The sequence below is a fragment of the Christiangramia aestuarii genome (genome assembly GCF_009735585.1).
GTDB lineage: Bacteria > Bacteroidota > Bacteroidia > Flavobacteriales > Flavobacteriaceae > Christiangramia > Christiangramia aestuarii.
This window is the reverse complement of record NZ_VJVW01000005.1, coordinates 173,015-230,685: the sequence shown is the minus strand read 5'-3', so window position 1 is coordinate 230,685 and position 57,671 is coordinate 173,015. Positions and strand designations below refer to the sequence as shown.

Here is a 57,671-nt window from a genome sequence, read left to right as displayed (position 1 = left end):
ACGACTAGTAGACTTGCTATTTTTTTCATTTTCGGATGTTGTTTTTATTAGTAAACCTTTAGAATATCTTAATATTATGCTTTATTCGGTATTTTAACGACCATTTAACAACCCGGATTTCCTGTTCAAAATTGTATATTTGTGCCACTTTCAAAATGACTTATGAAGCTGACATTCTATAAATATCAGGGTACCGGGAACGATTTCGTGATGATCGACAATCGGCACCTAAAAATATCCAAAAATGATACCAAATTGATCGGCCGCCTGTGCGATAGAAAATTTGGCATAGGGGCAGACGGCCTTATCCTGCTGGAGAATTCGGAAGATTCTGAGGACGATTTCAAGATGGTCTATTTTAATGCCGACGGAAATGAGAGCAGCATGTGCGGAAACGGCGGTAGATGCCTGGTGGCGTTTGCAAAGTTTCTTAATATTATTGAAGATTCAGCCCGTTTTACCGCTATAGACGGAATTCATGAGGCAGTTATCAAAGACAGCCTGGTAAGCTTGAAAATGCAGAAGGTGGCAGAAGTGTCTTCGAATGAGGATTTCTTGTTCCTGGATACGGGTTCTCCTCATCATGTGGCTTTTTCTGAAAATATCGGTTTAAAGGACATCAAGAAGGAAGGAGCTGCAATTAGGTATTCCGACAGGTATGGAAATGCCGGCACCAATGTGAATTTTGTCGAAGCCATCTCTGCAGATTCTTTTTCAGTGAGAACTTACGAAAGGGGAGTAGAAGATGAAACGCTTTCCTGTGGTACAGGAGTCACTGCTGTGGCCATTGCTGCCTATGAATCTGGGAAGACCAGTTCTGAAAAAGTAAAACTGATCACTCCGGGCGGCGAACTTTCCGTTAGCTTTAAAAAGACCGAAAATGGTTATGAGGATATCTGGTTATCCGGGCCGGCCGAACAGGTATTTAAAGGTGAGATTGAATGTTAACACTCAAAGGAGAAAAAGTATATTTAAGAGCCCTGGAGCCCGAGGATCTGGATTTTGTTCATAAGATAGAGAACAATGAAGATTTCTGGGAGATCAGTTCTACCCAGACTCCTTATTCCAGGTTTTTAATAAGACAGTATATAGAAAATGCCCACCGCGATATTTTTGATATCAAACAGTTAAGACTGGTGATCTGCACCAAGCGTGGCCGCCAGGTGGGACTCATAGACGTTTATGATCTGGAACCAAGAGATAAACGCGCGGCCCTGGGGATCCTGATAGCAGATAAAAAAGACCGTAAAAAAGGTTTCGGTTCAGAAAGTTTAGCCTTGCTTTGCGACTATTGTTTCACCCACCTGGGATTACACCAGGTGTATGCAAATGTTACTGCGGGAAACAAGGATAGTATGCGTGTTTTCGAGAGCAATGGCTTCCGGAAGGTAGGCTTAAAAAAGGACTGGACGCTGTTCAACGGTAAGTATAAGGATGAATGGCTTTATCAATTAATAAGTAATGTACATTAAAAAAATAATTATCGCTATCACCATAATCGGGGTGATCGCGCTTGGCTTTTTCGGCTATTACGTATATAACAGTATCTTTTCTTCGAATACCAGTTTTGAGAAGAAGGAAGTGGTCTATATTCCCACAGGAGCGAATTTTCAAACCGTCGTGGACTCTATCAGGCCCTTGTTAAAAGACCTGGAATCTTTCAGCCTGGTTGCTCAAAAAAAGGGATATGCCTCTAATGTGAGGCCGGGAAGATATGTCCTGGAACCCGGAATGAACAATAACGAGTTGGTTAACCGACTTAGAAGCGGGAATTCACCGGTCAAGGTAGTCTTTAATAACCAGGAGAGACTGGAAGACCTGGCTGGACGTATCTCCAGCCAGATCGAGGCAGACAGCCTGGAACTTCTTAATTCATTCAAAGACGAGTCTTTCCTGGAGGAGAATGGCTTTGAGGAAAGAACAGCTATTGGAATGTATGTTCCTAACCAATATGAGTTCTACTGGAATACTTCGGCAGAAGAATTCCGCGAAAGGATGAAAAAGGAATACGACAGGTTCTGGAGTCAAAGCAGGCTGGAAAAGGCCAAAGAAATTGGCCTCACTCGAAAGGAGGTCATCACCATGGCTTCTATAGTTCAGAAAGAAACTGCGAAGGTAGACGAGCGCCCAAAAGTTGCCGGTGTCTATATGAACCGTTATAAAAACGGATGGAAGCTAGATGCAGACCCTACCGTGATCTATGCCATAAAGGAAAAGACCGGGAATTTTGATACCATCATCAAGCGGGTACTTTATAAGGATCTGGAACTGGATTCGCCTTACAATACTTATAGATACAGGCAGATCCCTCCGGGACCAATCTGGATGCCCGATATTTCTTCTATAGATGCGGTTTTAAATTATGAGGATCATGATTTCTACTATTTCGTGGCCGATGTGGAAAATTTCGGCTATCATAAATTCGCCAAAAACCTGGCGCAGCATAACCGGAATAAGCAGGAATATATCCGGTGGATAAACAAACTGGGAATAAAAAGATAGGCCTGCCATTTATCAGGAAATATTAACCTTTTGACCTCTAAGGAGTTATTGTTTCGTTAAAAGCTCCAGAACTTTAAAAAAGCTTTAACAGCCTGTAATTCAAATTATTAAAATTTGTTATACATTTGCCCGGCGAATATGAAAGGGGCACGACTTATGATTAAGCTCTGCCGGTAACCTTTCAAAAACCGAAATGATGAGAAAGAAAATTGCAAAATTTTCAATCTTGCCTCTTGCAGCAGGCTTTGTATTTTTTAGTTTTTCAACTAAAGAGGCTGCAAAACTAGATCTGGAGAATTACTCCACTTACGATCTGGATCTGGAATATACCGTACCCGATCTTCGGGACGAGATAGTTCCGGAATTCGAGATCTCTCACACCTCACCTTTCCTGGGGAAATCTTATGTAGGTTTTAAAGAAGCCCTGGCCTTCAAAGAGTCTGGGGGAGACTACAAGACCATTAACGAATATGGTTACCTTGGGAAATATCAGTTTGGTAAAGGAACCTTGAAGCTTGTAGGAGTTTATGACACCGTAGGTTTTATTAATTCTCCTGCCTTACAGGAAGCTGCCTTTTATGCTAATGCATCCAGGAATAAATGGATCCTGCAAAGGGATATAAAGCGTTTTGTAGGTAAGACCATTAATGGGGTAGAGATCACTGAATCTGGTATCCTTGCGGCCGCGCATCTTGCAGGTCCTGGGAGTGTAAAGAAATATCTGCGTAGCTGGGGAGCTCAGGCCTTTAGTGATGCCTTTGGCACCACGATCAAGACCTATATGAAGCGTTTTGGTGGTTACGATGTTTCTTTCGTAAAGACCGTGAAGAACGCACGTGTAGATTTCGATAAATTATCTGCTTAAATATCTTTTTGAATAATAAATATGGCCGGTCTCTTATGGAGATCGGTCTTGATATTCTTCCATTCAGAAGCGGTCGCGGTTTTTATAAATTCCGTTTCTAGCGTTAGGTCGCAGGCCACGCAAATCCTGGTAGATGGATGAAGGTTCTGTATTAGGTCTTCAAGAAACTTCATATTTCGGTAAGGAGTTTCAATAAATATCTGCGCCTGGTTCTTTTCTAGCGAGATCCTTTCCAGTTGCTTTATCTCATTTTTACGATCCTTTTTGTCTATAGGCAGGTACCCGTGAAAAGTAAAGCTTTGCCCATTCATCCCGCTGGCCATCATGGCCAAAAGAATAGAAGAGGGGCCTACGAGTGGCACCACCTGGATATTAAAACGATGAGCGAGTTTAACGACCTCGGCTCCGGGATCGGCGACTCCGGGACATCCCGCTTCACTTAGTAAACCCATATTTTTTCCTTCCTTCGCAGCATTCAGAAAGCTGGGAATCTCTGAGGCTTCCGTGAATTTATTTAGTCCGTGCAGTTTTAGCGCAGGCTGAGATTTCTCGGGAAGTATTTGTTTAATGAATCTCCTGGCAGACTTTTCATTTTCAACGATAAAGTCATCGATCGAATCTATGATCCGGGCATTTATTGGCGGAAATACCTTTTCAGGATTAGAATCCCCAAGATTTACCGGGATGAGGTATAATTTGCCGTAGGAATTTTTGGAACTCATAGGGTTCCGTTTTCAAGTTTTTTGGCTATCTCTTCGCAGGCTTCATCAAGCATCTGGTAAACATTTTCGAATCCCTGCTCACCACCATGATAAGGGTCTGGCACATCCACGTTTTCTGAAGGGAAGATTTCGTTAAGGATCAAATGGACCTTCTGGCGATCTTCATCGTTTCTGGCCATCGACATCACATCTCTGAAGTTGGAATTATCCATCACGAAGATATGATCAAAATCGTCAAAATCTTTTTCAGAAAATTGTCTTCCGCGCTGATCGGTTATATCCAGATCATATCTGCGGGCAGTGGCGATGGAACGCCTGTCTGGTTCTGAGCCTATATGCCAGCTTCCGGTGCCTGCAGAATCTACAAACACTTTGCTTTGATCTACCTTGGATTTTAGAATACCTTCGGCCAGGGGTGATCTGCAAATATTGCCGAGACACACCATCAATACCCTGGTTTTCATATTATATTTTTTATAGAGTAAGCTTTTTGTTGAGGTCTTCAACAAATTTCTTGAATTGTTTGTCTGTGGTTGCCAGGTTATCTACGGTCTTGCAGGCATGCAATACTGTGGCGTGATCACGGCTTCCAATTTGTGAGCCTATACTGGCAAGTGAAGCCTTGGTAAATTTCTTCGCAAAGAACATCGCCAATTGTCTCGCCTGTACAATATGTCTTTTCCTGGTCTTGGACTGCAGGGTGTCTACATCCATCTGGAAGTAATCGCTTACCACCTTCTGAATGTAATCTATAGAAACCTCACGTTTAGTGTTCTTAACGTAGTTGTCTACGATTTTTTTAGCGAGCTCAAGGGTGATATCCTTTTTGTTGAAGGAGGAGTGAGCGATCAATGAAATGATGGCGCCTTCCAGTTCTCTGATGTTGGTTTTGATGTTGTTGGCAAGGAATTCAACGATCTCCTCTGGCATTTCAACACCATCACGGTAAAGCTTGTTCTTGATAATAGAAACACGGGTCTCAAAATCAGGATGCTGAAGTTCAGCTGAAAGTCCCCATTTGAATCTTGACAGCAGGCGTTGTTCAATATCCTGCATGTCTACCGGTGCCTTGTCACTGGTTAGGATCACCTGTTTCCCATTCTGGTGCAGGTGATTAAAGATATGGAAAAACACATCCTGGGTTCCGGCCTTTCCGGAAAGTAACTGGATATCATCCACTACAAGTACATCAATGATCTGGTAGAAGTGAATAAAATCGTTACGATTATTTTTCTTTACAGACTCTATATATTGTTGGGTGAATTTTTCTGCCGAGATATAAAGAACTGTCTTCTCTGGATATTTATCTTTTATTTCAACACCAATTGCGTGGGCAAGGTGCGTTTTTCCCAGTCCAACACCTCCAAATATTAGCAGGGGGTTGAATGAGGTTCCTCCGGGCTTGTTCGCTACAGCCAGCCCTGCCGATCTTGCGAGTCGGTTAGATTCCCCTTCCAGGAAATTCTCAAAGTTATAGTTCGGGTTAAGCTGGGACTCGATCTTTACATTCCTTATTCCGGGAATGATAAAAGGGTTCTTAAGCTCCGGGCTTTTATTCTTGATAGGTACATCTACTTCCTGCGATGCCATCTGTGATCTTTGCGTGCTGGGGATCTTTTCGGTAAATGGTAATTTGTTACCGTAAGTGTTCTCCATCTTAATTACATAGACCAGTTTTGCTTTTTCGCCTAGTTCACGGGTAAGTGATACTTTTAGGAGTTTAACATAATGCTCTTCTAACCATTCGTAGAAAAACTTAGATGGCACCTGAATGCTCAGGGCACAATCTGTAAGTTTCACTGCTTGGATAGGTTCAAACCATGTTTTGTATGCTTGAGGGGTAATGTTATCCTGAATAAATGACAGACAGTTATTCCAAACCGATTGCGCAGTTTTTGACATTATTTGTTAAACGTTAATTAAGGTTAGTAGTAAGTTATTCTGGTAGTTGGAAATTACTTGGTTTCCCAACTTGAGCGAAGCAAATATGTGAACAAAAAATGTAAAAAAAAAACCATTTGAGGGTTGAATTTTAAGAAAATTTTATGCATACTTACTTCCGAGCCTGAATATAAAAAACCTTTCCCAGAAAGGCTATTATTTTTACATGAAATCACATAAAACTTTTGTTAAAGTACGATATGCCGAAACCGATCAGATGGGGGTGGTGCATCACGGGATTTATCCGCAATACCTTGAAATTGCCAGACTTGAGTGGTTAGATGACCTCGGCATCTCCTACAAAAGTATGGAAGAGGAAGGGATAATGTTGCCGGTATTCGAACTAAATTTAAAATACCATAAACCTATCACTTTTGATGAAAAACTGCTCATCGAAACGCGCCTTCGGGAGATGCCAAATGTTAAAATTACCTTTGACTATCTCATCTTCAATGAGAAGGGGGAAAAGGTGACTTCGGCGGTATCAACATTGGTATTTATGGATGCAAAATCGAGACGCCCGGTAAGGTGTCCCAGCTATATTTTCGAGAAGCTTCAGGCCTAGATTTCAAGTTTAGAAATCTCTACTTTATAGGTGTTGTCAAATTTTGAAAAAATGCTCTCAGCGTCCTTTTTTCTTACCGAAATAAAGATCTTACAATCTATTTCAAGCTTCTGATCTATCACATTCAGGTTGTTCTGTTTGATCACCTGCATGACCTTGTTCATTTCCGGGTAATCGAATTTTACCACGAAGACTTCGTCTATGGTCCTTTTTATGATGTCTGAAGCCTCCAACGCCATCTGGGCCGCGGTCTTGTAGGCGTTGATGAGTCCGCCCACTCCTAATTTCACCCCGCCAAAATACCTTACCACCACGATGAGGATGTTAGTAACTTCAAAGGATTGTATCTGCCCGTAAATAGGCATTCCTGCAGAATTCGAAGGTTCGCCGTCATCGTTGGCCCGATATTGAAATTCTTCCTTGCCTAGCTGCCAGGCGTAGCACCAGTGGCGGGCCTTATGATGTTTCGCCCTTAATTCTTCCAGATGTTGATTGGCTTCTTCTTCGGTTTTGATAGGGAAGGCATATCCAAAGAACTTGGAGTTGCGATCCTTGAACAAAACTTCGGGGGAAGGCGCGGTTATGCTTTTGTAGGTGTCTTTCATATCGCCGAATTTGCTACAAGAATTATACTAAGAATGGCCAGCCCAAGCCCGATCCAGTTTTTGGGGATCAGTCTTTCTTGGAAGAGAAGGATTCCTAGCAGGGTAGAGACGGTAACAATCGCCACATGATTCATTGTAAAGATGGTGGAGCTGTCGAAACCCTTGCTGCGTAAAGCCAGCACGAGAAAATAGATGGAAAAATAATTGGGGATGCCCAGGGCGATCCCTCCCAGGATATTTTTGAAATTTATTTTAAGCCTTCCCATTAAGCCCTGTACGATAAGAATGATGGTTCCGATTATTCCTGCAGTGGCAAAGATCGTGGAAGAGAATAAACCTACATCTGTTTCTGAAACATAATTGGTTTCCAGGTATTTAAGACTGGTGTCTATGATACCACTGCCCAGGAATACCAGCAACGGGAAGACCAGGTTCTTGCTTTTTATGCTAATACCTTCCTTAGACTTTATGGAGGTAAGATAAACTGCGGCCAGGGCGAGGATGATTCCCAGGATCTTTAATATTCCGGTGCTTTCATTATATAAGAAGATCCCGAAAAGTACGGGAATAGCAACAGACATCTTGGTAGCTACCGCCACTACAGACATTCCGCTCTTTTGAGTGGTGATGGCGGCCAGATTAAAGACCGCGATGAACAGGAAGCCAAGCATCAGGGCGCCGGGGAACCAGCTCTCCGATGGGACGTGTCCAAAACTTGTATTTTCTATATATCCGAAAAACCCAACGGTGCAGGCTACAAAATAATTTACGATGATGGCTTGCAGGGTGTTAACCCCGAATCTTTTGTATAGTCTAAAGACTACGAATATAACGGTAGAAGAAAGGACGCTTAACAGCAGGTAGATCAAAACAGGTCGCTTTTAGTGGTGAACAGGTCTATGACATCCTCACGGGTTGGCTCAATATTCCAGGTCTTGAATCCAAGCCTGGCAGCTGTCGCCGTATTTTCCTCAGTATCGTCGATAAAAAGGCAGTTTTCCGGTTTGAGGTCGTGCTCCTGTAATACGAATTCAAAAATATCGGGGTTGGGTTTGCGCATTCCTATTTCGTGAGAAAGATAAAAGGCATCAAAGCACTTTTTGAAATCCTCAAAAAAAGGCACTTGCTGTTTTATAAATTCAATATGGTTTTCGTTAGTGTTGCTTAAAAGTATGAGCCTGAAATTCTTTTCTTCAGAAAGCTTTTTGATGAACCTGTACCTGTATTCCGGGAATTCAAGGAGAATGGAATTCCATGAACTTAAAAAATCCTCTTTTTTCATCTGCGGAAAATGGGTTCTGTAATGTTCTGAGATCTCGTCTGAAGTTACGAATCCCTGTTCATAATCCCTGTTCCTGGCCATCAGGGCTTCGGGTAACTCCTGAATATCCATCTTTTTCAGGTTGCGGTTGGTCGCCTCTTTATCTAAATTGATAAAGACATCTCCAAAATCAAATATTATCGTCTTGATCATTCTTGTAAATTTTTAATCTGTCTCCAGAAATATCCTTTTCAGAGACCAGTTTTCCTGAAAGTTCAGGCGCCTTCAGGCCATTTTTAAAATCGGCTGCCCCGGTGAATATTCTTGCTTCGTCCCACAGGCCGGCATCTATGAATTGTTGTAAGGTGTTTTGCCCACCTTCTATAATGACCGATTGTATTTCATGTTTATACAGCACTTCGCAGACAGCTGCGGCGATATTCCGGGAAAATTCTACCTCTTCATAGATAAGGTCGCCTTTGATATTCTTTTCCGAACTTTTTCCTGTAATGACTATGGTCTTCTGTTTTCCATCCAGCACCGAATAATCAGCGGGAGCTTTCAGGTCCCGGTCTATGATAATGCGGGTGGGATTGTTCCCCGTCCATTTTCGAACATTCAGGCTCGGGTTATCATCCAGCAGGGTTTTAGTGCCTACCAGGATGCCAGGTTCCTCGCTTCTCCATTTATGTACCAGCTGTCCCGAATATTTATTGGTGATCCAGACCGGCCTTTTTTCATCTCTTTTTTCAGGCGCCATAAAACCGTCCCTGGTCTGGGCCCATTTTAGAATGATATAAGGTCGTTGCTTTTTATGAAAAGTAAAGAATCGCCGGTTTAAGTGCTGACATTCTTTCTCGAGGATACCAACTTTAACTTCACAGCCTGCTTCCATGAGTTTCTTAATTCCCCTTCCGGCTACCTTCGCAAAAGGATCCATGCTGCCTATCACCACCTTTTTTATTCCCCTGGCGATAATAAGGTCGCTGCAGGGAGGTGTCTTACCAAAATGGCTGCAGGGTTCAAGGCTCACGTAAATGGTAGACTTCTTCAGAAGGCTTTCATCCTTAACCGAATTAATGGCATTTACCTCGGCATGTGCTTCACCGGCTTTCTGGTGCCAGCCTTCGCCAATGATCCGGTCTTTATAAACGATCACACTGCCTACCAGGGGATTCGGATAGGTGTTTCCAAGGCCGTTTTGGGCCAGTTCTATACAGCGTTTTATGTATTTTTCGTGTATATTCACGTCACAAAAATAGAATTAATTAGGCAGAATGAATACATGGAAAATTCGGGAAATAAAACCCGAAGATAATCAGCAGGTTAAAGAATTAATTAGGAAAGTGCTGGTTGAGATGGGAGTTCCAAAAGTAGGGACCGCTTATGAGGATAAGGCGCTGGATGATATGACCGCAACCTATGCAGATGATAGAATGGCCTATTTTGTTGTTGAAGAAAATTCGAGAATTATCGGCGGTGCCGGGATCGCGCCTTTAACAGGCTTAGAAGAAAAGATCTGTGAGCTTCAAAAAATGTATTTTCTACCGGAAGCCAGGGGAAGGGGAATAGGAATGAAGATGATCACTCAATGTCTGGAATTTGGCCGGCAAAATGGGTTTGAGAAGTGTTATATAGAAACCTTGCCATATATGGAGAACGCCCGGCGACTTTATGATAAGAATGGTTTTGAGGTTATTGAAAAACCTCTGGGGGATACCGGTCATTACAACTGCACGGTTTTTATGCTGAAGGATCTTTAATTTAGAAGCATGCAGGTCTCTCAATTAAAATATCAATTTCAGGAAGCTTTAAAAGATGAATTTCCTCAAACTGAAATAGACTCTTTTTTCTATATCCTTACAGAACATTATCTAGGCCTGGGTAGGTTAGATATCGCCCTGAATCCCGGTGTGGAGGTTTCAGAAGATCAGCATCAAAAGTTTGAAAAGGCTCTGCTCAGGCTTAAAGATCATGAGCCTGTTCAGCATATTACAGGAGTCGCCCAGTTTTACGGTTATAGCTTCAGGGTTAATAAAAGTACTCTTATTCCCAGGCCTGAGACCGAAGAGCTGGTAGATTGGATCATTTCAGATCATAAAGATTCCAGGCAAAGACTAGAAATCCTGGATATTGGGACCGGTAGCGGCTGTATTCCTGTGAGCCTGGCCAAAGAGCTGAAAAACTCACAAGTAAGTTCTTTCGATATCTCGAAAGAGGCCCTGGATTTGGCAAGAGTTAATGCCAGGGAGAATTCGGTAAAAATAGATTTCCACGAGGTAAACATTCTGGAAACCGAAAGCCTGGAAGCTAAATATGACATTATCGTTTCGAATCCTCCCTATGTTAGGGAGCTGGAGAAAAATGCCATGCACAAAAATGTGCTGGACCATGAGCCCGCAACTGCTTTATATGTGAAGGATGATGATCCCTTGGTTTTTTACCGGAAGATAGCAGAACTGGCTCTGGATGCGCTAAAAGAGAATGGAATGCTATATTTTGAGATCAACCAGTACCTGGGTAAAGAGACCAAACAAATGCTGGAGGAATTAGGTTTTGAAGCCGAACTTAAAAAGGATATTTTTGGCAATCATCGATTGCTGAAAGCAAGCAGGAAATAATATAATGAACAACCGGAATAAGATACATAACCTGGCCGTATTCTGTGCCAGTAGTGATGGCAACGACCAGCAGATCTACGAGACTGCTTATGATATTGGAAAGCAAATGGCCAGCCAGGGAATTCGCCTGGTCTATGGCGGTAGTAAGCTTGGGTTAATGGGCCAGGTGGCTCGAGGAGTCATGGAGCACACGGGAAAAGTAACAGGGGTGATCCCAGACTTCCTGAAAACAAAGGAAGTGGTACACGAAAGCCTGGATAAGCTTATCACAACCCAGGATATGCACGAAAGAAAACTCACCATGAACGAGTTGAGCGATGCTTTTATTGCCCTACCGGGTGGTTTTGGTACTTTTGAGGAGCTTTTTGAGATCGTTACCTGGGCGCAACTGGGGCTGCACCGAAAGCCAATTGGTCTTCTTAATATTGGGGGCTTTTATGATGACCTTGTGCAAATGCTGAATAAGATGTGTTTAAAAGGACTTTTGAAAAAGGACAACCTGGATATTTTGCTGATTTCAGATGATTTCGAGGATTTACTTGAACAAATGAGAAGTTTTGAGCCTAAACCGGTTCCAAAATGGATGAATAAGAATCAAACATAAATCATGAAAATAAGATCTCTAAGTGTATATACCTCCAATCTCGAGGAACAGCTCGATTTCTACCGGGATGAGCTGGGCTTTGAGGTCTCTGGCCTTTCAGAAGATAGCTTCGAGCTGAAAATGGGCTATTCTGTGCTAAAGTTCAAATATCGCGAAAATGCCACTCCCTATCACATCGCTTTGCATGTGCCAGATAATCAGGAAAAGGAAGCCCTGGAATGGCTGGAGAGTATCGTGCCGGTGCTAGACTATAATACAGATAAGATCATAGACTTTTCTAACTGGGAAGCTAAATCGGTCTATTTCTACGACCGGGATCATAACATTATGGAATTTATATCCCGCCGGGAATTTCATGCGCCAGAATCGGCCATCTTTAATGCCGATAATATAGTGGGAGTCGCAGAAATTGGCTTGGTTACCAATGATATTACCAGCAAATTCGAAAAGCTGAACCTGGAATGTAACCTCAACAGGTTCGACGGGGATTTTGAAAGGTTCTGTGCGATCGGTGAGGCTTCAGGATTACTGATCACTATCGATGGTGATAAAAAAGACTGGTTTCCTACAGGAGATAAGGCCCATGGTTCAGATTTCGAGCTGGAATTTGAACACTCAAAAAATAAATATCAACTGGAATTCAGCAAGGATAAGCTGAATATTTCCAAAGTCTAATACCAAGCATATATTAATATGGACGTCGAAAAAAGGATTCAGGAGCTACGAGAGGAACTTCAGCAGCATAACTACAATTATTATGTGCTGGATAAACCCCAGATAAGCGATTATGAATTCGATATGAAGCTAAAGGAGCTTCAGGAACTCGAAGAAAAACATCCCGAATTTGAAGATCCTAACTCTCCAACCCAGAGAGTTGGTGGAGCGATTACCAAGAATTTCGAGACCGTGGTGCACGATCACCGGATGTATTCGCTCTCCAATTCCTATTCAAAAGAGGAGCTGGAAGAGTGGGAGACGAGGCTTAGAAAGGTGGTCGACGGTAAGCTGCAGTATGTGTGCGAACTTAAATACGATGGAGCGTCCATAAGTCTAACCTATAAAAATGGTATCCTGGACAGGGCCGTGACCCGGGGAGATGGTTTCCAGGGAGATGATGTGACCAATAATGTTCGTACTATTAGGTCTGTGCCATTAAAATTGAAGGGTAGTTTTCCTGAGAAATTTGACATCAGGGGAGAGATCGTTCTTCCTTATGAAGGCTTTGCGAAAATGAATGCGGAAAGGGTGGATATAGGGGAAGAGCCTTATGCGAATCCAAGAAATACGGCTTCGGGAAGTTTGAAACTTCAGGATAGTGCCGAGGTGGCAAGAAGGCCTTTGGAATGTCTTTTATACAGCATTGTTGGGGAAAATACCGGTATAGAATCCCAGTTCGAAGGCCTGGAAAAGGCCAGGGAATGGGGGTTTAAGGTTCCGCAGGAATCAGAATTGAAAAATTCTATAGAAGAGGTGCTGGATTATATCAACTACTGGGATAACCACAGGCACGACCTGCCTTATGAGACAGATGGAGTGGTGGTGAAAGTAAATAGTTTTTACCAACAGGAGGAGCTTGGGCATACCGCCAAATCACCCAGGTGGGCCATGGCTTACAAGTTCAAGGCAGAGCAGGAAAGTACTAAACTGGAAAAGATCACCTACCAGGTGGGAAGAACAGGGGCTATTACCCCGGTTGCCAATCTGCAGCCAGTACAACTGGCCGGTACAATTGTTAAAAGAGCCTCCCTGCATAATGCAGACCAGATAGAGAAACTGGATGTGCGCGAGGGAGATACTGTTTTTGTGGAAAAAGGAGGGGAGATTATCCCGAAAATCGTTGGGGTAGATTTTACCAGGCGGGATCCGGATAGCGAACCTACCAAATACGCGACCCATTGCCCTGAATGTGATACGGAGCTTGTTCGAAATGAAGGCGAAGCCCAGCATTACTGCCCGAATACCAATGGATGTCCGCCGCAGATCATTGGCCGTATTCAGCATTATATTTCCCGTAAGGCCATGGATATAGAAGGCCTTGGAGGAGAAACCGTAGCCTTGCTGGTAAATGCCGGCCTTATTGAAAATTATGCCGACCTGTATACCCTCAAAAAGGAAGATATACTTCCCTTGGAGCGTATGGCCGAAAAATCTGCCGACAATCTGATCTCGGGGATCGAAAAATCTAAGGAAATCCCTTTTGAAAGAGTGCTTTTCGCTCTGGGAATTAGGTATGTTGGAGAGACTGTGGCTAAAAAACTGGCCAAACATTTTAAGAATATAGATGCACTGGCTGCGGCTTCTGAAGAAGAACTGGTGAATGTAGATGAGATAGGCGCGAGGATCGCCTGGAGCGTGGCCGACTTTTTTAATGCTGAATCTAACCGCGAGATCGTTCAGAGGCTAAAGGATTACGGGGTACAGCTGGAGATTTCTGCAGAGAAACTGGCAAATCAAACCGATGTCCTGGGAGGTAATAGTTTCGTGATCTCAGGGGTTTTTGAAAAGGTTTCCAGGAATGATCTTAAAAAGATGATCGAGGATAATGGCGGAAAAGTCTCCAGTTCAATTTCTTCCAAGACCAATTACCTGGTGGCAGGTGCCAATATGGGACCAAGTAAACTGGCAAAGGCAGAAAAGCTTGGAACCAATATCATAAGTGAAGATGATTTTCTGAAAATGCTGAATTAGAATGCTGAAAAACAGGATCTATCTAAGCTTTATATTTTTAATTTTCTGCTTAAGGTCATTGTTCTCCCAGGAATTGCCCGAAGGTTTCGTGTATGTGGATGAGGTGATCCCCGGGATCGTTCAGGAAATAAGATATGCCGGTGACTATAACTTTATTGGAAAACCCATTACCGGTTATGAAACCCCCAGGGCAATTTTGAGTAAGCCTGCGGCGGAAGCCCTTCGAAAGGTGCAGCAGGAGCTCATTATGAAAGACTATATGCTGAAGGTCTACGACGCCTATAGGCCGCAACGGGCGGTAGATCATTTCGTGGAGTGGGCACGGGACAGGGAAGACACTATAATGAAACAGGAATTCTACCCTAATGTTGCGAAAAAGAACCTTTTTGAATTTGGTTATATTGCGAGTAAGTCCGGTCATTCCCGGGGTAGTACGGTAGATCTTAGCATGATACATGTAGCTAATTGCGAAAATGTGGATATGGGTGGCAGTTATGACTTCTTTGGAGAAATATCCCATCATAATACGCAACAAATTAGCCCGGAACAGAAAAAGAACCGGGAGCTGCTTCGATTAACCATGAGAAAATACGGCTTCAGATCTTATTCTGAAGAGTGGTGGCATTATACCTATGACGCAGAGCCTTTTCCGGATAAATATTTTGATTTCCCGGTGAAATAAACTTATCTCACCGCGACCTTCGCGCCATCAGCCTTGATATTGTTCTGAGAATCCAGGAAGAAATCCACTCTTCCCAGGTAAAGTCCGTAGCATCCCACCTGGTTCACCAGTACCTTTTTTCCGGCCTTGTTGGTTTCCACACTTGGTTTTTCCAAAAAGGTGTGCGTGTGTCCTCCAATGATAAGATCGATATTTTCGGTTGCCCTGGCCAGTTTGACATCTGAGATCTTATTGCTTTTATATTCGTATCCTAAATGCGAAAGGCAGATCACCAGGTCGCAGTTTTCCTCATTTTTAAGTTTGGAGCTTACCTCCGTAGCCATTTCTACCGGATCCAGGTATCTGGTCTCTTTAAACAATTTGTCGTTTACAAGGCCCTGAAGCTCTATTCCAAGTCCAAAAACCCCGATCTTAACTCCATCTTTATTAAAAACCCTGTAATCCCTGGTTTTCCCATCCATTATGGTATTGCTGAAATCGTAATTTGAGATGACGAAATCGAAGTCGGCATGTGGTAACTGAGCGTAGAGGCCCTCAATGCCGTTGTCAAAATCATGATTTCCTAAAGTGGCGGCATCATACTTCAGCTTGCTCATCAATTTAAACTCCAGTTCCCCACCATAAAAGTTGAAATAGGGAGTCCCCTGGAAGATATCCCCGGCATCCAGTAGAAGCGTGTTCGGGTTTTCCTGCCTGATACTTTCAATCAGGCTGGCTCTCCTGGCCACACCTCCAAGGTTGGCATTTCTGCCTTCATCGGGTCCAAAGGGTTCTATATGGCTGTGCACGTCGTTAGTGTGGAGAATGGTAATATGCTTTTCAGCCGGTTTGAGAGATAGCGCAGAAAGGCCACCAAGGCTTAAAAATGCCGTCGCCGCGGCGGTATTCTGAATAAATTCTTTTCTTTTCATATCCTATTCTCTAGTGTAACGATCGTCTATACTGGTCTTGATGGTATCTACCTTCTTGAAATAATCGATAAGGGCATTCCTTATCTTGTAATCTGCGCCATACAGATTTACCGGGTCTTCGAAGAACTTCATATTGTCCCCTCCATTATAAAGATAATCTGAAGTTGCTACGAGGTAGGTTTGATCCTCGCTGATCTCTTTTCCCTTTACACGGGCTTCAAAAATGCTGTAATCATTATTGGCTTTTATTTTGATACCGCTCACCGGGTGCGCTCTTTTCGCTTTTTCCAGGTATCTTAACAGCTGCTTTACCTTTTTTCCGCTAAGCTCAGCTACTACGATCTCATTTTCAAATGGCATTAAATTATAGGCCGAACGGGTTGTAACACCTCCGGCCGGCAGTTCAGCTCTAATCCCGCCATGGTTTAGAAGAACGAAATCTATATCCCTGCCTGCTCTTTTCCTGATTACGGGGTTGGCCTGTACCATAACTATATCGGCCATTAGATTTCCCAGCGCCGTGTTCAGGTCTCCGTCGTTCTTGGAAAGAAGCTTGGGGTTGTAGGCTATTACTGAATCCAGGGTTTGGTTAAGATGTTCCTTGAAAGGAGCAATGAATTTAGTGATCTCTTCATCTCCCTCAAGTTCATTATCTATGGGAATTCTTTCTGATCTGGTCTCTGTCACAACAATATTCCCGGTTTTGTTTTCCTTGCAGGAAGCCAGGACGAGAAAAGAGGAAAGTAGAATGATTTGAATCTTGTTCATGGGCTTGAAATATTTTGCAAATATAAAAACAAAAAATCCAATCTGCTTTTCCTGAAAAATAGCCACACACAGCCTAGGCTTGATAAACTCGTAAAGAAAATTTAAATAAGCATATTGGCTTAAGGTTAAAAAAATCTTAAAAATCTATATTCTTTTTTATATTTACCCACCTCATTAATTATATATGAAGCGAAGTCAGGTTTTTATTTTGGCATGTGTACCTATGCTGATCCTTAGTTTGTGGGCTTTGATCTACGACATTTCCTGGCTCTCCAATGTTGCTGAACTCTCGGCTTACTTCATATTGCTGGCCGGTTTTTACAGAAAACTGAATTTAAAGAGCCTTAATGTAAGCCTGTTTTTAGGCTTTAGCGTGATAGCCGAAATACTTGGTTTTTTTAACGACACCCAGTACACAGGCCTTATGCTTATGTTCTTTCAAATGGCTTCTTATGTTTTCCTTACCCGGGAGGCACACAGGTATACCGAGCGTGAAACCGCTAACCGTTTTATGATCCTGTTTTTCTTAATGATGATAGGGGCCAATTGTTTTTTTGTGTACCGTCATTTTCAGGAACTGGAAAGCAAGATCGCGGGGATCGTTGAATTTGGATTTTACTCACTGTATTACCTGAACTTGCTGGTGCTGGTCATCGTTGGGCTTATCTATTATCTCAATTCTTATTCCCGAAAATCGGTTCTTTTCGTTACCCTGGTCATGGCCATCGTGGTGGCAGATATTTTAAGAGATATGTCAGTTTTCTACCTGCCAGATACGAGCGTGCTTTTACTGAAAAGTTTTCTTCAATTTAGCGCCATCATCCTGGCCTTCAAATTCTATTCAACCAAGGAAAGGAAGCTGAAACTTATAAACCTGGTCTAGCATTCAGATTTTATACAAATTGAGGAAACCTGTTAAATTCCAATATTTACGCGTCTTCCCGGTGAACTATCTCCCTTGTTGTTAATCTAATTTATTTACATTTGTCGCACCAAAAATCAATGATGATCCCTGTTAGACTCAAACATGCCATCTATTCCCGGAAAATTCGGAAAGCCTTAAATAGGAAGGAGAATTCAAGGGAGAATGTAAATAGGAAAATAGGGATAATTACAGATGCCGCAGATGGGGAAAGCATTCAGAAGTTGGTGAAGCTCTCTGGTGAATTAGGCTTTAAAAAGGAGGAGCTTAAGTTGGTGGTTCTAGGTGCCAATTTTGAAGTTTCCGGCATGGTTAAGGTGATTAAGCTGGATACCAGGGAAGTTTCAGCTTCAGGTAAGTTCAGGTCTCAGGAGATCCTGGATTTCCTTGCAGAAGAATTTGAACTTCTGGTCTGTTATTTCAGTAATAAGCAGGAACTTGCTTCACTGCTGGCTGCTGAAGCGAGGTCTGGAATGGTATTTGGAAATGCCCCAGATAATTTCGGGCTTTACCAGGTTGAGGTTCATGCTGCCGACCTGGATATTTTTCAGCAGGAAATAAAAAAATATTATAGAATTTTTAAAAGAGAATAATGATGGAATCCTTTGTAGGAACTGGAGTAGCATTAATCACTCCATTTAATGATGATTTGTCTGTAGATACCGCCGCGCTTACCGGGCTGGTAAAAGACCAGATCGAGAACGGGATAGAATACCTGGTGGTGCTGGGAACTACCGCAGAGAATGCGACCCTTAGCCATGAGGAAAAAGAACTGGTAAAGGAAACCGTAATCAAGGCAAATGAAGCTAAACTTCCGCTTATGCTGGGAGTAGGAGGAAATAATACTGCCGGAGTGGTAGAAGAGTTGAAAACATCTAACCTGGATGGTTTTGATGCCATCCTTTCGGTTTCACCATATTATAACAAACCCACGCAGGAAGGTATTTACCGTCACTTTAAAGCGGTGGCCGAGGCATCTCCACTTCCTATCATCCTTTACAATGTACCGGGAAGAACGGCTTCTAACATATTGCCGGAAACTATAAACCGTATCGCCAGGAATTTCAAGAACGTCATCGGGGTGAAAGAAGCTGCCGGGGACATCGTGCAGGCCATGAAACTCATAAGCATGGTGCCTGAAGATTTCAAGGTGATTTCTGGAGATGATATGATCACCCTGCCAATGACGCTGGCCGGAGGAAAAGGAGTGATCTCGGTAATCGGGCAGGGACTGCCTAGGGAATTTTCAGATATGGTGAGAGCCGGCCTTAAAAGTAACGTTGCTGAAGCCTATAAATTACATTATAAGATCGCTCCTTCCATAGACCTTATTTTCGCTGAGGGTAACCCGGCCGGGATCAAGGCCTTGCTGGCAAAAAAAGGAATGGTGAAGAACAATCTCAGGCTGCCGCTGGTGGAAGCTTCTGAAGCTTTAACGGCCAGGATCAATGACTTTATGGATAGATTTTAGATAAACTCTACAGAAAAAACTTTCCTGAAATACCTGCAATAATCGCTGCTTAAAGCTGTTATTTGTAAGGATTAGGAAAGTTTTTTTTTATAGTAACAAAAAATGTATTTTTGCCAGATGTTTTTACGTATCATGAAAAAAGGAATTCTTGTTTTAGGTTTACTATTGATGACGGTCTCTTGTAGCGAGTATCAACAGTTGCTTAAGAGTACGGAGACTGCTGAAAAGTATACCGCGGCAGAAGAGCTATATAACGAAGGCAAAGCAGAAGACAGCAATAAGAAGCTTAGAAAATCTTTAAGGCTGCTAGAGCAAATAGAACCTGAATTTCGCGGCAAACCACAAGGAGAGCGACTTGTTTTCCTTCTGGCAGATACGTATTACCAGCTGGGAGATTATATCAACGCGCCTTTCCAGTTCCAAAGATTTTTACAATTATATCCTAACAGCCAGAAGGCAGAGGAGGCTACATATAAAAAGGCATCCAGTCATTACTATATGTCTCCAAGGTATGACCTGGATCAGACAGATACTCATAAAGCAATTGAAGAATTACAGGTTTACCTGAATGAATATCCAGAAGGTGAATTCGTAGAGTCGGCTAATGAAAAAGCTACAGAATTAAGGATCAAGCTTGAGAAGAAAGCTTACGAGATCGCCAAACAATATCACCATACCGAATTCTATAAAGCGGCCATCGCTTCGTTTAATAACTTTATTTCAGATTACCCGGGGTCCCCATTCAGGGAAGATGCCTATTACTACAGGTTCGACTCGGCGTATAAACTGGCGATAAACAGTTTTCAGTTCCTGATGGAAGAGAGACTGGAAGAAGCGAAAGAATTTTACAAAGCTTACAAAAAATATTATCCTGAAGGAGAGTATATTCCGCAACTGGAAGACTCCTTATCAGAAATAGATAAAAGGTTACAGAATTTTTAATAACAGGAATGATGGATTTTAAGAAAATTGATGCACCGGTGAACACGACAACTATCGACAGGAACAAGGTAGATGAGCCAACCGGGAATATTTATGAAGCGATCTCTATAGTTGCTAAAAGAGCCGGCCAGATAAATGGTGAGATCAAAAAGGAATTATTAGAAAAGCTTGATGAATTTGCTACTTACAACGATTCTCTGGATGAGATCTTTGAGAATAAGGAGCAGATCGAGGTTTCTAAATTCTACGAGAGATTGCCAAAGCCACAGTCGCTTGCTATCCAGGAATGGTTAGAAGACAAGATCTACTACCGCAACACTAAGGATACCGAAGAATAGAATCTGGAAGCAAATATGTCTGTACTTAAGGGCAAAAAGGTTTTATTGGGAATTACCGGAGGTATTGCCGCATTTAAAACTGCCTCTTTAGTACGTTTATTTGTAAAGGCAGGTGCCGAGGTAAAGGTTGTCATGACGCCTGCTGCCAAAGAATTTATCACTCCGCTTACACTTTCCACCCTTTCCAAAAACGAGGTCTTTTCCTCGTTCACAGATGAGGAGGATGAAAATGCGAAATGGAATAATCATGTTGAACTCGGCCTCTGGGCCGATTTCATGCTTATAGCCCCTGCTACTGCCAGTACGCTTTCTAAAATGGCTTCGGGCAACAGCGATAATTTCCTGCTGGCGACTTACCTTTCAGCCAAATGTCCGGTCTTTTTTGCACCTGCCATGGACCTGGACATGTATAAACACCCTTCCACCAGCAAAAGTTTTAAGACCCTGGAAGCTTATGGGAATATAATGATCCCTGCCGGTACCGGCGAGCTTGCCAGTGGCCTGCATGGTGAAGGAAGAATGGCCGAACCTGAAGATATTTTAGAATTCCTGGAAGATCGTTTTACCCGTGACCTGCCTTTAAAAGGTAAAAAAGTGGTCATTACTGCCGGGCCTACATACGAAGCTATAGATCCCGTACGTTTTATAGGAAACCATTCCAGTGGAAAAATGGGTTATGAAATTGCCTTTAACGCCGCCGAAATGGGTGCTGAAGTTGTATTGATCTCTGGTCCTACGCATCTAAATTTAGATGATAAAAGGATAGATTTGATAAGAGTTACCAGTACGAGGGATATGTATGAAGCTGCCCATGAGAATTTTGGAAATGCAGATGTTTTTATCGCTGCTGCGGCCGTGGCAGATTATAAGGCTAAGACGGTGGCCGATAAAAAGATCAAGAAAAACGATGATACTCTGAGCCTGGAATTAACTAAAACAGAAGATATCCTGTTTAGCCTCGGGCAGGTGAAAGCCTCCCAGAAGCTGATAGGTTTCGCCCTGGAGACCAATAACGAAGAGGAAAACGCAAGAAAAAAGCTGAAAAAGAAGAATCTTGATTTTATTGTTTTAAATTCACTGAACGATAAAGGAGCCGGATTCAAGGGTGATACCAATAAGATCAGCATCATATATCCGGACAGGAAAAAAGACTTCGAACTGAAAACAAAAAGCGAGGTCGCCAGGGATATTTTAAAGGAGATCGTAGAATTAATAAATGCATAAGATATTTAGTTTCATAATGATTTTTGTTGGCCTGCAGGTGTGTACGGCCCAGCAACTCAATTGTGAGATCATCGTGAATGCTGAACAGACCGGGCAGAACAACCTTTCCGTTTTTAAAACCCTGGAAAGATCTCTTACCGAATTCGTGAATCAGACCACCTGGACCGAAAGGAAATTCCAGCCACATGAGCGAATTAATTGCAGCATGTTCATCACCATCACCAGTTTTGAAGGTGAGAATTTTAATGGCACCATCCAGGTACAATCCTCCAGGCCGGTATACGGAAGTTCCATGATAACTCCTGTGTTCAACTTTAACGATGAACAGTTCAGTTTTGCTTATCGCGAATATCAGCCATTGGATTACAGCCAGAACACCTATACATCGAATCTCGTCTCTGTGATCTCATTTTATATCTACACCATTCTAGGGATGGATGCAGATACCTTTGCTCTTAACGGCGGAACTACCTATTACGAGGAAGCCAATCGTATAGTGACCAATGCTCAACAGGGCAATTACCGCGGTTGGAAGGGATCTGACGGGCAGCGTTCCAGGTTCAGGTTAATTACAGACCTGCTGGCGAACACTTTTGCCGAATACAGGTCTGCTCTATATGATTATCATCGCCTGGGGCTTGACGTGATGCACGAAGATATCCTGGCCGGAAAAACCCAGATCGCTGAAGCGCTTAACGATTTAGAGGTAATGAATAACAGGAGGAACAATTCCCTCTTGCTTAGAACCTTTTTCGATTCTAAGGCAGATGAGATCTCTTCTATCTACTCGGGAGGGCCTGCCTTTGGAGATACCGCAGGGCTGGTTGAAACCCTAAATAATATCGCCCCGAGATATGCCAGAAACTGGCGAAATATTCGCTAGGGTTTTTGGTTGATTTCATTACTTTTCTCTCGTATATTTAGCACAAATTTTAACCGATTTGCTTACATCTCTATCTATTAAGAATTACGCCCTAATCGAAGATATAAATATCGATCTAAAGGCCGGTTTTACTATTATTACCGGAGAAACCGGAGCGGGTAAATCTATCATGCTGGGAGCTTTAGGTCTGTTGCTTGGCGACAGGGCAGATTTCAGCTCTATTCGGGATACCAACAAGAAATGCGTTATCGAAGGTAGCTTCAGCATCTCTAATTATAAACTGGAGGATTTCTTTAAAAAACAGGATCTCGATTACGAGCAGCAAAGCATCATTAGAAGGGAGATATTGCCTTCGGGAAAATCCCGGGCATTTATAAACGATACGCCGGTAAAGATCACGGCCCTTCAGAAACTAGGTACTTACCTTATCGATATTCACAGCCAGCATGAGACCTTAAGCCTGGGCAATGCAGATTACCAGTTCAATGTGATAGATACTATTGCCAAGAATGAGTCGGTTATTTTGCAGTATCGCAGGGAATTAAAGGAATATAAGATCTTACAGAACAGGTTCGAGGAGCTAAAGGAGGAGCAATCCCAGGCCGCAAAGGAATACGATTATAATATTTTCCTGTTGAACGAGCTGGAAGAGGCAAATCTCAAGCCAGGAATGCTGGAAGAGCTGGAAGAGCGTTACGAGGAGCTGAACAATGTTGAGGAACTTACTGAAAATCTGAGTTCAGCGATCAATTTATTACAACAGGAGGAGGTAGGGAGCCTCGAAAGCCTCAAAAGCGTTAGATCCCATCTTGCAAAGATCGCCCAGTTTTCAGCCAGCTATGAGAGTTTTCATGAAAGGGTACAAAGTGCGATCATCGAGCTGGACGACCTGGAGGCAGAAATGACCAATGCCCTGGACAGGGTAGAGGCCAATCCCGAGGAGCTGGAAATGGTGAACCAGAAACTGCAGGTGATCTATAATCTTCAGAAAAAGCACAATGCCGAGAATATCGAGGAGCTGCTGGATATCATGAGCGATCTTAGGCAGAAGGTTTCCGTAACCGAAAATGCCGACGCAGCCCTGGAAGAGATTCAGAAAGAGATAAAGTTGCAAAAGGAGAAACTGTCTGAGATCGCAGGGAAACTGCACGAGAACAGGCAGAAGATCATCCCGGCCTTTATTGAACAAACCGAGAAGATCCTGAAAGATCTGGGGATGCCAAATGCCAGGCTGAACATCGAACTTGAACGTGGCACAGAATTCCTGGCCAACGGGCAGGATAAACTGGAATGGTATCTCGCCGCAAATAAGGGTGGAAGTTTTAAGGAGATCAAAAAAGCCGCTTCCGGAGGAGAGCTTTCCAGGATCATGCTAGCCGTTAAGAGCATACTTGCCGCACAGAGCAAGCTACCTACCATTATATTTGATGAGATAGACACGGGGGTTTCGGGTGAGATTGCTAAAAAAATGGGTGAGATCCTTCAGAAAATGGGTAACACTATGCAGGTGATCGCCATTACGCACCTGCCGCAGATCGCAGGGAAGGGAGCCACTCATTTTAAGATCTTTAAAGAAGATAACGAGATCGCGACCCAGACCAAGATCATCAGGCTGGAAGAAGAGCAGCGTATCGAGGAACTGGCGCTTATGCTTGGCGGGAACACCAAAAGTGATTCTGCCAGGGCTCATGCAAGGGCCTTGCTTAATTAGAATTGAGAATTTAGTAGTGAGTAAATTGTCATTGTGAGCGAAATGCAATCCAACAGGCATGTCTAAATTTTATGGTAGTTTTCAATAAATTGAAAAATCAGCAGTTCCCCAAATTTCAAATTCTTAGATACTGATTACTGAATACAAAATACTGCTAAGTCGTTTCCACTAACTTTGCTATATTTACAAGCTTAACAACCACAAAATAAAAATCACATGTCATATAACCTGTTAAAAGGTAAACGAGGAATTATTTTCGGAGCGCTGGATGAGAACTCCATTGCCTGGAAAACTGCCGAAAAGGTGCATGAAGAAGGAGGTAAATTCGTGCTTACCAACGCGCCAATTGCAATGAGAATGGGTAGCATCAAGAACCTGGCTGAAAAGACCGGTTCTGAGATCATTCCTGCAGACGCGACCAAAGTGGAAGACCTGGAAAACCTGGTAGAAAAGTCCATAGAAATCTTAGGGGGTAAGATCGATTTCGTACTTCATTCCATCGGAATGTCGGTAAACGTTAGAAAAGGAAATCATTATACAGACATGAACTATGATTTCACTACCAAAGGCTGGGACGTTTCTGCGGTATCTTTTCACAAGACCATGCAGGTGCTTTACAAAAAAGATGCTATGAACGAGTGGGGAAGTATTGTTGCGCTTAGTTATATGGCGGCACAGCGAGTATTCCCAGATTACAACGATATGGCAGACAATAAAGCGTATCTGGAATCGATCGCCCGTAGCTTTGGTTATTTCTTCGGAAAGGACAAGAAAGTAAGGGTGAACACCATTTCGCAGTCTCCTACGCCAACCACGGCCGGGCAGGGTGTAAAAGGCTTTGATGGCTTTATCGCTTTTGCTGAAAAAATGTCCCCGCTAGGAAATGCTACGGCAGAAGAATGCGCGGAGTATACTTTGACCCTTTTCTCAGATCTTACAAAAAAAGTTACCCTTCAGAACCTTTATCACGATGGTGGTTTCTCCAATACTGGAGTAAGCCAGGAAGTGATGGAAGCATTTGTCAAAGACGAAGAGTAAAAATTAATAAACTTATGCTGCCGAAAGCTACTTCTTTGAAGGAGGGTTTTCGGCAGTATTATTTTGAAACCATTACATGCAACCAGAGTATTCCTTTATTGTTCCGGTATATAATCGCCCCGACGAGATCAGGGAGTTGCTGGAAAGTATGAGGAAGATCATTTCCAAGGTTTCCTTTGAAGTGGTGATCGTGGAAGATGGTTCAAGTATAAGGGCAGATAAGGAGGTTAAGAAATTTTCTGAAGATCTCAATATCAGTTATTACTATAAAAGCAATTCCGGCCCCGGGGATTCTCGTAATTTCGGAATGAAAAAGGCCAGGGCAGATTATTTTCTCATCCTGGATTCTGATGTCATCCTTCCCGAAAATTACCTCAGGGAGGTGCATGCTTTTCTTTCTGAGAGGCCATGTGACTGTTTTGGTGGCCCAGATGCGGCTCATGAATCCTTTAGTGATATTCAGAAGGCTATAGATTATACCATGACCTCTTTTTTTACCACTGGCGGAATTAGGGGTGGAAAAAAGGCGGTGGATGAGTTCCAGCCCCGTAGTTTTAATATGGGTCTTAGCCGCAGGGCTTTTGAGGCAAGTAAAGGTTTCGGGCAGATTCACCCCGGAGAGGATCCCGACCTAAGTCTTAGACTGAAAAAATCAGGGTTTAGGATCTGTCTTATTCCTGGAGCAAAGGTATTTCATAAACGCCGGATAGACTGGAGCAAGTTCTATCTTCAGGTCAAGAAATTCGGGATGGTAAGGCCTATTCTTAATAAATGGCACCCGGGATCGGCCAGGATCACCTACTGGTTCCCCAGCTTTTTTATTCTTGGATTTCTTATTTCAATTTTGTTGGCAATTGCCGGCGAAAGCTTCTTCCTGGGGGGGTACCTTATTTATTTCCTAATTATTGCCTTGGATGCAGCGATAAAAAATAAAAGTATTTATATTGGTATACTCGCGATAAGGGCTGCGATGGTCCAGTTTACGGGTTACGGATTAGGATTTTTAAACTCCACCATCAAGACCGGTTTACTGAACAAAAATCCCGAAAAGGAATTTCCACAACTATTTTTCAAAAAAGATGGAGCTGCGTAAAAAACCAAGATTTAAAAAATCCAGTGTGAAGACCTTCAGTTTCTTCCTGGTCTTTTCTGCAGTGGTCTGGATACTGGTCCAGTTTTCCAAAACCTATACGCAGGTGATAGAGATTCCGGTTAGTTACATAAACACCCCGCTGGATAAGAGTATTTCTGAAGACAGGCCAGACCATGTGGACCTGCAGTTACAGGATAATGGTTTCAGCATATATTACTATAAATTTTTTAATCCCAGGCTGGAAGTAGATCTCTCCCAAGCCCGGGAAAATGATGGTAAGCTGGTTTATTCCCTGCAGAACCATCTTTCGGATATCGAGCAGCAATTGAAGATAGATTTTGAAAACTCCCTGATTGTGCAGGAAGAGATCGTGGTGCCATTTCAGTTCAAAAAAGAGAAGATGCTTAAGGTAGAGCCCAGGATTGAGGTGAGCTACGCCGTAGGATTTTCGGCCGATGAGCCGATAAAACTGCAACCAGATTCAGTAAAAGTTAGCGGTCCCGAGGAGATCATCGACAGTCTTACCAGTGTGCCTACTAGGTCTATTAAATTGAATAAGGTGAATAATGATCTTAACGGACAGGTAGGCCTTGATACTTCCAGCCTGGGAGAATTGAGCTTCTACGAGAATACCGTAAAATATTTCCAAGAAGTTGAAAAGTTCACCGAGGGTAGTGCCGAAATTGCCGTGGAGGTGATCAATGTACCAGATGACCTTAACCTGGCTTACTTTCCTAAAACCGTAATCGTCTATTACCAAGTGAACCTGCAGCAGTTCGAGAGCGTAAGCTCTGCCGACTTCAGGGTGATTTGCAATTATAAGGACATCAAGAAAGGAGACGATTATATGATCGCCCAGATCGTGGAAAAGCCCGATTTTGTAAATAACGTAAGGCTGAACGAGCGCCGCATTCAATTCGTGATCAAAAGATGAAAATAGTTGGACTCACTGGCGGGATAGGCAGCGGGAAGACCACCGTAGCCGGATTTTTCAAAGAAATGGGCATACCGGTTTATATAGCTGATGAGGCAGGGAAAAGGCTGATGTCAACTTCCGAAGAAATACGGGAAAAGATCATAGGCCTTTTCGGGGAAAAGGCATACAAGGACAACCAGCCGGAACGTAAATTCATCGCCTCAAAAGTATTCAATGACCAGGAAATGCTGGCTAAACTAAACCAGATCATTCATCCTGCAGTGGCCAGAGATTTTGAACAATGGCACCGGAAGCAATCTTCAGAATATGTGATCTATGAAGCGGCCATTCTTTTTGAAACCGGCGGATATAAAAAATGTGATTTTAGCATCCTGGTAAAAGCTCCACAAAAGTTAAGAATAGATAGACTTAAGAAAAGAGATAATAGCTCCAAAGAGGAAATTCAGCAGCGAATGAACAACCAGTGGAGCGATGAAAAGAAATCCAAACTCGCCGATTTCATAATAAATAACGAGGATCTGGAGCATACCAAACAACAGGTTGAACATATTCACTTCGAAATCTTAAAAGCAGGCAAAAATTCTTAGAAGTTCTGTTAACATTTGGTTAAACACTTTAACCTCTAAATGTTAAAATATTACTTTTGACCGCATGAATAAGAAGCTTTTTGTCCTTCTCGTTGCCCTAATGAGCCTGTCACTTATCGGTATTATTTTCGTTCAGGGATATTGGATTAAAAGCACAATTGATGACCGTGAGGAGCAGTTTTCTTACAATGCTAAACAGGTATTGATTAATGTCGCAGATGAGATTCAGAAACAGGAATTTGAAAAATATTACTTCCAGTTCAAGAATCCCGATAGCATTAATAGCAGACTTAGTGATAGAACCTTAACCGAATATTTTTATTCCAACAGGGATGAAAGCAGAAATGAGACATATTATAATTCTGAAACTGTTTTAGAGGAAGATTATAAGGTCTCATCGGGTTTTTTACAGTTCGCCCAGGATAGTATTCAGTTCACCAAAATGATCAATAAAAGGGTGACCGATATTGTAAGAAACAATCAGTTGGATGGTGACAACTTAAGTGCGAGGCAACGAATTGAACATATAGAACGTATTTCCCGGATGGAGGAGGTTGAAAAGGATATCCTGCGTTCGGCCATTTCTGAACTGGTAGTAAGACTTCCGGTGCATAAGAGGGTTTCTGAAGAGACCATTTCAGAATTGCTGGAAGATGAGCTTAAAGAAAGAGATCTAAAGACTCAATTCGAATTCGGGATCTATAATAATTCGATTGCCACGAACCTGCATTCAGAAAATTTTAGTCTGGATCATCCCGCCACCTACGCGGTACCTTTGTTCACCGATAGGGCCGGGAATAGTAGTTACCAATTATTGGTTAACTTTACTAATAAGAAGGAAGCAGTCCTTTCATCGGTGATTTTAATGGCCTGTCTTTCGATCATTTTCACCCTGATCATCGTGATCGCATATTCCAGTGCGCTTTCACAGCTGATCAAACAAAGACAGATATCGCAGATAAAAACTGACTTTATAAATAACATGACCCACGAGTTCAAAACTCCTATCGCCACGATCAACCTGGCGCTGGATGCCATTAAGAACCCAAAGGTCATTGCCGATGAGTCCAAGGTTTCCCGTTACCTGCAAATGATTAGGGACGAAAACAAGAGAATGCACGCGCAGGTTGAAAATGTGTTGCGAATCTCGAAACTGGAGAAGAACGAACTTGACCTCAAGAAAGAAAGACATCAGTTGCACGATATCATTCATGATGCAGTGTCGCATGTAGAACTGATCGTGGAGGATCGTGGTGGATATATTCAAACCCATTTTGGCGCCTTAAGATCCTCGATACTGGCCAACCAGGACCACTTTACCAATGTGATCGTGAACATCCTGGACAATGCGATCAAATATTCTGAAGATGCGCCAAAGATCGATATCTATACAACGAACGTTAAGAACTATATCTATTGTGAAATAAGGGACCAGGGGGTTGGAATGAGCAAACTGGTCCAAAAGAAAATATTTGAAAAATTCTATCGCGAGCATACCGGCGATATCCATAATGTGAAGGGGCACGGCCTGGGACTTGCTTACGCAAGGCAGATCATAGAAGATCATCACGGGGAGATCAGGGTTAGCAGCGAAAAAGGAAAAGGAAGTACCTTTATAATTAAACTACCACTAATATCTTAATACATGGAAACTGAAAACAAGAAAATTTTACTAGTAGAGGATGATCCGAACTTCGGAACCGTCCTGAAAGATTACCTCGCAATGAACGATTATGAGGTAACTCACGCCAAAAACGGAATGGAAGGGTTCGAGAAGTTCAAAAAAGACGATTTCGATCTTTGTATCCTGGATGTAATGATGCCTTACAAGGACGGATTCACTTTAGCCAAAGAGATTCGTGACAAGAACGAGGAAATCCCGATCATCTTCCTTACCGCCAAAGCGATGAAAGAGGATGTATTGAAAGGTTATAAAGTTGGGGCAGATGATTACCTTAACAAGCCTTTCGACAGCGAAGTACTTTTAATGAAGATCAAGGCGATCATGCAGCGTAAAGCTACAGATAGCGTGGCAGATTCCAAGCAATTTGAATTTGAGATCGGTGATTTTCACCTGAACTCGAAGTTAAGATTCCTTACTTTCAGAGATGAGGAGCCACAAAAGCTTTCTCCCAAGGAAAACGAACTGCTTAGATTGCTTGCCTTACACGAGAACGACTTAATGCCTAGAGAACTGGCGCTAACCAAGATCTGGAGAGACGACAACTATTTTACCTCCAGAAGTATGGATGTTTATATCGCCAAGCTTAGAAAATACCTTAAAAAGGACGAGAACGTGGAGATACTGAATATTCACGGTGAAGGTTTCAGGCTTGTTGTGAAAAACAAAGAAGAGACCGAAGCATAATATATAAATTCAGTTTCCGGGATGTACTGCATCATGGTTAATCGCCATGATGCAGTAAAATATCTCGATCCTGAGGTTGAATCTTTTCCCGGTAAATCTTCCAGTTTCAGCACTGAACCTATTATTGTAATCTTAGCATAAATTTAAGATCGGTTTTCCTACAATACTTATCTTTATGGCATTCACTCAATATGCCCTAACTTGATAAGTGCAGCCGATATTCCTGTTTTTAAAGGCGCTTCCACTAAGAGGGCCTGCACTTTCATTTTATTTCTTTTAGGTTTTATTCCAGCCGTTTTTGGGCAGGATCCAGCCGATATTGTACCCAGTTATATCTGGCAGGATAAGGTAGATCTTCCTACGGTTTCTGCTACAGACCTTAATGTGGAGGATATCACTATTTCTATTGCCACAGATTCTAAAGGGAATGTATATACCTTGTCTTTCGGTAATGGTGTACAGAAAAGGGATTCAGACGGGAATCTTATTTCTACTATTATTCCAGCTAATCAACTCGATAATCCTGTTGACCTGGCCGTTGATAATAACGATATTATTTATGTGGCAGACTATCTTGCACAGGGCAGCTGCAGTGACAATGGAAAGATTAAAGCCTTTGATCAAAATGGTCAGTTGTTAAGTAGCAAAATTCAATTGACCTCTTTTTATAGGCCCATCGGTATCGAATTCGACTCAGATAATAATTTGTATGTAGCAGAGTATAATCAGGCAAATTCAGGATGTGAAAACGATGAGTTAAGCAGGTTGAGAGTCTACAAAACAGATGGAAGTATCCTAACTAACGATACAGATATATCCCAACCATATAGAGTTGCTGTGGATTCCCAAAAAAGGGTCTTTGTAAGTCAGGGAGATGGTAGGCTTTTGATGCTGGATTCTAATTTGAATCTTATAAAAAGTATTTCCAATTTACAATCTCCTGCATCTATTGCCGTAGATAGTTTTGATTATCTGCATGTTTTAGAATATGCAGATAGAGTTGATTTTAATGACTTTATCAATTACGAGTCAATTGATCTTCTGGCTGTGGCAAGAGAAGTAAGGGACGGGATTAACAACGAGGATTTTGTGGTCAAAATTTTTGATGCCAATCAAGTTTTGGTCAAAACATTCGTCGATAAAATTGATTTTCCTTTGGATATAACTTTTAATCAATGTGACCGAATGTATGTTGATAATTCCGAAATCTTCGGGGTAAACTTTTTCGGGGCTTATATTCCTTCTCGACTGGAATTCGATCTTGAAATATATGAAAGAACCCCTGCTTTTGATATCACTAAACCTGAAATTACCTGTCCAGCAGATATCACCGTCCAGGCCCAGACAGGTAATGATTTTGCGATTGTAAACTATGCCACCGCCACTGCTACTGATGCCTGTGGTGTTTCTGTGCAACGCATTTCGGGATTGTCCTCCGGTAGTCAATTTCCCATTGGTGAGAATTATGTTGATTTTGAAGCGACAGATGGTTTTGGAAATAAATCTAGTTGTAGGTTAAGCATTACTGTTGAAGGGGAAGACCCTGAAGATACTCCACCCGAATTTGAAAATTGTCCAGCCGATATTCCTAAAAATAATGATACCGGTCAATGTGCTGCAGTAGTTACTTTTGCCACCCCAGTTGTTACCGACGATAGCGGATCTATAACTCCCACTCGAACTGATGGCTCAGGTTTAAATTCCGGTGACGAATTCCCGGTAGGGATTACGACGATAATCTACGAGGCAGATGATGGTGTAAATGGACCAGTTACCTGTAGTTTCGATATTATAGTCAGTGATAATGAAGATCCTGTATTTACAAGTTGCCTAACTGAGAATCCTTCTTTTACCATCCAGGAGGGAGAAAATCATATTCTAAATGATTATGCTTCTCAGGTTACAGTAACAGATAACTGTAGCAATGGTTTGAACCCGGTTCAAACTCCTGCACCCGGAACTCCAATTAATGAAGACCAGGTAGTGACGATTACTGTGACAGATGAGGCCGGTAATATTTCTGAACCCTGTAGTTTTACCGTGGAAATCATTCAGGAAGCTGCACCGGAGCCAACTTTTGATTGTCCCGTAGAAAGTGAATTAGAGCCGTTGTATTATGGTGAGAATTGTTCCGTAAGCGTTCCGGAATATGAAATTTTAAACCCACAAAATTTTGATGCTGAGCCATATTTGGTGCAAACCTATTCTGAAAATGAAAACTCCGTTAGTGTTACCCTACAGGTATATGATGGAGAAGGGGGAGAGTTAGTAGATGTATGCAGTTTTAATGTTGATCTAATTGACGATCTTTCCCCGACAATTTCAAATTGCCCAACTGATAATCTTTCCTTTACCATCCAGGAGGGAGAAAATCATATTCTAAATGATTATACTTCTCAGGTTACAGTAGCAGATAACTGCAGTACTGGTTTAATTCCAGTACAGACTCCGGCACCCGGAACTCCAATTAATGAAGACCAGGTAGTGACTATTACCGTGACAGATGAGGCCGGTAATATTTCTGAACCCTGTAGTTTTACCGTAGAAATCATTCAGGAAGCTACACCGGAGCCAACTTTTGATTGTCCTGCAGAAGACAGTTTTCAACCTATTACCAAGGGAGCGAATTGCGAATACGAGATACCCGATTACCGGGACCAGATCACGAATCCGCAGAACTTTACCGAGTTTAGGGTGCTTCAGAACTATATCAAGGGAGATGACCTGCTGCAGGTTAGCCTGGAAGTTTATGACGGTGACGAACTTATGGGGATTTGTGAATTTGATGTTCCCCTAGTTGATGAGACAGCCCCTCAGTTCACCGACTGCGTGAATAGGAATATAGAAATAGAAATTCCTGAAGGGGGTAATTGGACCATGGAAGATTTCCGTGATGATTTTGAATTAACCGATAATTGCGACCAGGATCTGGCGATCACCCAGGATCCCGAACCGGGAACTCCTATTACCGAAACTACCGATGTGAGAGTGAGGGCGACCGATGATTCTGGCAGATCTGCTACCTGTCTTTTTACCGTAAACATTGTTGAGGTCGCCCAGGGAGAAATTATCCTGAACTGCCCCGGCGAATATGAGATCTATCCTAATGAAAATTGCGAATATATAGTTCCCCCGTTTTCGGAAATCCTGGATTTCAGTCCTGCCGATGCCGAGATCAGTCAGTCTATTGAAGCGGGTTCTGTACTGGATCTTAATTCAGATCTTTATATAAATATTACCGCAAGCTTTAATGGTCAAACCGAGAATTGTGCTATCAATCTTATTCCGGTTAGTGAACTTGAGATAACCTGTCCCGGAGATATAATGCTGAGCCTGGCAGGAAGTGAACAAATAAGTCTGCCAGATTACAGAGATGAACTAATCGTTGATGCTACCTGCAGTCAGGTGGAAATTGTGCAGGTACCTGCTCCGGGCACTCCCGTGAGCGATGACCTGGAGATAAGTTTTGAAGTAAATGATGATCTTGGGAACTCCACCCGCTGTAGTTTCCAGTTGGATATAGTAAGGGAAGATGAATTGATGATAAACTGTCCTGGGAATAAGGAATTCGAATACGACGCGAACTGCTCCTTCATCCTGCCAGATTTTACCGATGAAGCAGAGGTTAACAATGGAGAAGGCCTGGTAGTAAGTCAGCAGCCTGCTCCCGGAACAATTATTTCAGTGGCCGAAACTGAGGTGAGTTTATTTGTGGAGAATGAAAACGGCAGAAAAAGCTGTTCCTTTTTCGTATATCTGGAAGATAATACTCCGCCTGAACTAAGACTGAAAGATATAAGCCTGCAGCTAAATACAGAAGGAATGGCTTCGATCTCTTTGGGAAATATAGATAATGGCTCTTTCGATAATTGTGATGCGGAGATAATTTATACCCTAAGCCGCACGGAATTTAGTTGTAAGAATGTTGGTGAGAACCAGGTACAGGTGACCGCAGAAGATACCAATGGAAACGTAAGCACTGCTACGGCTACAGTCACTATCATAGCTGCCGAGGGTATATGTGAAGAGATTGTGGAAGAATTCGAATATATATTCGTGTATCCCAATCCGAATACCGGTAATTTTAAAATTTCGGTTCCAACCGGTGAAAAAATAGAGCGGGTAGAGGTATTCGACCATCGTGGAAGATTCATCACGGCCAAAGACTTTGAGCCAACCGACCTTGAATATGCGATGCAGATAGGTTATTTACAGGAGGCGGTCTATGTACTTAAGATCGTAACCAATGAAAGGACAGTGGCCAAAAGGATCATTTATAAGTATTGATCTCTTTCTCTATATAATCAAAGATCTTTTGAGGTTCATCATCGTAGGCAAACCACTTGATGTTTTCGTCTTTCCTGAACCAGGTAAGCTGTCGTTTGGCAAAGCGTCTGCTATTCTTTTTAATTTCAGCTACAGCCGTTTCCAGATCCCATTCTCCATCAAAATACCTGAAAAGTTCTTTGTAGCCCACGGTGTTCAGCGCGTTCAGCTGTCTTTTTGGATATAGGGCCTTAGCTTCTTCCAGGAGTCCGTTCTCCATCATTATATCAACCCGGCGGTTGATGCGTTCGTAGATCTTTTCTCGATCTGCGGTAAGGCCAATGCTGACGGTCTTGAAATTTCGTTTCTCTTTTTCCTTATTCAGGAAAGTTGAAAATGGCTTCCCGGTAGATATACAGATCTCCAGTGCCCTGATGAGGCGGTGCGGATTCTGTACATCGGCAGTTTTATAATATTCGGGGTCCAGGGCGAAAAGTCTCTGCTGTAGCCAGTCTATTCCTTCTTCTTCCAGGTGTCTGTTCAGGCGTGGTCTAATTTCCGGATCAACCTCCGGGAAATCATCCAGACCTTCGGTAACCGCTTTAACATAAAGACCACTACCACCAACCATCACGACCAGTTCATGGGATTCAAACAGTTGCTCCAGTCTGGCCATCGCCTCTCTTTCAAAATCCCCAACCGAATAATTATCTTCCACGGAAATATGTTGAATAAAATGATGCGGGGCCTGTTCAAGTTCAAAGTTTTCCGGCACTGCGGTGCCTATCTTCATTTCTTTGTAAAACTGCCTGGAGTCGGCTGAAATGATCTCGGTGTTGAAATGTCGTGCAACTTTTATGGAAAGCGAGGTTTTTCCAATCGCAGTAGGGCCAAGGATGTTAACAAGAAAATTAGTCATTAAGAAGAAATCCGCATTTATGGCAAAACTTGGCGTTATCCAGGTGCTTCCCTTCATTACAGTTAGGGCAAACCTGGGTATTTCTTATGGGTTTATCGGTCGCCTTGCTATATTCGGCACTTACAATTCCTGTAGGAACAGCAATGATTCCGTAACCTGTGATCATGATAATGGAGGCGATCAATCGGCCTAATGGGGTCACCGGGGCGATATCTCCAAACCCAACCGTGGTAAGGGTTACGATACACCAGTAGATACTTAGGGGGATATTGTCAAATCCGCCGCCTTTGCCTTCAACCAGGTGCATCAAAGTACCTGCGATGATACAAATAATAAATACCGCGAACAGGAATACCAGGATTTTGGCCTTGCTGTTTCTAAGGGCTGAGATCAGTTTTCTTGATTCACCAATATAACGTGTCACCTTTAAGACCCTGAAAACCCTAAGCAATCTTAGTGCTCTGATGGCAAAGAGCAGGTTTGCCCCGCCAAAAATAAAGCCGATATAACTTGGAAGTGTAGAAAGCAGGTCTACGATTCCGTAAAAGCTGAAGATATATCGTTTAGGCTTGTTAATCGCAATAATCCTCAGGACATATTCTACACTAAAAATGGCCGTAATCACCCATTCAGCTATATAAAACTCCCAGGCATACTTATTTAGCAGGGAGGTGACGCTCTCCATCATTACCAGTATCACACTGATAAAGATCACTATGAGCAGGGCGATATCGAAAATCTTACCCGCAGGAGTATCAGCTTCATAAATTACTTCATGAAGTTTGAACTTCCAGTGCGGCATGGTTTTTCGGCGGTCTTTCACAGTAGGTTAAAAGTATAAAAAATTCCGGAAGCTTATTCCTGTATGGATAGATGGATGATCTTAAAGTTATGTTTTTTACGTAAAAAGCTTTGGATTATGTGCTGGGCATCGCGATTATTCTCCATTGGGTTAATAATAGACCTGATGATATCCAGGTTGTTTATCTGGTGGTTCAGGTTAAAATAGCCCACGCCCTTGAATTCCCCGTCTTCTATAAGCAGGGCGCTCTTTTCATCTACCTCTCTTCCCCGGCCAACCAGTAACATATTCTGGTTGTTGTAAGAATGTCTTTCTATAAGCATTCTAGCCCTATCGTTATATTCTTCAGGAGTTTCTTCAGCGATACAGGCGCCATGACAGCTTTTAATGGTAAAAGCGAAGCAATTCCCCGAACCCCCGTGAATACCGGAGAGGCGTTCGCAAAGCTCAAATTCTTCTACCCATTTTGTAAGGGAATTCTTGGCAGATTTCAGTGAACCGAAGGTGGTGATGCTGTTCTTTGCCTTGCTGGCCCGGCCGATTTTGAAATTTATATAGCCATCTTCATCTACCGAATGGTATAGCGCATGGCTGAAAATGTCCCTCTTCAGGGCACGATTATATCTTGGTTTGATCTCCTTGATCTCCTGGTTTTCCTTAAGCAGGGCAATGAGCTCATTTCCGGTAAGCTCATAGGAAACCGAAGCCACTTTTCGCTGCATCTCCCTGGATTTAGGATTGTCGTTGGTAAAATGCTGGTTCACCCTTTTCCTGATGTTTCGCGATTTTCCAACATAAATGATCTCCCCATTCTCATCATGGAAGTAATAAACACCGGTTTCTGAAGGCAGTTCCTCCAAGATAAAAACCAGTTTGGTGTCAAGGTTACGTTTAGGTTCCTTACGAACATGCTCCTTCATGATGTCTTTTTCATCATCCTTGTTAAGCAGCATTTTAAAGAGTTTGATCGTGGCCTGGGCGTCACCTGCGGCACGATGCCGGTCGCTTAAAGGAATTCCAAGTGACCTAACCAGTTTTCCCAGGCTGTAAGAGGGGAGTCCCGGGATAAGTTTTTTGGAAAGCTCTACCGTACACAGGCTTTTGCGTTCGTATTCGAAGCCCAGCCTTCTGAATTCGGTTCTTAATATGCGATAATCGAATTTTGCATTATGGGCCACCAAAATACAGTCTTCGGTGATCTCTACAATGCGTTTGGCAATTTCGTAGAATTTGGGCGCATTGCGCAGCATATCGTTATTGATGCCCGTGAGGTTCACCACAAAAGGCTGAATGGGCTGTTCGGGGTTAATAAGACTAATAAACTGATCGGTCACCTGATGACCATCGAACCTGTAAATTGCAATTTCGGTGATCCCTTCTTCATTGTATTTCCCACCGGTCGTCTCTATGTCTAATATCGCGTACAAATATTCTCTCCTTCGTTAATTATAATTTCGAGCCCCAAATATACTACTTCCTATCCTTACCATGCTGCTGCCACAATCTACAGCGATCTGATAATCACCACTCATACCCATAGAAAGTTCCTTAAGGTCGGGGTGTTGGTCTCTCATCTGGTCGAAAACTGACTTTAAATATTCAAATTCTGATCTCACCTGCTTTTCGTCATCGGTAAAAGTGGCCATTCCCATAAGGCCGATCACCTTAACATGATCCATCTTGGCGTAAGCTTCAGAATTCAGGATCTCTTTAGCCTCTTCTGCTGAGATTCCAAATTTTGAATCTTCCTCGGCGATCTTTATCTGTAGCAGGCAATCGATGCTCCGCTCATTCTGCTTCGCTCTCTTGTTGATTTCTTTCAGAAGTTTCAGGCTGTCTACGGCATGGATCAGGGAAACATAAGGCGCCATGTATTTCACCTTGTTCCGCTGAACATGGCCAACCATGTGCCATTCTATATCCTTGGGCAGTTCTTCCCATTTATCGGTCATTTCCTGGATCTTGTTTTCCCCGAAGATGCGCTGCCCGGCGCGATAGGCCTGCATAAGATCTTCGTTGGGTTTGGTCTTGGAAATGGCGACAAGCTTCACACTTTCGGGAAGTTCGCTCTTATATTTTTTGATATTTTCTGAAATGTCCATCCTTTATTTATTTTGAAATTAAGGATCGATAGATTCGATCAGGCTGGTTTTGTAGGGTCTAAATACTTAGAATTCGTAGATGGTAAGACCACTTCGCAATTTAGGTTCAATATAAGTACTTTTTGGCGGCATGGTCAAATTTTCATCGGCAATTTGTTTGATTTCTTCGATTCCCGCCGGCAACATTCCGAAGCCTACCCTGAATTCACCGCTATCTACCCGGGTCTTTAGTTCAATAAGGTCGTTACGGCCGTGTATATAGGCAATACGTTTATCATACCTCAGGTCTTCAATGCCGAGCAAGGGCTTCAAAATCTTTTCATATAGAATATAAGAATCAAGCTCGCTCAAAGAATCGGTAAATTCATAATTTGTCTTCCGCAGGTAAAGTGAATAGAACTCGCCGTCCAGGTACATATTGAAATGATGCTTTTTCGAAGGCTTGTACACCTCGTACCCGCGATTTTCTATGCGGAACCACTCATCGAGGAGGATAAGAAACTCTTCCTTGGTGTGACCATTAAGGTCCTTGATAAGCCTACTGAATTCAAAGATGCGAAGGTTGCTTTCAGAAATCAGGTAGCTCATAAAAAAATTATAGGCTTCCTTTCCTGTATGTTCGGGATTGTTCTCGCGGCTTTCCTTGGCCAGTAACCAGGAGGAAGCACTGCGGTGGTGCCCGTCTGCTATATAAAGCTTTTCCATGGCCTCGAACTGCAGCCTTATCTTTTCAATATTTTCAGGATCGTCTATCAACCACAGTGAATGTATCTCCTTGTTGGCCGTAGCAAATTCATATTCTGGCCTGGACTTCATCCTTTCCCTTAGCAGCTCATTGATCACTTCATTATCTGGATAGGTAAGCAGGACAGGTTCGGTATTGAAGCCAACCACTTTTAAGTATTCCTTAAAAAGTTCTTCGCGGTGGGCTATGGTGTCCTCATGCCTGCGAATCACGTTCTTCTCATAATCCTCTACACTGGCCGCCGCGATGATGCCGCAACAGGAAGCTTCCCTGGTTTTGATATTGTAGATATAATAGCAGGGCTGTTCGTCCTGGATAAAAGTGTTCTCTTCCTTGAATTCCAGGTAGCGGTTCTTCACCATCCCGAAACGCTTTTCCCCGCCGATCTCATGCTGAAATTTATAGCCGGGATTTATTATATGGAGAAAAGAGTAGGGGTTGAACTCGAGCTGTGTTCTGAGCTCTTCCTCACTGTAATCCTCGTAGGAGCGGGAAGCAACCAGGCCCGCATATTCGCGGGCCGGCCTTACCGCCTTAAATGGAAGTATTATGGTCAAATTAAATCTATTGCTTTAAAGGGATTTCTCGCTGTGCTCGAAATGAACTATAACAAGTCATTTCGAAGGAGTGCTGCAGCGCGACTGAGAAATCTCATATCTAAATCTCAATACTAATTTCTAACTGCTAAACTGTGCGGAAACCTTTTCGGCTTTTTTGCTTTCAGAATAATCGTAGAATCCTTCTCCAGATTTCACCCCGATCTTCCCGGCTCTTACCATATTGGTAAGTAGTGGACATGGAGCGTATTTCGGGTTTTTAAATCCGTCATACATCACCTCGAGGATAGAATGGCATACGTCCAGCCCAATGAAATCGGCCAGTTGCAATGGTCCCATTGGGTGAGCCATTCCCAGCTTCATTACCGTATCTATCTCGTAAACTCCGGCAACGCCATTGTAAAGCGTTTCTATCGCCTCGTTGATCATTGGCATCAGGATCCTGTTAGCTACAAAGCCAGGATAATCGTTCACTTCTACCGGAACCTTGTGCAGCTTTTTAGAAAGCTCCATGATGATATTGGTCACTTCATCGCTGGTATTATACCCGCGAATGATCTCTACCAGTTTCATGATTGGCACCGGGTTCATAAAGTGCATCCCGATAACCCGTTGAGGATTGGAAACCGCAGCGGCGATCTGGGTAATAGAAATAGAAGAAGTATTGGTTGCCAGGATGGTATCTTCGGCCGTGCTCTGGTCAAGATGCCTGAAGATCTTCAGCTTAAGCTCAGTATTTTCGGTAGCTGCTTCCACCACCAGGCTGGCTTCTTTTACGCCTTCTGAAATTTCAGTATAGGTAGTAATGTTGTTGAGCGTATCATTTTTATCGCTCTCGCTGATCTTTTCCTTTGCCACCATCCTGTCGAGGTTCTTGGAGATGGTCGCCATTCCCTTTTTAAGGCTGTCTTCAGAAATATCGATCAATTGAACTTTGTATCCGCTTTGGGCGAAAGTATGGGCAATCCCGTTACCCATGGTTCCGGCCCCTATTACTGCAACGTTTTTCATTTAATTAGTTTTTTATGGTGACTTTCTTAAACGTCATCCTGAACTTGTTTCAGGATCTCAAATTCTGGGAAGCTAAAACGAGTTCAGCTTGACGATTTTACGTTGAAAGTCTTTATTCTTTAATTATACATTAAAATTAGCAATCACCTGGTTGGCAACCTGAAGGGCTTTGGCAGCCTGCTCCATGGTGACCACAGGTTCTTTATCATTATTTATGGCATCGGCAAAACTTTCCAGTTCCTCCAGGATCGCATTGTTAGGAGAAACATCCGGGTTGTCGAAATAGATCTGCTTTTTGATCCCTTCAGCATTCTGAAGGATCATGGCGAAATCGTCGGGATCCTCGGGCGCATCCTTCATCTTCACCACCTCACATTTTTTCTCCAAAAAGTCTACTGAAATATAGGCATCACGCTGGAAGAACCTTGATTTTCTCATATTCTTCATGGAGATACGGCTGGCGGTAAGATTGGCCACGCAGCCATTCTCGAACTCTATCCTCGCGTTGGCGATGTCTGGAGTATCGCTGATTACCGAAACCCCGCTGGCATTGATCTTTTTCACCTCAGATTTCACGACGCTGAGCACCGCGTCTATATCGTGGATCATCAGGTCCAGCACTACCGGCACATCGGTTCCGCGCGGATTGAATTCCGCTAAACGGTGAGCCTCGATGAACATTGGGTTTTCTATGCGATCTGCTACCGCCTGAAAGGCAGGGTTGAATCTTTCTACGTGACCTACCTGGCCTTTTACCCCATGTTTTTTGGCCAGAGCTATCAGCTCTTCGGCTTCAGCATAGGTATTGGTGATAGGCTTTTCAATAAAAAGGTGTTTGCCGGCAGAGATCACTTTTTTAGCGACATCAAAATGGGCAAGGGTAGGAGTGACCACGTCTATCATGTCTGCATCGGCAATAAGCTTATCCAGATCATTATACATTTTGTAACCGAATTCTGAAGCGATCTTTTCGGCATTTTTCCTGTTCGCATCATAGAATCCAATTAATTCATATTCTTCAGACTGATTTAAAAGTTTGAGATGAATTTTTCCCAGGTGGCCTGCACCCAGAACTCCTGCTTTCAGCATATTTATTGCATTTTTCACAAAAATAGCATTTTGATATTAAATACTTTATAAAATTGGCCCAAATCCCCGGTGCTATTTGCTTGGGATAAATCAGCTTGTTTGACTAATTTTATAACCTGATTAAAGCATACAAACTTGAAGGATACCTACAGACATCAGGGCAAAAGACAGCAATTGGTGAGAACCGTTCGTAAAAAGGGAATCACCGACGAAAAAGTGCTGGCAGCCATCGGGAAGATCCCCCGCCACCTGTTCATGGATAGTAGCTTCGAGGACCACGCTTACCAGGATAAAGCTTTTCCTATTGCTGCAGACCAGACGATCTCCCAACCCTATACGGTGGCTTTCCAGTCACAGCTTCTAGAGATCGAAAAGGGAGATAAAGTGCTGGAGGTAGGTACAGGTAGCGGCTACCAGACCGCGGTGCTTTGTGAACTGGGAGCAAAGGTGTATAGCATCGAAAGGCAGAGGGAGCTTTATAAAAAAACCAAGACCTTTCTTACAAAACTGGGTTATCGACCCAAATTCCTGAGTTTTGGGGATGGATACAAGGGGATCCCGGAATTTGCTCCTTACGAAAAGATCATCGTAACCGCCGGAGCTCCGGTAGTGCCTAAAGACCTGCTCAGTCAGTTAAAAGTAGGGGGAAGGCTGGTGATCCCTGTAGGAACCGAAGTGCAAACTATGACGCTTTTTATCAGGAAATCTGCCAAGGAGTTTGATAAAACCGAATTTGGAGCCTTCAGGTTCGTACCATTGCTGGAAGACAAGAACTAATTCTGAAGTACGAGTTACGAATTTGGAAGTACGAAGTACGAATTACGAGATAAGAAAGCCGAAGGTCGAAATATGAATTACGAAATCTGAACTCCTAACCCCGAAATTCTAAATCAAAACTATCAAATTCTCACATCTCACATCTCACATCTCACATCTCAATACTCAATACTAAAAACTAAAAAGCCCCGCTAAAAAACGAGGCTCCTTCAATTGTTTATTTCCGAAGATTTATTTCCCGGCTGCGGTGCTTTCAGTAGCCTTATCAACTACCAGTCTGGCATCACGGTTAGCGATCTCCCATGCAGTAAGGAAAACCAATTTAGCTCTTTTAGCTAACAGGTCGTATTCGATCTTTTCCGGAGTATCGGTATGCTTATGATAATCTGCGTGCGTTCCGTTGAAATAGAAAATGATCGGGATATTGTTCTTGGCGAAATTATAGTGATCACTTCTGTAATAGAAACGGTTAGGATCGTTCTCGTCGTTATACTTATAATCCAGGTCCAGATTGATGTATTTCTCGTTCACGCTCTCACTAAGATTGTGAAGATCTGTGCTTAACTTATCGCTTCCAATTAGGTACACATAGTTGTCATTACCTTCGTGAGCGGGATCGATTCGACCAATCATGTCGATATTAAGATTGGCAACGGTATTTTCCAGCGGGAAAATTGGCTCATCGGTATAGAATTTAGATCCTACCAGGCCTTTTTCTTCTCCAGTAACATTAAGGAAAAGGATAGATCTTTTTGGGGTATAACCGTCTTTGGAAGCTTGTACAAAGGCTTCCGCGATCTCAAGGATACTTACGGTTCCAGAACCATCATCATCGGCTCCATTATAAATCCTTCCCTGGTCGTCCACACCCACGTGATCGTAGTGAGAGGAGATCACCAGGATCTCTTCAGGTTTTTCAGAACCTTTAAGGAAGGCCACCACATTTTCAGTAGGCTTTATATTCCCGTTCCTGAAATAGCTGGTAGGCACCTCCTGGTAATAATCATCCCCGCCAATAGGAGAGGGGAGGTTCAGTTTTTTATATTCATTCTTAAGATATTCGGCTGCTTTCTTTTGTCCGGGCTCCCCGGTTTCACGGCCTTCGAATTCGTCGCTGGCAAAAGTGTATAAATGTTCTTTAAGCTCATCGGCAGTGATGCTGTTGGCATACTCCATTGGGTCGGCATTTTCCACTTTTCCGTTCTGCGCGCTGCAGGACAAAAGGATAGCAGGAAAAGCTATAACCAGTATTTTTTTCATTTTTAAGTTATTTTTTTTGAATAATTGCCGCCAAGATAGCGGTTTTGATATTAAATAAATACAAGACTTCTATAAATATAGACCATTCTGCTGCGGAAAGGTTTAAAAATGATCTGAATGGATTTCGGATAAAATATGATGGGAAATTTTTTATGCTGAAACTAATTGATTCTGAAAGCGATAAAAATTAGTTTGAAAAAGTTTCTGAAAAGCTTGTTTTAAATTGAAAAAGCTTGTTATATTTGCACCCGCATTCAGCAAATAGCTGATGAGGCACTCAGGGAGAAATGGCAGAGTGGTCGAATGCGGCAGTCTTGAAAACTGTTGAGGGTCACACCTCCGGGGGTTCGAATCCCTCTTTCTCCGCAAAGAAAACCCGCAATGAAAATTGCGGGTTTTTTGTTTTATGCGGTAATCACTTTTTTACAAAAACCATACAATGCTGCCAAGGCAGATTATCTTTGTTTTCTTTTAACCTGAAACCATTTGCTTCAAACTCCTTTACCGCCTGGGTTTCGGTCATTTTATGCAGTTTCTTGATGGGGATAGAGGCGTCTTCTCCTTTATATTCTATCAGGTAGATCCTGCCATTCTTGCGTAAGGCCTTATACATGGACTCCAGCATTTCAACGGGATAACTGAATTCGTGATACACATCTACCATCAGGATCTTGTCTACTGAATTTTGAGGTAGATTCACACTTTTTTCTGAACCTTTGATGATCCTGACATTCCCTTGACCGGATGATTTTTTCTTCTTCTCTATCTCACTTAACATCTCCGGCTGAATATCTACGGCGTAAACCAATCCGTTCCCAGCCAGTGGTGCCATTTTGAAAACATGATAACCAGAACCCGCACCAATATCGGCAATAGAATCTCCTGGCTGGATGTTCATGTTTTCGATCAGCCTGCTGGTATTTTCCTCTTTTTCCCTTTCCGGACGTTCCAGCCAGCCGATTCCCTGGTATCCCATGACATGAGCGATCTCCCGACCTTTATAAAATTTACCTATGCCATCAAAACTTCCTGATTTATACGTATAGGGCTCGCTTTCGGTTTCCGTTTGTCCTTTACACTGGTAAAAGCCGAATGCCAGGAAACATAAAAGAATGGAGTAGAAATGCTTTTTCATGATATGAATTTGTATATCATAAAGTTAATCAAAAACAAGACTTTCAGGATATGCTGGTCTTAAGGGGGAAAAGCTGAAGAAATTAAAAGAAAAATGATCGGGCTTTGGGCTTAAGCAAATCGAGAGGAAAAAAGATTAGAGAAGTGACTGCTATCATGGCTCAAAAAAGATATTATGACCCTACCCATAACATCAATTTTGCAAGCGACCCCAATTAAGGTATAGCCGCCACTTGCCCTAATTTTTTTCAAATATAAGGGGAAGCTCAAAGTAAAATTCACCCGTTTAGTAAACGTATGGATTTTTAATGTAATCGTTAGACCTGCAGGGTAATGCTTACTTCAGTTCCCTTTCCTGGTTTAGAAAAAACCTGGACCGCATCCTCGATATCATAACCCAGCAGGGCCAGGCGCTCCTTTACTAGGCTCACTCCTTTAGACTGATGCAGGGACCTGGAAACACCAGGCTTGTAACCAATCCCATTGTCCTTTATTTTACATTGTAAAACACCTTCCGAAAGCCACTTAAAAGATACCTTTAAAGTGGGGGCTTTCACCCCGGGAGGGAAAGCATGAACAAAAACATTTTCAACAAAGGTCTGTAACAACATGGTGGGGATCTCTATTTCATAGGGATCTATCAGGGGATCTGTTTCAAAGATTATATTAATGGCATTGTTAAACCTGGTATTTTCTATTCGAATATAAGATTGCAGATATTCGATCTCTTCTACCAGCAGGATAGTAGGTTTGGTGCAATGATCCAGGTTTAGCCTGATGAGCCGGGAAAAATCATCGAGGAAGGTCGTGGCATTATCTATATCACTGTCCATGATATAATTCTGGATAGAATTCATGGCATTAAAAATAAAATGCGGGTTCATCTGGGCCAGGAGGGCTTCCATCTTGGTTTCTTCAAAACGCTTCTGTATCTGCCTTTTCTGGGCTTCGAATTCCCTGGCCTGTTTTAGCTGAATCCTGTAGATGCCATAAACGATCAGTAAAATTAGCATTAGTACCAGAAGGGCGAACCACCAGGTTTTCCAGAAAGGAGGAAGGATTGAAAATTTCACCAGTTCCTGGGTGTATTCCAGGCCGGTGCTCTTATCCAGTACCCTTACCTCGATATTGTACCTGTTCGGTGTTAAAAAGGGCAGGAATATTTCGGGTTCTGAAGACTGCTGGCTCCACTCTTTCCTTTTATTTAAACGATATTGATAAACCAGTTTATGAGGATAGGGATGCGCATTGGTGCTGAATTTTAGCAGTAGAGTATTCTGGTCATAGGCTAATTTGGCCTTAGACGGTGTGGTAAATTCTTCCAGGGGGAATTTTTCATTATTAATAAAAACCTCTTTCAGCTTGATTTTATTTACCAGTCCGGCTGAATTTGCGATGGCCTCAAGGTCCAGCAGGTAATAGCCATTGTGACTGCCTATTTTTAAGGTATTATCTTCTACCGCTGCACCGTGAAAAGGCGGTTGCAGCCCCTGTTCGCCATCCAGGAATATAAAACGACCCTCCCTGTATAGCGTGAGACCTTTTTCGGTTCCTATAAGAAGGCTCCCTTTATATTCCTCTAAAAAAGAAATAGAGTTCCCTTCAATCCTGGCGCGCGGAATTTTCTTCTCAATAGTGAAATTGTCCCCATCCTCTATAATAAATACGTCGCCGAATTCGGTAGAAATAGCCAGATTTTCTCCCAATGAAGTGATATGCCGCAGTTTTTCTTCTTTCCAGATCCCATCATTCAGATAAGAGATAAATTCCTGGTTATTGCTGCTGTAAAGTCCTGAAAAAACCGAGGTGAAATAGGTCTTATCCTTTAACCTCAGGCTGTTTACGATCATGGTAGGCGTGTCCAGATCTCCTTTAGAGAAATAGGAATATTCAAATTTGTCCAGGTCGTCATAAACCCTGAGCCCACCATAAGGGTTAGTTTCTACCAGCTTTCCATCGGGGGTGAAATTGATTTCTTCAGAATGCAGGGGTAGATAGCGATAAAGCCCGGCATTTTCAGTGATCGCAAATATGCCGATGTTGGTATTCAGCCAGTATTGATCATTAAAAACCTTAAGGTCATAAAAGCTGATATTCCTGGCCGGCATTCCATATTCCAGCTCATAAAAATCATCTTTATGTTCCGGCAGGGGAATATTGGTGGTATGTACATAATCCTGCTCCCAGGATTTCAGCTGCTGCAGGTCGATGAGCTTTTCCTCCCCGGTATGCTTCAAAATGATGGCGTCATTTAGAAGTATTGCTGAGGTGTTACTTGTTCTGGCGAAATCCAGTACTTCTTTATTCGGAACCTTATTGAATTTGACCTGAGAATTCAGATCTACCTCGAACATGCCCGCGTCCCTGGTGCCCACATAAAGTTTTTCGAAGCGCTCGTCATAAGCAAGGGAGATGACTTCGTTACTGGGGATATTAAAATCTGAAGCCCGGGAGATAAACCGGTCATTTTTAATTTCATATATCCCGCCGCTGTTATCGTAGATTCCCCAGGCGGCAGCAAATACCTTATTCTTACTGGTCTTCACGTAATCCCAGATGATGGAGTGGCCAGCTTTAGTTTCTGGAATCGAATTTTGTTTAAGGTAATTCTGCAGACTGGATTTGGTGAAATAACCTTTTTTGCTGCTAATAATACTGTCGTTGTGTATAAAAACAGAATATAGGTGCTTATCATTCTTTATCCTTACGAGCCCGGCCTGTGCCTTGTTAATGTCGATCCTGAATACGCCAGATTTGTAAGTGACCACATAAACCTGGTCCTTATATTCGAAAAAATCCTGAATACGAAACAGCTCATCTGTTGGTGGGATATTAAGGGATTGAACCTTAAAGCTATCAATATCTATTACCGAAATCCCATCACTGGTGCCCACGAACATATAGTTCTTAAATGGGAATAACCTGGTGATCTCGTCGTGGATGAGTCCGTCCTTTTTGGAGATCCTGCTAAATCCGGAACCATCATAGATGCTGATGCCCTTGCCATAGCTGCCAAACCATAAATTTTTATTCCTGTCCTCGGCTATCGCCCAGCAGCTGTTCAGGGCCAGGCCATCTTCTTCAAAAAAGTATTTGAAGACATCGTTTTCTTTTCTAACCACCCCATTATCTGTTCCTATCCACAGGCTGTTCTCGCTGTCTAAAAGGAGTGACCTTACCGTATTATTGGGTAATTCATCTACTGCCGTATAATTTCTACCCGGGAAATTCTGGGAGATCGCCAGCGACACCCAAAACGAAAAAAAGAGAAATAGTCTAGTGGTTCTGCAGAATGGCATTTATAAAATCTTCTTCTTTACGGAATGAGACAGGAAGTTTCTCGCCATTGGTAAGCTCTACTTCCTTATTCGCCTTGTGATATCTAACCACGAAATTCAGGTTGATGACGTAACTTTTATGTATTCGTTTGAAGGAAGCCGGAGGGAGGATCTCCTCGACATATTTCAGGGTTTTCGTGATCACGTTGGTGCAGCCATCGATCTTCTTTACGCAGCAGTAATTACTCTCGGCCTTGCAGTAAAGTACCTGGTTCGCATGTATTAGTTCAAAACCTTCCACCGTTGGAAAGGCGATCTTACTAACATTCTGATCGTTCACGTTGAGATTTTCCAGCAGTAAGGATAGTTTTTTCTGAGCGAAACTCTCCTTGTTCCTGGCCTCGAACCTTTTGATTGCATCTGCAAGGTCCAGTTTGTTGATGGGTTTTAGCAAATAGTCCAGCGCACTGCGCTTAATGGCCCTAATGGCGAACTGGTTGAAGGCCGTGGTAAAGATGACTTCAAAATTGATGTTTTCGAAATACTTGAACAGTTCGAATCCATTCTTCTCCGGCATCTGAATATCCAGAAATACCAGTTCTGGTTCATGCTTTTTAATGGCAAGTACCCCGGCGTCTACCGAAGCACATTTTTCGGCAATATTGAACTTATTGGGGAAATACCTGTGCAGGGTCTTTTCTAGTAACTCCCTGGCATTGATTTCATCATCAATGATGACCGCTTTTATCATAAACTAAATACTATACTTTAAAGAAGTAGAAAATCCTTCAGCTGCATAGATATTGAATATTTTGCTTAAAAAGTATGATTTGTGTAAAGTTTCTGGGTTTTCTCTAGTGAATGTGGACCTTTATTTCAACTATATTGAGATTTCCAAGCTGCGACTATATGGTAAGAATTAAGTTTTTAAAAGGCAATTTCAGCTTTTTGATTTTTTCTTTTTCTTGGATCTTCTTTTCAGGATATTATTAGTAATGAATATATCTGCCTCATTCTTTAATTCCAGTAGTTCAGCAAACAGAATAATGATGCCCGCAAACCAGGCCACGCCTATAAAAAAGTTGTCATTGCTAAATCTGCTGAAAATAGATTCCTTTAGTTTATAGCCCTGTTGATTATCCACTGGACCTGGAGTAAAAATCCTCGCCTGGGCAGCCAGAGATTTATAATTTACCGTTAATGTGGAAGAATCCTTATCTGCCATCACAATACCATAGGAATCTGCCAGGGAGTCCGGCTCTTTTTCGAGCCTTATCTGGTCACCAGGATTGAGGCTATAGGTCTCGCCCACATAATATGATTTTCTGAAAAAATCATTACTTATTATTTGAACCTCTCCACCGGTGAGTATATTAGACCCGGCCTGGGGTACCGAGGCAAAGGGATTAATACCTAATTCTACCTTACCTCTAAAAGGGATAATTATCCTTTTTGAAAAACTATCCATGGGTATTAAAAAATCAATGAAGTTGCCGGTGGTTATTTTTGAATCGATCTCATCCTTTTCATTAAAAAAAATACCAGTCCCTAACTGGATATTATCTTCTTTCATCCCTGCCTCGTTCTCATTTTTCTCAGTTTTTCCTTTTTCTACAGAGATCCTTAATTTTTCTTTGGAATACCTGCTAATGGTCATTATAGTCCTGGGATGTGGTTTGAAGGAACCAGTATGTTCATTTATTTCTTCAGAAAAAAAACCGTCGGTATAGGTGGCTGATGGTAATGGAATTTTTTGGTAGGAATCATTAGCCACTTCTATTCTTATAGTCTCGGTCCTGGCATTTACATTATATGTGTTCTGAGGGATAAATAGTTTTATATAAAAAAATATGATCACTACTATGACCAGGAACTTGAAAAAAAGCGAAATAATGATCCTATTTCGTCCCCTGATCCTCATTCTCTATAAATTACCGGGAAATTATAGTAATTCATGCTGATCTCTCCCATGGTTTCCTCTCGTTGCATTATCTGAAAATTATATATTCCTGAAAGATCAGATGCATTCAAAATGCATTTCTTGGAGTAAGCCACAGAAGGAGAGGGGGTCTCATTGCATACTTTTTTCAGATTGATATCTTCGCAAATAATTCCACAGGGGAGGTTGGAGTTAATATAAAATGCGATACTGTCACTTTGTGTTACTTTATGCCAGCTACTTACCAGGTATTTTCTTTTCTCACTCCTATCACATCCGCCCACAGATGCTAGCAGGACGACCTCATCACCTTTATACTTCTTTAATTCGGTATGGAATTTTGTAGGAAATGGGAACTGCGCCCAGGAAGTTTTTGTTTGATCATATTGAGCTTTTGCCGAATATCTACCGTCCCGAGAACTAACTTCCACACATAATTTACCCGATAGTTTAGAAGGTAGATTCACATAGAATTGTCTGGGTACCAGATCTGGAGTTTTCTCAAGTAACATGAGTCCAACCCTTGTTCCTCCACTCACAGGGATTTCATCATGCCATTTTTCCCAGTCTGGATGGCTATCCATATAAGCCTGATCTAATTCCTGGGCCATTAGACCATGGCCTAATATCAGGAATAAAAAAAGTAATTTTTTCATGAGGTAATATTTAAAAGCTTTTGCGCCTGTTATAAAATCAGTTCAATTCTTTTTCCAGTTTTTTTGCAAGGTATTTCAGGGATTCTCTACGCGCCTTTTCCTGATCCAAAGCAATAGCTTTGGCCTCCAGGCTCAGGTCGCTTAAGAGTCTGAACTCGGTAGTCTGGTAAAGGCGCCCGTCAAGGTTTACCCTTACCAGAAACATGTTATTGGGAGTTTTTTCGGTCTCAAAGCTGAGCTTCCCCAACATAATTTCCTGAAGTTCATTTTCGGTTGAATTAGGAAGTTCCTGCGATTTACCTTCAAAAATATCTACCAGTTTATCTTTGAAATAATCTGAATCGGGGATAGGGGTAACCGGGGTATATTTGGAGCTCTTATCGAGGCTGGAACTAATGATATTGGTAATAGGGGAGAATTCTCCTTCCTCATCCAGGATCATTATCCCTAACCGGGGCTTTTCGGTATGTTCAAAGAAAAAACCAGATAAGCTTCTTTCGATATCGTCTATTTGCGCAACATTACCTATCCTGGCTTCCTCACTGATGCTTATGAGCATACCAGCAAGAAGTCTTTTGCCCTTGTATTTAACAAAAAAGGCCGCACCGCTATTTCCCTTGATGAACTTTTCTTCAGGCTCCACCGGACTCACCCGAATAAAATTCTGGTTGATCTCTACAATGGAAACATGAATAAGGCTCTTCTTTCCAACTTCATCACGGTATTCAATAAAGCCAGAGCTGGAATTTTGCAGTATATTGTTAATGTCCTTTTCAGTTTCCCATTCAGGACATTTGAGTCCCGGATCATCCAGCACTTTAAGCAAGGCAAGGTCTGGTTGAAAACTTTTTTTATGTTCAGCGGTAAGTTCATAGCTGTTCCTGTCTATAACCTGGATTTTACCCATGCCACTGGCAACGACATGCTGTGGGGTAATTATATAACATTCCTCAAATCTTTGCTGAAGAATGCCATTGCCATTTTCACCACTTTTGATGAAGACCACTTCCTGTCCCTCGCATCTTAGCCCGGTTATGAGCATGAAAATAATTACGATTATTGTTTTCATTCCGAATTTATAAGCGGATGATTCTAATAAAAGTTAAAATGTAGGGTATGATTTAAATTTAAGAAAAATATTGTAAAATATTGATAATCAAATTATTATATTTGAGTGTTCAATTTTTCCCATCTTCCATTTCTTTCCTGCGGAAAATTCAAGCATATGAAACCCTTTGGTTTAAGCTTTATAGTAATCCTATTAAGTTGCTCAGCCGTTTTTTCTCAGAAGCCGGGGGATACGCTTATTTATCGTCGAAGCTCAATTTATCCCATGATGGTTTCTTACCAGGATCATGAATACAGCTCAGAAATAGAGCAGGCCTTTCTAAGCTTCCCTATTTCTGAAAAATATAATGATCATCGTGTGGGAGAGGCTTTTATACGGTTTCAGGAGAATCCCGGAAACGACGAGGCATTCAGGGAGATCAAGGAAAGAATGATCAAGGACTACCTGGACTCTTTGGATATCGCCCGGAAAATGGTCGCTAAATGGTTCAACCGAAATGAAAATGGCGGGTTTGATATGGATTTAGTAGCCGAAAGGGGTATGTACAATGCTTCAGAAATAGATGTTGAAAAAGCGCGGAATAACCCCAGGGGTTTGGCATTACTGGCAGATGCGGGTGAAGAACTAATAAAGAACACCTTCGTAATTGTAAATGATTTTAAATACATCAATAAGGAAGAACTGGTAAAGGAAAAATCGGAACTTATTGATAATGTTTCTGAGGTAGCCAGTAAGCTGGGAATCTTCAAGTCTAAGGAGAATAAGACCCTTGAGGATACGAAGGAGATAGGAGAGGTTTTCGGGAAAGGATATGCCATCAAAAGCGAGGCTTATCTATTCCGCCTAAAATGGAACGAAGAGATTGCCAGTAGGTTTTACAACGAACTCTGGTTTTCTAAGGATGAAACAAATGAGGAAAAAGCCAGAAAATTCGAGGAAACCCAGCTATTTGAACTGGAATTAGTAGGTACCCAACCAGCATTTGCCGATATCCTAACCACCAAATACACCACAAAATCTGAGGAGGAACTCATAAAGATCGCAACTATCAATGCCACAGATGCGGCCATTGCAGAATTACAAAAGAAGTATGATGTCTTCCGTTTAAAAGCTCCTCTGATAAGTATAGATCCCCCGGCCGCTAAGATCGGATTAAAGGAAGGCCTTGAAAAGGGAGATACCTTTGAGGTGTTAAAGCCAGTTAGACATGAGGATGGAAGAACGACCTATGAAAAGGTAGGAGTGCTTAAAGTAAACGAAGATCATATCTGGGATAATACCTATATGGCGCATGAGGGAAATGATTCCCATTTTGAGCATACAACCTTTAAAACCACCCTGCTTGGTTCAAGTAGCAACATCGCCCCGGGTATGCTGATCAGGCAAATAGACTGAAGCTGCCTGAATATCAATTATTCGAATAAGATGGAACTATGAAAATGAGGTTTCTTATAGGATTGATTTTTCTTTCCTGCATGACGTTGCTTGGGCAGGAAAAAAAGCCTACTCTTATGGTGGTGCCGAGTGATCTCTGGTGTTTTCAAAACGATTTTTACACTAGCTTCGATGGTGAGAAGTTTCCCGATTATGCCAGGGCATTTCAGGAAAGTCCCGAAGTTTTACAGGTAGTTAGCCAGATCAACGGCATGATGGCCGAGAGGGGCTTTCCCATGAAAAACCTTGAAAATGTATTGAAAACCCTAAAATCTAATGCTCTGGAAGATGAGCTTAAGATGTCCAAGGAAACGGGAAGTGACCTGCGTGAAAGCCCTATGGATATGCTTAGAAAATCGGCGAAGGCAGATATTATCGTCCAGCTAACCTGGACTGTAGAAGAACAGGGACCCAAGAAAGCCATAAATTTTATATTACAGGGCATCGATGCCTACACCAACAAACAGGTTGCCACGGCGACGGGCATTGGCGAGCCTTCCTTTGCAGCTTCAATCCCTGTTTTATTATCTGAAGCTGTGACCGTGCATATAGACGATTTTGCTAATTCCTTGCAGGCCCATTTTGATGACCTTTATGAAAATGGGCGTGAAATAATCATCCGCATTCAGGTGTGGGATGACTGGGATAAGGATCTTGAATCTGAAATCGAGGGTCGGGAAATTGGCTTTATTATCGAGGATTGGCTGGCAGACAATACCAAGAATGGCAGCTTTAATACTTCAGATATTACCGAAAACATGGCCATTTTTGAGCAGGTAAGAATTCCTTTAATAGCCGAAAATGGAAGAGCCATGGACGCCCGTAGGTATACCCGGCAGTTGAGTAAGTTTCTTAGCGAGCAGCCATATTCTATTCCCAATAAACTTATGATGAAAGGCCTGGGAAGAGCTACCCTTATTTTAGGTAGTAAATAAGTCACTATCCAGATGAAATTCAATACTTCAGGCTCTATCTCACAAAAATAAATTCCGTAAATTTAACTTAGGATTCGAAGATTGAACTTTGGAACCTTATGTTCCCATCTGCCGGCTTATGTTTTCAATAAGGGGGAGATGAATTATGAATCTTCGAAACGGAAAAGACCCGGAAAACAGCTCATTGTTGTCTTCACCTTCATCATTTTGCTTCTTATCATCGTCTTTTTCCTTTTTAATTTTAATTTTTTCGAAACCGATAAGTACGTCGAAGTTAGCAAAACCGGGACAGACCCTCTTACAGCCGATTATGACACCTATCATTTAGACGATTCCAGGGAGAATCAACAGATTAAATATGGTTTTGAACTGTTCACCAATACCGCAGAATACCTAGGCCCCGATAACCCTAAACTGGAACGTGCTTTTTCAGGTAATAATCTTTCCTGCAATAACTGCCATTTACAGGCAGGGACCAAGGCTTATTCGGGGATGCTCATTGGGGTGATAAACCGTTTTCCCCAGTTCAGGGGAAGGGAGAATAAGATAGGAACCATAAAGGAGCGCATTAATGGCTGCATGGAACGTAGTATGAACGGCAAACCGCTTCCTCCCAACGGAAAGGAAATGAAAGCTTTTGTAGCCTACCTGGAATGGTTGAACAGATATGCGCCGCAGGACGGCAAGGTCGATGGCACAGGGTATGCCAGGATCAAGATTCCGAACAGGGCTGTAGACCTCGAAAAAGGAGAGCGTTTGTTTTTGAAGAAATGTGCCTCCTGTCATGGCGAGGATGGGCAGGGAATCCCATTAAGGGATTACGCGGGATATCTTTATCCGCCGCTGTGGGGGCAAGACTCTTATAATCTGGGCGCAGGCATGGCCAGGGTGATCACGGCAGCCGAGTTCATAAAAACCAATATGCCCTATGGCGCTTCCTACGATAAACCTGAACTTACCGATGAGCAGGCCTACGACATTGCCGGCTATATCAATCAGAAACCCAGACCTCAGAAAGCAAATCCCGAACTTGATTTTCCAGACCTGAAGCTGAAACCGGTTTCTACTCCATACCCTCCATATGCCGATAATTTTCCGGTATCTCAGCATCAACTGGGACCCTTTCAACCTATCATGGAATTCTATAAAAAGGAGTACGGACTTACCAAGAATAAATAAAGCTAAATTATATAACCTTAAATATCAATAAAGATGAAATCTGATCAGTTAAATGCAACAAGAAGAGACTTCCTGGGGGCAATGTTCCTGGGAGCTGCCGCAAGCGGATTGGCCTTTGCAGGTCCGCTGGAATCGAAAATATCTGCCTTCGACCCAAAAAGTTCAGGCGATCCGGATAAGTGGTTCGATAAGATCAAGGGTTCCCACCGGGTAGTTTTCGATGGTTCTACCCCTCATCATAATTTCCCGGTCATCTGGAACTGGGCCTGGTACTATACCAATAATGGCTCGGGTTCATCTGATGACGATCTTACGGGGATGACCGTGCTTAGGCATGATGCGATACCCTTCGCCATGAAAGATGAAGCCTGGGAAAAATATAAACTGGGCGAGATGTTCGACATCAAAGACAATTCTAAAAAGGCCGCGGCACTGCGGAATGTCGTTTACGAACCCAGGGAAGGGGATATGCCGATGCCGGTGATAGAAGGGATCAAAAAGCTTCAGGACAGGGGAGCGATGTTCTGTGTTTGTGACCTGGCTCTAAATGTTTACAGCGGTATGGCTGCCCAGAAAATGGGCATGGATGCTACCGTGGTCTATGAAGAATGGAAAGCTGCGGTACTGCCCGGTATCCAGGTCGTACCTTCAGGAGTTTGGGCGCTTACCAGGGCCCAGGAACACGGCTGTTCTTATATTTTCGCTGGTTAATCTTTAAAACATGTACTCATGAAAAAATTCGTATTTGTATTATTTACCTTCCTGTTTTCGTTGAATCTGCTGGCGCAGGAAACGCCGGTTAAGATCGTTTTTGATGTGACCAGTGATGATGTGAAAGTGCATCAAAAAGCGGTGCGCCATGTCAAGATGATGTCTGAAGCCTATCCAGATTCAGATTTTGAGATCGTGGTCTATAGTGGCGCCTTAGATATGGTGCTGAACGATAAATCTTCGGTTGCTGAAGACCTTAAAATGCTCGCCGGGGATGAGCATGTGACCGTGGCCGTATGTTCCGGGACCATGGCCAGGGAAAATGCCGATGAGTCGGCCCTGCTTCCCGGCGTAAAGGTGGTGCCAGATGGTATCCTGGAAATAGCCCAGAAACAATCCCAGGGCTGGAGTTATATTAAGGAGCAGTAATTAATTGTTCCTCCGGGGATTTTAGATTTAATAAATCAGTCATGGAAAGATCCAGCAGGATCTTTCCGGGTTATTCTATTTGTTTTAATCCAATCTTATTATAGCTATTTGAGTTCCTTCAGAATAAGCACCGGAAGTCGTGGATCAAAGTTTAATTCATTGGTCCTGCTGTGTTGAAATAACCTCGAGAAAAATCCCTGTTTTCGCTGGTAAAGGGCCAGAAAATCACATTCCCGGCTTTCAATGAACAGGTGTACTCCTGTAGAAGGAGAGGTTTGAGTGAGGGTATGGAATCCAAAAGGAATTTCAGAAAGGTGGCCGGCAAGCTCGGCCTTTATTTCTTCCTGTTCAGAAGTGAGAGGCTTCAGGTCGCTGTTTATATAGAGCACACGAACAGATGCATCCAGGCTTTCAGATAATTCTACCAGGGGCAATAGCTCTTTCTGCTTGAATGGTATCCTGAAATTAGATGGAAAGACGATCTCCAATTTTTTATCGGACTTCAGTTCATATTCCTCCGGGATTACCAGTACAGGGCATTGTTCCACCTTTTCTGTAATTCGGGAAATGCTGTTTTCGTGGCCAGAGTTGATGCCTGCAGAGTCCCCCTTAGAGCCAAGTACGATAAGGTCTATCCCATATTTATCAACGCTATCCTGAACACCTTCAACCAGGTCGCCTTCGTGGGAGATAGTCTGGAACTGGTGTTTAGGATTTTCTTTCCTGAAACTAAGCCCCTTCATGATCCTGTCCAGGCCTTTTTCAGAAATATGCTTTTCAGTTTCTTCATCGTCCTTTTTTCCAAGGGCAATCGCCTCGCTCAGAAAATTCTGGGAATCGTAAGCATTGATAAGGTAAAAGGTGCAGGCGTGTTTTTTATACATGTTCATCGCGAAAATGAGCGAATTCCAGGAATGTTTAGAAAAATTGGTAGGGATCAATAGGTGCTTCTCCATATATGCGGAATTGGTGTTATAAATATACACAGCTTAAGAACATCTGCCTTAATTTCTGAAAAATTCTTCTAGGGAAGAAAGCTTTCATACCTGTTATTAAGGTCGATAGCCTTCAAAAATCATGAGAAATTTTGCAATCGGGTTAAAAATTTAAGGGATAGCGTCTCAGTTTTG

General features: G+C 42.5%; 57 protein-coding genes and 1 tRNA gene (1 of these 58 cut by a window edge). 33 read left to right on the top strand and 25 right to left on the bottom strand.

Features of this window, described 5'->3' with window-relative positions; translation table 11 throughout:
- On the bottom strand, positions 1–29 hold the start of the coding sequence (locus FLP08_RS13885; RefSeq protein ID WP_156277546.1) for a trypsin-like peptidase domain-containing protein. It extends 1,381 nt beyond the left edge of the window; 29 of the gene's 1,410 nt are visible here — the first part of the coding sequence; it begins with the start codon at positions 27–29; its stop codon lies off the left edge, out of view.
- Between the two features lie 133 nt (positions 30–162).
- Between FLP08_RS13885 and dapF the strand changes: the two genes are divergently transcribed.
- From dapF to FLP08_RS13865, 4 genes are all read left to right on the top strand, one after another.
- On the top strand, positions 163–948 hold the full coding sequence (gene dapF / locus FLP08_RS13880; protein WP_156277544.1) for a diaminopimelate epimerase: 786 nt from the start codon (positions 163–165) through the stop codon (positions 946–948).
- Entirely contained in the window at positions 942–1,472 is a 531-nt protein-coding gene (locus FLP08_RS13875) for a GNAT family N-acetyltransferase (protein ID WP_156277542.1), read from the top strand. Before dapF ends, FLP08_RS13875 begins: the two co-directional genes overlap by 7 nt.
- On the top strand, positions 1,462–2,502 hold the full coding sequence (gene mltG, locus FLP08_RS13870; protein WP_156277540.1) for an endolytic transglycosylase MltG: 1,041 nt from the start codon (positions 1,462–1,464) through the stop codon (positions 2,500–2,502). Before FLP08_RS13875 ends, mltG begins: the two co-directional genes overlap by 11 nt.
- 196 nt (positions 2,503–2,698) lie before the next feature.
- Positions 2,699–3,367, top strand: a complete 669-nt coding sequence (locus FLP08_RS13865) for a peptidoglycan-binding protein LysM (RefSeq protein WP_156277591.1) — start codon at positions 2,699–2,701, stop codon at positions 3,365–3,367.
- On the opposite strand, the gene FLP08_RS13860 is transcribed toward FLP08_RS13865, so the two are convergent.
- From FLP08_RS13860 to dnaA, 3 genes are read right to left on the bottom strand one after another with little or no spacing between them, the layout of a single operon-like run.
- Positions 3,364–4,089 (bottom strand): SAM-dependent methyltransferase, encoded by a 726-nt coding sequence (locus FLP08_RS13860; RefSeq protein ID WP_156277539.1) that lies wholly within the window; start codon positions 4,087–4,089, stop codon positions 3,364–3,366. The genes FLP08_RS13865 and FLP08_RS13860 overlap by 4 nt on opposite strands.
- On the bottom strand, positions 4,086–4,553 hold the full coding sequence (locus FLP08_RS13855) for a low molecular weight protein-tyrosine-phosphatase (RefSeq protein ID WP_156277538.1): 468 nt from the start codon (positions 4,551–4,553) through the stop codon (positions 4,086–4,088). The genes FLP08_RS13860 and FLP08_RS13855 overlap by 4 nt, the downstream gene beginning before the upstream one ends.
- A 10-nt stretch (positions 4,554–4,563) precedes the next feature.
- The gene (gene dnaA, locus FLP08_RS13850; RefSeq protein ID WP_156277536.1) at positions 4,564–5,991 is read right to left on the bottom strand and encodes a chromosomal replication initiator protein DnaA; all 1,428 of its coding nucleotides are present in this window, start codon (positions 5,989–5,991) and stop codon (positions 4,564–4,566) included.
- 205 nt (positions 5,992–6,196) lie between these two features.
- On the opposite strand from dnaA, the gene FLP08_RS13845 reads away from it, so the two are divergent.
- Positions 6,197–6,595 carry an acyl-CoA thioesterase gene (locus tag FLP08_RS13845; RefSeq protein WP_156277534.1) on the top strand — a complete coding sequence of 133 codons (399 nt, stop codon included), beginning with the start codon at positions 6,197–6,199 and terminating at the stop codon, positions 6,593–6,595.
- Here FLP08_RS13845 and FLP08_RS13840 read toward each other — a convergent pair.
- From FLP08_RS13840 to ribD, 4 genes are read right to left on the bottom strand one after another with little or no spacing between them, the layout of a single operon-like run.
- On the bottom strand, positions 6,592–7,200 hold the full coding sequence (locus FLP08_RS13840) for an IMPACT family protein (protein WP_156277533.1): 609 nt from the start codon (positions 7,198–7,200) through the stop codon (positions 6,592–6,594). The genes FLP08_RS13845 and FLP08_RS13840 overlap by 4 nt on opposite strands.
- Positions 7,197–8,069, bottom strand: coding sequence for an EamA family transporter (locus tag FLP08_RS13835; protein WP_156277532.1), 873 nt, complete (start codon positions 8,067–8,069; stop codon positions 7,197–7,199). The genes FLP08_RS13840 and FLP08_RS13835 overlap by 4 nt, the downstream gene beginning before the upstream one ends.
- On the bottom strand, positions 8,066–8,674 hold the full coding sequence (locus FLP08_RS13830) for an HAD family hydrolase (protein ID WP_156277531.1): 609 nt from the start codon (positions 8,672–8,674) through the stop codon (positions 8,066–8,068). Before FLP08_RS13830 ends, FLP08_RS13835 begins: the two co-directional genes overlap by 4 nt.
- Positions 8,652–9,710: a bifunctional diaminohydroxyphosphoribosylaminopyrimidine deaminase/5-amino-6-(5-phosphoribosylamino)uracil reductase RibD gene (ribD, locus tag FLP08_RS13825; protein WP_162431074.1), complete on the bottom strand. Its 1,059-nt coding sequence runs from the start codon at positions 9,708–9,710 to the stop codon at positions 8,652–8,654. The genes FLP08_RS13830 and ribD overlap by 23 nt, the downstream gene beginning before the upstream one ends.
- A 28-nt stretch (positions 9,711–9,738) precedes the next feature.
- On the opposite strand from ribD, the gene FLP08_RS13820 reads away from it, so the two are divergent.
- From FLP08_RS13820 to FLP08_RS13795, 6 genes are read left to right on the top strand one after another with little or no spacing between them, the layout of a single operon-like run.
- Positions 9,739–10,224 carry a GNAT family N-acetyltransferase gene (locus FLP08_RS13820; RefSeq protein ID WP_156277529.1) on the top strand — a complete coding sequence of 162 codons (486 nt, stop codon included), beginning with the start codon at positions 9,739–9,741 and terminating at the stop codon, positions 10,222–10,224.
- A 9-nt stretch (positions 10,225–10,233) separates the two neighbouring features.
- The gene (prmC, locus tag FLP08_RS13815) at positions 10,234–11,082 is read left to right on the top strand and encodes a peptide chain release factor N(5)-glutamine methyltransferase (protein WP_156277527.1); all 849 of its coding nucleotides are present in this window, start codon (positions 10,234–10,236) and stop codon (positions 11,080–11,082) included.
- Positions 11,083–11,086: 4 nt separating this feature from the next.
- Entirely contained in the window at positions 11,087–11,686 is a 600-nt protein-coding gene (locus tag FLP08_RS13810) for an LOG family protein (protein ID WP_156277525.1), read from the top strand.
- A 3-nt stretch (positions 11,687–11,689) separates the two neighbouring features.
- Positions 11,690–12,361: a VOC family protein gene (locus tag FLP08_RS13805; protein ID WP_156277523.1), complete on the top strand. Its 672-nt coding sequence runs from the start codon at positions 11,690–11,692 to the stop codon at positions 12,359–12,361.
- Positions 12,362–12,379: 18 nt separating this feature from the next.
- Positions 12,380–14,374 carry an NAD-dependent DNA ligase LigA gene (ligA, locus tag FLP08_RS13800; RefSeq protein ID WP_156277521.1) on the top strand — a complete coding sequence of 665 codons (1,995 nt, stop codon included), beginning with the start codon at positions 12,380–12,382 and terminating at the stop codon, positions 14,372–14,374.
- A gap of 1 nt (position 14,375) precedes the next feature.
- Positions 14,376–15,056 (top strand): M15 family metallopeptidase, encoded by a 681-nt coding sequence (locus tag FLP08_RS13795; RefSeq protein WP_156277519.1) that lies wholly within the window; start codon positions 14,376–14,378, stop codon positions 15,054–15,056.
- 2 nt (positions 15,057–15,058) lie between these two features.
- On the opposite strand, the gene FLP08_RS13790 is transcribed toward FLP08_RS13795, so the two are convergent.
- Both FLP08_RS13790 and FLP08_RS13785 read right to left on the bottom strand, forming a co-directional pair.
- A complete protein-coding gene (locus tag FLP08_RS13790; protein WP_156277517.1) occupies positions 15,059–15,967 on the bottom strand; it encodes a bifunctional metallophosphatase/5'-nucleotidase in 909 nt (302 codons plus the stop codon).
- 3 nt (positions 15,968–15,970) lie between these two features.
- A complete protein-coding gene (locus FLP08_RS13785) occupies positions 15,971–16,735 on the bottom strand; it encodes a 5'-nucleotidase C-terminal domain-containing protein (RefSeq protein WP_156277515.1) in 765 nt (254 codons plus the stop codon).
- A 184-nt stretch (positions 16,736–16,919) separates the two neighbouring features.
- Between FLP08_RS13785 and FLP08_RS13780 the strand changes: the two genes are divergently transcribed.
- From FLP08_RS13780 to FLP08_RS13710, 15 genes are all read left to right on the top strand, one after another.
- Complete coding sequence (locus tag FLP08_RS13780; RefSeq protein WP_156277513.1) at positions 16,920–17,618, top strand: hypothetical protein; 699 nt, start codon at positions 16,920–16,922, stop codon at positions 17,616–17,618.
- A gap of 119 nt (positions 17,619–17,737) precedes the next feature.
- Complete coding sequence (locus FLP08_RS13775) at positions 17,738–18,250, top strand: DUF6913 domain-containing protein (RefSeq protein WP_156277511.1); 513 nt, start codon at positions 17,738–17,740, stop codon at positions 18,248–18,250.
- A gap of 2 nt (positions 18,251–18,252) precedes the next feature.
- Positions 18,253–19,128: a 4-hydroxy-tetrahydrodipicolinate synthase gene (gene dapA / locus FLP08_RS13770; protein WP_156277587.1), complete on the top strand. Its 876-nt coding sequence runs from the start codon at positions 18,253–18,255 to the stop codon at positions 19,126–19,128.
- A 117-nt stretch (positions 19,129–19,245) separates the two neighbouring features.
- Positions 19,246–20,070, top strand: coding sequence for an outer membrane protein assembly factor BamD (locus FLP08_RS13765; RefSeq protein WP_202912775.1), 825 nt, complete (start codon positions 19,246–19,248; stop codon positions 20,068–20,070).
- An 11-nt stretch (positions 20,071–20,081) separates the two neighbouring features.
- Positions 20,082–20,408 carry a DNA-directed RNA polymerase subunit omega gene (locus tag FLP08_RS13760; protein WP_156277585.1) on the top strand — a complete coding sequence of 109 codons (327 nt, stop codon included), beginning with the start codon at positions 20,082–20,084 and terminating at the stop codon, positions 20,406–20,408.
- Positions 20,409–20,423: 15 nt separating this feature from the next.
- Positions 20,424–21,632 carry a bifunctional phosphopantothenoylcysteine decarboxylase/phosphopantothenate--cysteine ligase CoaBC gene (gene coaBC / locus FLP08_RS13755; RefSeq protein ID WP_156277507.1) on the top strand — a complete coding sequence of 403 codons (1,209 nt, stop codon included), beginning with the start codon at positions 20,424–20,426 and terminating at the stop codon, positions 21,630–21,632.
- The gene (porD, locus tag FLP08_RS13750; protein ID WP_156277505.1) at positions 21,625–22,515 is read left to right on the top strand and encodes a type IX secretion system protein PorD; all 891 of its coding nucleotides are present in this window, start codon (positions 21,625–21,627) and stop codon (positions 22,513–22,515) included. The genes coaBC and porD overlap by 8 nt, the downstream gene beginning before the upstream one ends.
- A 58-nt stretch (positions 22,516–22,573) precedes the next feature.
- Complete coding sequence (recN, locus tag FLP08_RS13745; protein ID WP_156277503.1) at positions 22,574–24,226, top strand: DNA repair protein RecN; 1,653 nt, start codon at positions 22,574–22,576, stop codon at positions 24,224–24,226.
- Between the two features lie 216 nt (positions 24,227–24,442).
- A complete protein-coding gene (locus FLP08_RS13740; RefSeq protein WP_156277501.1) occupies positions 24,443–25,264 on the top strand; it encodes an enoyl-ACP reductase FabI in 822 nt (273 codons plus the stop codon).
- Between the two features lie 76 nt (positions 25,265–25,340).
- Entirely contained in the window at positions 25,341–26,357 is a 1,017-nt protein-coding gene (locus FLP08_RS13735) for a glycosyltransferase family 2 protein (protein WP_156277499.1), read from the top strand.
- Positions 26,344–27,291 carry a YbbR-like domain-containing protein gene (locus FLP08_RS13730; RefSeq protein WP_156277497.1) on the top strand — a complete coding sequence of 316 codons (948 nt, stop codon included), beginning with the start codon at positions 26,344–26,346 and terminating at the stop codon, positions 27,289–27,291. Before FLP08_RS13735 ends, FLP08_RS13730 begins: the two co-directional genes overlap by 14 nt.
- Positions 27,288–27,881: a dephospho-CoA kinase gene (gene coaE / locus FLP08_RS13725; protein ID WP_156277495.1), complete on the top strand. Its 594-nt coding sequence runs from the start codon at positions 27,288–27,290 to the stop codon at positions 27,879–27,881. Before FLP08_RS13730 ends, coaE begins: the two co-directional genes overlap by 4 nt.
- A 64-nt stretch (positions 27,882–27,945) precedes the next feature.
- On the top strand, positions 27,946–29,523 hold the full coding sequence (locus tag FLP08_RS13720) for a sensor histidine kinase (RefSeq protein ID WP_156277493.1): 1,578 nt from the start codon (positions 27,946–27,948) through the stop codon (positions 29,521–29,523).
- Positions 29,524–29,526: 3 nt separating this feature from the next.
- Entirely contained in the window at positions 29,527–30,249 is a 723-nt protein-coding gene (locus FLP08_RS13715; protein WP_083642999.1) for a response regulator transcription factor, read from the top strand.
- A 201-nt stretch (positions 30,250–30,450) separates the two neighbouring features.
- On the top strand, positions 30,451–34,536 hold the full coding sequence (locus tag FLP08_RS13710; protein WP_156277491.1) for an HYR domain-containing protein: 4,086 nt from the start codon (positions 30,451–30,453) through the stop codon (positions 34,534–34,536).
- Here the strand turns inward: FLP08_RS13710 and miaA are convergent.
- From miaA to FLP08_RS13675, 7 genes are all read right to left on the bottom strand, one after another.
- Positions 34,520–35,434 carry a tRNA (adenosine(37)-N6)-dimethylallyltransferase MiaA gene (miaA, locus tag FLP08_RS13705; RefSeq protein ID WP_156277490.1) on the bottom strand — a complete coding sequence of 305 codons (915 nt, stop codon included), beginning with the start codon at positions 35,432–35,434 and terminating at the stop codon, positions 34,520–34,522. The two genes, FLP08_RS13710 and miaA, sit on opposite strands and share 17 nt — an antisense overlap.
- Positions 35,427–36,236 (bottom strand): ion transporter, encoded by an 810-nt coding sequence (locus tag FLP08_RS13700; protein ID WP_156277583.1) that lies wholly within the window; start codon positions 36,234–36,236, stop codon positions 35,427–35,429. The genes miaA and FLP08_RS13700 overlap by 8 nt, the downstream gene beginning before the upstream one ends.
- Before the next feature lie 53 nt (positions 36,237–36,289).
- Positions 36,290–37,663, bottom strand: coding sequence for an exonuclease domain-containing protein (locus FLP08_RS13695; protein WP_156277489.1), 1,374 nt, complete (start codon positions 37,661–37,663; stop codon positions 36,290–36,292).
- Between the two features lie 15 nt (positions 37,664–37,678).
- Positions 37,679–38,338 carry a YggS family pyridoxal phosphate-dependent enzyme gene (locus FLP08_RS13690; protein ID WP_156277487.1) on the bottom strand — a complete coding sequence of 220 codons (660 nt, stop codon included), beginning with the start codon at positions 38,336–38,338 and terminating at the stop codon, positions 37,679–37,681.
- A gap of 66 nt (positions 38,339–38,404) precedes the next feature.
- Entirely contained in the window at positions 38,405–39,640 is a 1,236-nt protein-coding gene (locus tag FLP08_RS13685; RefSeq protein ID WP_156277485.1) for a DUF1015 domain-containing protein, read from the bottom strand.
- A gap of 120 nt (positions 39,641–39,760) precedes the next feature.
- On the bottom strand, positions 39,761–40,651 hold the full coding sequence (locus tag FLP08_RS13680; RefSeq protein ID WP_156277483.1) for a 3-hydroxyacyl-CoA dehydrogenase family protein: 891 nt from the start codon (positions 40,649–40,651) through the stop codon (positions 39,761–39,763).
- Positions 40,652–40,774: 123 nt separating this feature from the next.
- Complete coding sequence (locus FLP08_RS13675) at positions 40,775–41,740, bottom strand: Gfo/Idh/MocA family protein (protein WP_156277582.1); 966 nt, start codon at positions 41,738–41,740, stop codon at positions 40,775–40,777.
- 135 nt (positions 41,741–41,875) lie between these two features.
- Here FLP08_RS13675 and FLP08_RS13670 point away from each other — a divergent pair, with 135 nt between their 5' ends.
- On the top strand, positions 41,876–42,517 hold the full coding sequence (locus FLP08_RS13670) for a protein-L-isoaspartate(D-aspartate) O-methyltransferase (protein WP_156277481.1): 642 nt from the start codon (positions 41,876–41,878) through the stop codon (positions 42,515–42,517).
- A 231-nt stretch (positions 42,518–42,748) separates the two neighbouring features.
- Here the strand turns inward: FLP08_RS13670 and FLP08_RS13665 are convergent, their stop codons facing one another.
- Entirely contained in the window at positions 42,749–43,777 is a 1,029-nt protein-coding gene (locus FLP08_RS13665) for a M28 family peptidase (protein ID WP_156277480.1), read from the bottom strand.
- A gap of 281 nt (positions 43,778–44,058) precedes the next feature.
- Between FLP08_RS13665 and FLP08_RS13660 the strand changes: the two genes are divergently transcribed.
- Positions 44,059–44,143, top strand: a tRNA-Ser gene (locus tag FLP08_RS13660).
- Between the two features lie 49 nt (positions 44,144–44,192).
- Here FLP08_RS13660 and FLP08_RS13655 read toward each other — a convergent pair.
- The 6 genes from FLP08_RS13655 to FLP08_RS13630 form a co-directional block, all read right to left on the bottom strand.
- Positions 44,193–44,912: a class I SAM-dependent methyltransferase gene (locus FLP08_RS13655; RefSeq protein WP_156277479.1), complete on the bottom strand. Its 720-nt coding sequence runs from the start codon at positions 44,910–44,912 to the stop codon at positions 44,193–44,195.
- A 316-nt stretch (positions 44,913–45,228) separates the two neighbouring features.
- Positions 45,229–48,210 (bottom strand): sensor histidine kinase, encoded by a 2,982-nt coding sequence (locus FLP08_RS13650; protein ID WP_156277478.1) that lies wholly within the window; start codon positions 48,208–48,210, stop codon positions 45,229–45,231.
- A complete protein-coding gene (locus FLP08_RS13645; protein WP_156277477.1) occupies positions 48,188–48,940 on the bottom strand; it encodes a LytR/AlgR family response regulator transcription factor in 753 nt (250 codons plus the stop codon). Before FLP08_RS13645 ends, FLP08_RS13650 begins: the two co-directional genes overlap by 23 nt.
- Before the next feature lie 189 nt (positions 48,941–49,129).
- Positions 49,130–50,110 (bottom strand): hypothetical protein, encoded by a 981-nt coding sequence (locus FLP08_RS13640; RefSeq protein ID WP_156277475.1) that lies wholly within the window; start codon positions 50,108–50,110, stop codon positions 49,130–49,132.
- Positions 50,107–50,784, bottom strand: coding sequence for a hypothetical protein (locus tag FLP08_RS13635; RefSeq protein WP_156277474.1), 678 nt, complete (start codon positions 50,782–50,784; stop codon positions 50,107–50,109). The genes FLP08_RS13640 and FLP08_RS13635 overlap by 4 nt, the downstream gene beginning before the upstream one ends.
- A gap of 37 nt (positions 50,785–50,821) precedes the next feature.
- Entirely contained in the window at positions 50,822–51,853 is a 1,032-nt protein-coding gene (locus FLP08_RS13630) for a hypothetical protein (RefSeq protein ID WP_156277473.1), read from the bottom strand.
- Positions 51,854–52,117: 264 nt separating this feature from the next.
- Here FLP08_RS13630 and FLP08_RS13625 point away from each other — a divergent pair, with 264 nt between their 5' ends.
- The 5 genes from FLP08_RS13625 (at position 52,118) to FLP08_RS13605 (ending at position 56,541) form a co-directional block, all read left to right on the top strand.
- A complete protein-coding gene (locus tag FLP08_RS13625) occupies positions 52,118–53,248 on the top strand; it encodes a hypothetical protein (RefSeq protein ID WP_156277471.1) in 1,131 nt (376 codons plus the stop codon).
- Between the two features lie 38 nt (positions 53,249–53,286).
- Positions 53,287–54,222: a DUF6175 family protein gene (locus FLP08_RS13620; protein ID WP_238388501.1), complete on the top strand. Its 936-nt coding sequence runs from the start codon at positions 53,287–53,289 to the stop codon at positions 54,220–54,222.
- A 138-nt stretch (positions 54,223–54,360) separates the two neighbouring features.
- Entirely contained in the window at positions 54,361–55,401 is a 1,041-nt protein-coding gene (locus tag FLP08_RS13615) for a c-type cytochrome (RefSeq protein WP_156277470.1), read from the top strand.
- Between the two features lie 33 nt (positions 55,402–55,434).
- Positions 55,435–56,112, top strand: coding sequence for a Tat (twin-arginine translocation) pathway signal sequence containing protein (locus tag FLP08_RS13610; protein ID WP_156277469.1), 678 nt, complete (start codon positions 55,435–55,437; stop codon positions 56,110–56,112).
- A gap of 18 nt (positions 56,113–56,130) precedes the next feature.
- The gene (locus FLP08_RS13605; RefSeq protein ID WP_156277468.1) at positions 56,131–56,541 is read left to right on the top strand and encodes a DsrE family protein; all 411 of its coding nucleotides are present in this window, start codon (positions 56,131–56,133) and stop codon (positions 56,539–56,541) included.
- A 104-nt stretch (positions 56,542–56,645) separates the two neighbouring features.
- Here FLP08_RS13605 and FLP08_RS13600 read toward each other — a convergent pair whose 3' ends face one another.
- Positions 56,646–57,497: a universal stress protein gene (locus FLP08_RS13600; RefSeq protein ID WP_156277467.1), complete on the bottom strand. Its 852-nt coding sequence runs from the start codon at positions 57,495–57,497 to the stop codon at positions 56,646–56,648.
- Between the last annotated feature and the right edge of the window lie 174 nt (positions 57,498–57,671).

Coding starts and splice junctions, on each gene's coding strand:
- coaE (WP_156277495.1), top strand. CDS start 27,288: ATGAAAATAGTTGGACTCACTGGCGGGATAGGCAGCGGGAAGACCACC.
- porD (WP_156277505.1), top strand. CDS start 21,625: ATGCATAAGATATTTAGTTTCATAATGATTTTTGTTGGCCTGCAGGTG.
- FLP08_RS13830 (WP_156277531.1), bottom strand. CDS start 8,674: ATGATCAAGACGATAATATTTGATTTTGGAGATGTCTTTATCAATTTA.
- FLP08_RS13635 (WP_156277474.1), bottom strand. CDS start 50,784: ATGAAAAAATTACTTTTTTTATTCCTGATATTAGGCCATGGTCTAATG.
- FLP08_RS13715 (WP_083642999.1), top strand. CDS start 29,527: ATGGAAACTGAAAACAAGAAAATTTTACTAGTAGAGGATGATCCGAAC.
- FLP08_RS13650 (WP_156277478.1), bottom strand. CDS start 48,210: ATGCCATTCTGCAGAACCACTAGACTATTTCTCTTTTTTTCGTTTTGG.
- FLP08_RS13820 (WP_156277529.1), top strand. CDS start 9,739: ATGAATACATGGAAAATTCGGGAAATAAAACCCGAAGATAATCAGCAG.
- FLP08_RS13600 (WP_156277467.1), bottom strand. CDS start 57,497: ATGGAGAAGCACCTATTGATCCCTACCAATTTTTCTAAACATTCCTGG.
- FLP08_RS13625 (WP_156277471.1), top strand. CDS start 52,118: ATGATGGTTTCTTACCAGGATCATGAATACAGCTCAGAAATAGAGCAG.
- FLP08_RS13645 (WP_156277477.1), bottom strand. CDS start 48,940: ATGATAAAAGCGGTCATCATTGATGATGAAATCAATGCCAGGGAGTTA.
- FLP08_RS13730 (WP_156277497.1), top strand. CDS start 26,344: ATGGAGCTGCGTAAAAAACCAAGATTTAAAAAATCCAGTGTGAAGACC.
- FLP08_RS13840 (WP_156277533.1), bottom strand. CDS start 7,200: ATGAAAGACACCTACAAAAGCATAACCGCGCCTTCCCCCGAAGTTTTG.
- FLP08_RS13735 (WP_156277499.1), top strand. CDS start 25,341: ATGCAACCAGAGTATTCCTTTATTGTTCCGGTATATAATCGCCCCGAC.
- FLP08_RS13775 (WP_156277511.1), top strand. CDS start 17,738: ATGATGATCCCTGTTAGACTCAAACATGCCATCTATTCCCGGAAAATT.
- FLP08_RS13690 (WP_156277487.1), bottom strand. CDS start 38,338: ATGGACATTTCAGAAAATATCAAAAAATATAAGAGCGAACTTCCCGAA.
- FLP08_RS13605 (WP_156277468.1), top strand. CDS start 56,131: ATGAAAAAATTCGTATTTGTATTATTTACCTTCCTGTTTTCGTTGAAT.
- FLP08_RS13760 (WP_156277585.1), top strand. CDS start 20,082: ATGGATTTTAAGAAAATTGATGCACCGGTGAACACGACAACTATCGAC.
- FLP08_RS13810 (WP_156277525.1), top strand. CDS start 11,087: ATGAACAACCGGAATAAGATACATAACCTGGCCGTATTCTGTGCCAGT.
- FLP08_RS13875 (WP_156277542.1), top strand. CDS start 942: ATGTTAACACTCAAAGGAGAAAAAGTATATTTAAGAGCCCTGGAGCCC.
- dnaA (WP_156277536.1), bottom strand. CDS start 5,991: ATGTCAAAAACTGCGCAATCGGTTTGGAATAACTGTCTGTCATTTATT.
- FLP08_RS13675 (WP_156277582.1), bottom strand. CDS start 41,740: ATGCTGAAAGCAGGAGTTCTGGGTGCAGGCCACCTGGGAAAAATTCAT.
- FLP08_RS13700 (WP_156277583.1), bottom strand. CDS start 36,236: ATGCCGCACTGGAAGTTCAAACTTCATGAAGTAATTTATGAAGCTGAT.
- FLP08_RS13630 (WP_156277473.1), bottom strand. CDS start 51,853: ATGAAAACAATAATCGTAATTATTTTCATGCTCATAACCGGGCTAAGA.
- miaA (WP_156277490.1), bottom strand. CDS start 35,434: ATGACTAATTTTCTTGTTAACATCCTTGGCCCTACTGCGATTGGAAAA.
- FLP08_RS13785 (WP_156277515.1), bottom strand. CDS start 16,735: ATGAACAAGATTCAAATCATTCTACTTTCCTCTTTTCTCGTCCTGGCT.
- FLP08_RS13805 (WP_156277523.1), top strand. CDS start 11,690: ATGAAAATAAGATCTCTAAGTGTATATACCTCCAATCTCGAGGAACAG.
- mltG (WP_156277540.1), top strand. CDS start 1,462: ATGTACATTAAAAAAATAATTATCGCTATCACCATAATCGGGGTGATC.
- FLP08_RS13855 (WP_156277538.1), bottom strand. CDS start 4,553: ATGAAAACCAGGGTATTGATGGTGTGTCTCGGCAATATTTGCAGATCA.
- FLP08_RS13655 (WP_156277479.1), bottom strand. CDS start 44,912: ATGAAAAAGCATTTCTACTCCATTCTTTTATGTTTCCTGGCATTCGGC.
- FLP08_RS13615 (WP_156277470.1), top strand. CDS start 54,361: ATGAATTATGAATCTTCGAAACGGAAAAGACCCGGAAAACAGCTCATT.
- FLP08_RS13845 (WP_156277534.1), top strand. CDS start 6,197: ATGAAATCACATAAAACTTTTGTTAAAGTACGATATGCCGAAACCGAT.
- FLP08_RS13740 (WP_156277501.1), top strand. CDS start 24,443: ATGTCATATAACCTGTTAAAAGGTAAACGAGGAATTATTTTCGGAGCG.
- FLP08_RS13620 (WP_238388501.1), top strand. CDS start 53,287: ATGAAAATGAGGTTTCTTATAGGATTGATTTTTCTTTCCTGCATGACG.
- ligA (WP_156277521.1), top strand. CDS start 12,380: ATGGACGTCGAAAAAAGGATTCAGGAGCTACGAGAGGAACTTCAGCAG.
- dapF (WP_156277544.1), top strand. CDS start 163: ATGAAGCTGACATTCTATAAATATCAGGGTACCGGGAACGATTTCGTG.
- FLP08_RS13865 (WP_156277591.1), top strand. CDS start 2,699: ATGAGAAAGAAAATTGCAAAATTTTCAATCTTGCCTCTTGCAGCAGGC.
- FLP08_RS13780 (WP_156277513.1), top strand. CDS start 16,920: ATGAAGCGAAGTCAGGTTTTTATTTTGGCATGTGTACCTATGCTGATC.
- FLP08_RS13665 (WP_156277480.1), bottom strand. CDS start 43,777: ATGAAAAAAATACTGGTTATAGCTTTTCCTGCTATCCTTTTGTCCTGC.
- FLP08_RS13795 (WP_156277519.1), top strand. CDS start 14,376: ATGCTGAAAAACAGGATCTATCTAAGCTTTATATTTTTAATTTTCTGC.
- prmC (WP_156277527.1), top strand. CDS start 10,234: ATGCAGGTCTCTCAATTAAAATATCAATTTCAGGAAGCTTTAAAAGAT.
- FLP08_RS13860 (WP_156277539.1), bottom strand. CDS start 4,089: ATGAGTTCCAAAAATTCCTACGGCAAATTATACCTCATCCCGGTAAAT.
- FLP08_RS13640 (WP_156277475.1), bottom strand. CDS start 50,110: ATGAGGATCAGGGGACGAAATAGGATCATTATTTCGCTTTTTTTCAAG.
- coaBC (WP_156277507.1), top strand. CDS start 20,424: ATGTCTGTACTTAAGGGCAAAAAGGTTTTATTGGGAATTACCGGAGGT.
- FLP08_RS13720 (WP_156277493.1), top strand. CDS start 27,946: ATGAATAAGAAGCTTTTTGTCCTTCTCGTTGCCCTAATGAGCCTGTCA.
- FLP08_RS13765 (WP_202912775.1), top strand. CDS start 19,246: ATGTTTTTACGTATCATGAAAAAAGGAATTCTTGTTTTAGGTTTACTA.
- FLP08_RS13610 (WP_156277469.1), top strand. CDS start 55,435: ATGAAATCTGATCAGTTAAATGCAACAAGAAGAGACTTCCTGGGGGCA.
- dapA (WP_156277587.1), top strand. CDS start 18,253: ATGGAATCCTTTGTAGGAACTGGAGTAGCATTAATCACTCCATTTAAT.
- FLP08_RS13790 (WP_156277517.1), bottom strand. CDS start 15,967: ATGAAAAGAAAAGAATTTATTCAGAATACCGCCGCGGCGACGGCATTT.
- FLP08_RS13680 (WP_156277483.1), bottom strand. CDS start 40,651: ATGAAAAACGTTGCAGTAATAGGGGCCGGAACCATGGGTAACGGGATT.